This window comes from Arthrobacter sp. Sr33 (genome assembly GCF_054511195.1).
The window spans coordinates 56,664-114,055 of record NZ_JBTNDD010000008.1 but is presented as its reverse complement, the minus strand read 5'-3'; the positions used below and the strand labels follow the sequence as shown (position 1 = coordinate 114,055).

Sequence of the window (57,392 nt, the reverse complement as noted above, 5' to 3'; positions counted from 1 at the left end):
TGGTCGACCAAGTCGGCCAAACAATCAGTCGTGACCAAGACCGTCGCTGGCACGTCGATTGCGGTGATTGTCGCGCTCGCCCTCGGGTTCAGCGCGCCGGTATTCGCCGATGAATTGGATAACCGCCAGAACGCCCTCGAGCAGGAAATCGAGGACGTCCAGCAATCAATTGAATACCTCGACGCCGATATTTCCGAAACGATTGCGCAGCTCCGTGTCTTCCAGGGCCAGCTGCCCGGCGCCCAGCAGGCCCTCGCCGACGCACAGGGCCGGGTCGAAACCGCCACCGGCCAGGTCACTGCACTCACTCAACGGGTCGATTTGGCCCAGGAGACCAGAAACAAGATCAGCGAACAGATGGATCTCGACCAGGAAGCGATGGGAGAGACCCGGGAGATGATCGGGCAGATCGCCACCCAGGCCTACAAAAATGGGGGAGTACCCTCAAACCTGTCCCTGCTCTTCGGCTCTGAGGGCACTGAAAGTCTCACCAATTCCATCGACATGGTGGACCAGGCACTACGGAGCCAGAACGCTGCCATGGACCAGTTGTCGCAGCAGAACGCGACCAATGTGAACTCGGAGGCACGTCTTGAGGCGGTCGAGGCGGAAATCCTCGACCTGAAAGCCCAGGCGGAACAGGCTCTCGCGGCCGAGCAGATAGCCCGTGATGATGCAGCGGCCGAGAAGAGCAAGGTGGACACCCTGGTCGCCGACACCTCGGCGTTGTCCGATGAGCTTAAAGAACAGAAGCCGGTCATTGAGGCTCAGCTCGCCGAGGTGGAATCCGCCCACGAGCAGGTCACCGCCGATATCGCCGCACGCCAGGCACGTCTGATTGAAGAGGCGCGGAAGCGGGAGGAAGCGCGGCTCAAGGCTGAGGCTGAAGAGCGGGCCCGCATCGAGAATGAACGCCGCGCAGCGGAGGCAGCAGCTGCTGCCGAAGCAGCCAACGCCGCTGCGGCTGCAGCGGCCGCAGCCGCGCAACGACCGGCGCCCAAGCCAGTCGCGCCTGAACCAATCGTCCCGGCCACGGTCAGGCCAATCGCGCCGATTCAATCCGGCAGTCCTTCAGCGTTCGGTCTCCGGGCACCTGTCAGCGGTCCCATTTCCTCAGGATTCGGCTGGCGTGCAACTCCGGTCGGCACCATCGACTTCAACGGGTCGGGCGGGTACACCCATACGGGCCTCGACTACGGTGTGGGCTGCGGTACCCCGCTCTACGCTCCCGCAGCAGGCGAAGTCTGGTTCGCTGATTCCAACGCGCTCTCCGGCGCCGGAAACCGTATCGTCCTGAACCATGGTGTAGTCCAGGGCAACGCGCTGGCGACCAACTACTACCACCTCTCCAGCTTCGACGTCTCGCCGGGGCAAAAGGTCAGCGCCGGTCAGCTGATCGGCCGCACCGGAACCACCGGCAACTCTTCCGGCTGTCACCTGCATTTTGAAACGGTGCTCAACGGCAGCCTGGTCGACCCGCTGGGCCTGCTGTAGTCACCGACGCCGTAGACTGAGGGGACAGCAAATCGGCCCCTAGGCGTGAGCCAGGAGCAAGACCCCCAGAGATGAAGGAGTTGTACCGTGCCCAAGGAAAGTGGCCGACAGGTAGTGGCCACCAATCGGAAGGCCCGGCACGATTACGAGGTGCTGGATACCTACGAGGCCGGCATCGCCCTGATGGGCACCGAGGTGAAGTCGCTCCGGGCCGGGCGGGCGTCCCTGGTGGACGGGTTCGCCATTTTTTACAATGACGAACTATGGCTCGAGGGCATCCACATTCCCGAGTACACGCAGGGCAGTTGGACCAATCACGCAGCCCGCCGCCGTCGCAAGCTATTGCTGCACCGGGACGAGCTGACCCGGATCTCCCAGCGCATCAGGGAAAGCGGATTCACCCTGGTGCCGCTTCAGTTGTACTTCCTGAATGGACGCGCGAAGGTCGAAATTGCTGTCGCACGCGGTAAACGGGATTACGACAAACGTCAGACCCTGCGGGAAAAACAAGACAACCGTGAAGCTCTGCGGGACATGCGCGACAAGAACCGGGGCAGCTAAGGTATGAGCGACGTTTTCTGGGATGCGCAGGAACCCAGGGAGGATCCCGACGTATCAGAACTGCGCTACCGTCGACCCTGGTGGGTCACGCTGGTTGCCCTGATCGATCTGCTGCTTTTGCTGGCAATCGTTCCGGTGGGCATTTTCGCATTGATCCCGTTCTTCTTCCTGATCTACCTGTATCTGGCCCAACTGATCATCTGGGTGGCGCCGTTGCTGGTACTCATGAACATCCTGGTGTTCTGGTGGAGTTTCAAGCGCAAGCAGGCAGCGACAACCGCCCTCGCCGCGCTGGGCCTCGCCTTCGTGGCCGTGTCGTTTGTGGTAGTCACCCTGTGGCAGTCGCCCATTGTCATGTTCGGGATTACCCTCTAGTCCAGACGGTGGGGCCGACCCGGGAATACATCGCTGGGAAGGGTGCGTTATACTGGTAGATCCGAAGCAATTCGGGGAGAAGCACATTGATAACTACACACGGGGATGACAGGTTTCGACGATGTTAGTCGCGACAGGGGAAGCGGGCCGAGGATTTACAAGGCTATCTCGTTAACGCTCCTTGTTAAAATATAAGTGCCGAACAAAAACGCACTGACTTCGCTCTCGCTGCCTAAGCAGTAAGACCAAGTCCGTCAGCCCGGGAATGCTCTCGTCCCGGATCCTGGCGTCATTTAGAGGGCCACTGCTCCTGAAACTTGTTACAGGTTTCCGGGGGACTCTTATGTAACTGAGCTTGGCAGCAGTCTGTTTGCAGAACTGCTGAAGCTGAGAAAAACCGACGCAAACTGCGCCCGGAGAAGCCCTGACTACACTGCATCGGACGCGGGTTCAATTCCCGCCATCTCCACGAAACAGCCCGACGGCTAAACGTCCCTACCCTTTGGGGGAGGGACGTTTTGTCGTTAACACCGGCAGTCGCGCTGGGGCACCGCCAGCCGGACGTAGACTGACGGTATGAACTGGACGGACGATCCACCACCCTGGCTTCCCCCCCTGCCGCCGCCCAATCGAGGTCGCTTCCTGGTCAACACCGGGCTGATTCTGGTGATCGGATCATTCATTTTCATTTTCTACATGAGCTTTGTCGGCGGAACCCACACCCTGTACACCCTGATTCCATTGGCAGTGGGATTGATCTGCCTCATTGTTGGAATGGTCCGCCGGAACGAAGGGCGCTAACCCCGTGAGCGAAGCGAAGACAGAGCCGACACCGAGTGAGCCGGCCTGGTGGACCGGCGCGGTGGTGTACCAGATCTATCCACGCAGCTTTGCCGACTCCGACGGCGACGGCGTCGGCGACCTGCCCGGCATCATCGGTAAACTCGACTATCTGGCTGAGCTGGGCGTGGATGTTCTCTGGCTCTCTCCGGTGTACCAGTCCCCGCACCACGACAACGGCTACGACATCAGCGATTACCGGCTCATCGATCCGGTATTCGGGGATCTTGAACAATTCGGGGAGCTCCTCGATGGAGTGCACCGCCGCGGTATGAAGCTCGTGATGGACCTGGTGGTCAATCACACCTCTCACGAACACGAGTGGTTCAGGGAGTCGTCCTCCTCACTCGATAACCCCAAACGGGACTGGTACTGGTGGCGGGACCCCCGCGACGGCTTCGCCGCTGGGGAGCAAGGGGCCGAACCGTCGAACTGGGGATCGGCGTTCAGCGGGCCCGCCTGGACCCTCCATCCAGAAACCGGGCAGTATTACCTGCACCTGTTCGCACCCCAGCAACCAGACCTGAACTGGGAGAACCCCGAAGTCCGGGCCGCCGTCTACGAAATGATGAACTGGTGGCTCGACCTCGGTGTCGATGGCTTCCGGATGGACGTCATCAACTACATTTCGAAGGATCAGACCCTCCCGGATGGGAGAGTGCCGGCTGGCGGCCTGTGGGGCGACGGTGCTCCGCACTTCATCTCCGGCCCGCGGATCCACGACTACCTCCAGGAAATGCACCGTGAGGTTTTCGCCGGAAGGACCGCTGAGCTGATCACCGTGGGAGAGATGCCCGGCGCAACAATTGAGGAGGCCCGGCTATTCACTGATCCTGCCCGCCGCGAGCTGGACATGATTTTCCAGTTCGAGCATGTGGGCCTGGATTACGGGCCGGGCGGCAAATGGGATTACCGGGGGCTGAACCTGGGTGACCTGAAGGCCTCCTGGAACCGCTGGCAGACGGGATTGGCGGAGGCCGGGTGGAACAGCCTGTACCTGAACAACCATGACCAGCCGCGGCTGGTGTCACGGTTCGGGGATGACACCAGGTTCAGGTACGAGTCCGCGACCCTGTGGGCGACACTGCTCCACCTGCACAGGGGAACCCCTTACATCTATCAGGGTGAGGAACTTGGCATGACCAATGTGCCGTTCTCCTCAATCGATGATTTCCGCGACCTGGAATCGATCAACTACTTCAACGAGGCGACGGCTGTGCTCGGATTGGACCCGGAACAAGTGCTGTCCTCGATCCGTGTCATGAGCCGCGACAACGCCAGGACACCCGTGCAATGGTCGGACGCCACGCATGCAGGCTTCACCACGGGCGAGCCCTGGCTCAGCGTCAACCCGAACTACCCCACCATCAACGCCGAAGCGGACCGGGCTTCGGATCGCTCCATTTTTCGGTATTATCAGCGGCTGATCCGGCTGCGCCATGACAGCGTTGTGGTGAGGCTCGGGCGGTTTACCCTCCTCGAAGACAACCACCCCACCCTTTACGCGTTCACCCGGACCCACGAGGGTGAAACTCTCACCGTGGTCGCGAACGTATCGGGGGAGAACCTGATCCTGCCGCAGGGCGCTGGCCAGGGAAAACGGCTACTGAGCAACTACCCGGACGGAGGCGCCGGTGACACTGGACGGTTGCGGCCGTGGGAGGCTCGGGTACTCCAAACCGCTCGGCCCTAGACGAGTTCGCTAAGCTTCTGGAATGGCCCACTTTCGAGATCCTGGCCCCATCGAGTTCGATGCCGTCATCCAGCGCTCAACCGTGGCTGGTTCGGCATCGTTTGTTCAGTTCCCCCATAGCGTGCCCGAAACGTTCGGTGCGAGCGGGAGGATCCCGGTCAGGGCCGCGTTCGACGGCATCGGTTACCGCGGTTCGCTGGTCACCTACAGTGACGGCCATCTGCTCCTGGTCCGATCGGATGTGCAAACGGAAATCGGCAAAACCACGGGCGATACGGTGAGGGTGTCGCTGACACTCGACACCAGCGAACGGGTCGTTGAACTTGCCGATGATGTGTCGGCAGCCCTCACGGCTGGCGGCGCAGAGGATGCATTTCGAGCCCTCTCCTATTCACGTCAGCGCGAGTATGCGCTGTGGATCGCGTCAGCGAAACGTCAGGCCACCCGTGAGGCGCGGATCAACAGGACACTGCAACGGTTGGCCGAGGGCAGGGCAAACCAGAAGCCGGGTTAGCGTTCGGCGGTCAACGCCGAGCTGTAGAGTTCCAACAGGGACGCCATGCCGCCGGTTTCCATCGCCTGGCGTTGGCGCTCGGCCCCCGTACCGCGTGCCCAGACCGTGTCCAGTCCCGCGGCAACCCACTCGGTATCGCCCTCCGTCTCGATAGCATCCGCCGTGTAGGCCAGCAGCCGGCCCATCTGTTCGCGTGCAGGAATCAAGGTTCCGGTTCCCAGATCGACCAGGTCTGCGGCGAGCCCGTGCCTGGCCGCCTGCCACATGGCGGCGTCGAGCAGCTCCGGGTCGGGATCCAGGAAAGGTAGTCCGGCTTCGGCGTCGCGGACCGCCGTCGACACGAGACCCCTGACCAGGGCAGCCAGCAGCACCGAGTCCTGGGCCTCCAGCTGGGCGTCGCCGGTCCGGACCTCCAGGGTGGGATACGCATCCGACAGGCGGGCCATCCAGGTCAGCACCCCGCGGTCGATGATCACCCCGGTCGCCACCAGTCGTTCGATGCGACGTTCATAGTCGGCCGCGTCGGCGAAGACTGGTGGGCATCCCTGAATCGGCCACCTACGGTAATGGATCACCCGCCAACTGGCGAAGCCGCTGTCCCGGTCCAGCCAATACGGCGAATTGGTGCTGAGGGCTGTGATGACCGGCAGCCATGGCCGGATCCGGTTGAGCGCCTGCACACCGCTCTCCTTGTCAGGGATTCCCACGTGCACGTGAAGCCCGTTGACAAACTGATCCGCCACAATGCCTCGGGCGCTTTCACGCAGCTGGTGGTAGCGCTGGTTATCGGTCAGGGTGGGGTACGCCGATTCAATGCGTGGAGCGGTGGCCGAGCCGGTGGCCCGCACGCCAGCCTTCCGGGCGGCGGCCGAGATCCGGCGGCGGAAGTGCAGCAAGGACTCTTCGGCCTCGGTCAGGGTATGACAGACAGGGGTGGCCGTCTCGATCTGGCAACTGAGGAGTTCACGCTGAACGTCCTCCGCCTCTATCGTGGGCGACTGTTCCAAAAGGGCTTGCACCTCGTTGGCCCGGTACACCGGCAACCCCGAGGCCGGGTCCAGCAGGAGGTACTCTTCTTCGATCCCCAGCGTTGTCATGTGGAACCTTTGGCTAGATGGGTGTGGGCAGATGGGGTGGAACAACTTGTGCTGATAGTGATCATTGCATCCTCGAATTGCTGACGGCTAATGCTGGACCGCCTACCGGGTCCAACTGGCAATCCGATATAGTCGAGGCTACGGCGATGGATCCCGCCGGGGCGTTGCCCGAACCGCCACCGTGGCTGATGGTTCCTGCCTTTGACACTCGATAGAGGCAGGTGCGCTGTGTCCAAACCAGATCAGGGTGAGCCGTCCGCGGTCGTCATGGACCGGCCGCCCCACCGGCGCCTGACATTCATTGCCCTGGTGTTCGCCGGGGGTGTGGCCGGCACACTGTGCCGAGTCTGGCTGAATGGGCTGGTTCCATCCCCGCAGGACCTGCCGCTACCCACCCTGGCAATCAATCTGGGCGGGTCATTCCTGCTGGGCCTGTTACTGGAGGGCCTGCTACGTGCCGGTCCGGACCGTGGCGGGTACCTGATGGTGCGGCTTCTGTTGGGAACAGGGTTCCTTGGGGGATTCACCACCTACAGTGCGTTTGCCCTGGAAGCCATCGTCTTGGCCGCAGACGGCGCCAGCGGGTTCGCCGCCGCGTACGTCGCAGTCAGTCTCCTGGGGGGAGTCCTGCTGAGTTTCGCCGGGATTGGCGTGGGTGCAGCGGTTGCCAGGCGTAGACAGGGCCGGCCTGACACCAGGTCGGAGATGGACCTCCCGTGAGTGTACTTTTGATCCTGCTGGTTGGTGTTGCAGGCGGCACCGGTGCCGTCGCGCGGTTCATGCTCGACGGCACCATCCGGGCCCGGTTCGCGACGGCGATCCCCTGGAGCACCGTTGCCATCAACATCCTGGGCTCGGGGTTGCTGGGGCTGCTGGGCGGGCTGGCCCTCGGCGAGCAGGTCCCCCTGGCAGCAGAGCTCATCGTGGGCGTCGGATTTCTCGGCGGTTTCACCACGTTCAGCACCGCGAGTGTCGAAACGGCCAGGCTGATCCAGAGCGGCCAGTTGAGGAGTGCCGTCGTCAACGGGCTGGGGACAGCCACGTTGGCGCTCCTTGCCGCTGCGGCTGGCGTCGCCATCGGTGCGCTCCTGGTCGGGGGCTAGCGGACCGACGCTTCGGGCAGGCGGCATCCGGAATGAACCTGATCAGTCTCAATCCACAGCGAAGTCGTCAGCTCTTCGCCGAAATCGAAAGTCCTTGCGGTGCCCGTATCGCCGACGCTGACCACCAAGGGGCCTCCGAACGGTTTCCGCTGGAGGACCTGCACGGGGGAGTCAAGGGCAATGGATTCAGCGGCGAGGAACCGGAGCAGCTCCGGATTTGCGTCGCTGATCCGGGTGATACGGCCGCGGTGCCCGTCGTCGAGCTCCTCCAGCGCATGGGCGTTCGGCAGGGTGATCTTCCCGTCGGCGGTGGGGATCGGATCCCCGTGCGGGTCTCTCCCGGGATGCCCAAGCTTCCGGTCGAGGCGTTCGATGAACGTGTCGGAGACAGTGTGCTCCAACAGTTCCGCCTCGTCATGAACCTCGTCCCACCGATAGCCCAGTTCGTTCACCAGGAAGGTCTCCAGAAGACGGTGACGGCGTACCATCGTCAACGCCAGATGCAGCCCATCTGCGGTCAGCTCGACTGAGCTGTAGGGCTCATGGCTCACCAGGCCCAGATCCATCAGCTTGCGGACCATTTCCGATGCCGAGGAATTGGCTACTGACAGTCGGGCCGCAAGCTGCGAGGCGGTTATTGGCCGATCCTGCCATTCAGTGAAGGTATAGATGACCTTCACATAGTCCTGAACGCTCGTTGACCCGGCGCTAAGCGCCGAAGCTGTCCGTTGTGCCATCTCAGGTCTCACTTCCCGTGGGGACGCCAGTGGTGTTGATTCTCCGAGTCCGGGTGTGGTTTTCCTGTGAGGAGTGGCGGCGCAACCGACGTCGGCTTGCCGCCTGCCAGAGGACCCCGGTTCGCCGGGCAAAGAGATACACCAGGACGAAGACCAGCGACTGGGACAGCACCACGGCAGCACCGGTCGAGATGTCCAGGTAATAGCTGGCGTAGATGCCGGCGACCGACGCGGCCGCGGTGAGGCTCGAGGCGATAATCAGCATCCGGTCGAAGCTGCGGGTCAGCAGGAAGGCTGTGGCGCCGGGGGTGATGAGCATGGCCACCACCAGGATGATTCCCACCGCCTGCAGGCCGACGACGACGCTCAGCGCCAGGAGACCTAGCAGCAGGGTGGAGAGCGCCCGGGTATTCAGCCCGATCACGTGCGCATGCGTGCGGTCAAAGGCAAAGAGTGTGAGGTCGCGGCGTTTGTACAGGACGATGGCGAGGGTCAGCACGCCAAGGATGACCACCTGCCACAATTCCCCGTTGGTTACACCCAGCACGTTCCCAAAGAGAATATGCATCAGGTCAACCTGGGAGGGAGTACGGGACACAATTGCGAGCCCCAGGGCGAAAAGTCCGGTGAAAACCACCCCAATGACGGTGTCCGACTTGAGCTTGGTGGTCGACTTCACCAGACCGATCAGCGCAACCGCCCCGGCCCCGAACACGAAGGCGCCGATGGAGAAGGGGATGCCGATGATGTAGGCCAGGGCGACGCCTGGCAGCACCGCGTGGGAAACGGCGTCGCCCATCAGCGACCAGCCCATCAGGATGAGCCAGCAGGACAGCACCGACGCGACGACCGCCGCGCAGACAGTGACGATCAGGGCGCGGGTCAGGAAGCCGTATTGCAGCGGCTCGGTGAGGAAATTGAGGACTTCCATGGCGTGGTCTAACTTTCTTCGGGTGCGGGTCGGGGACGAGAGGCGCCACCTGCCGTGGGTAGCGGCCCGAACGCGAGCGCCAACAACTCATGGGTCAGCACTTCGGAGGGCGGTCCATGCGCGAGGACCCGGTTGTGCAGCAGTACCGCTTCGTCGCAGAGCTCGGGGATCCCGGCGAGGTCGTGGGTGGAGATGAGAGCGGTCCGTCCCTCGTCCCTGAGTTCCTGGAGCAGACTGACCAGCGTGGCTTCGCTGGTCCTGTCCACCCCCGCGAACGGTTCATCCAGGAGCAGTAGCTGCGCGTCCTGGGCGATGCTGCGGGCAACAAAGGCGCGCTTCTTCTGCCCGCCGGACAATTCGCCGATCTGCCGGTTGCGTTGCTGGGTCAGGCCGACCCGCTCCAGTGCGGCGTCGACCGCGTCGCGGTCCGCACGGCTGGCGCGGCGGGACGGCGGCATTCGGCCGTAGCGGCCCATCAGGACGACGTCGCCCACCGAGAGGGGGAAGGTCCAGTCGACGTCCTCGGATTGGGGGACATAGGCCACGAGGTTGCTACGACGGGCGGTGCGCTGGTCTTTGCCGAAAATCGCAACGGCGCCGGACTGCGGCTGGACCAGCCCCATCAGGCATTTGAACAGGGTCGACTTGCCTGACCCGTTGACGCCGATCAGCCCGCAGATGCGCGCTTTCGCCAGGTTGAGGTCGACGTCGCTCAGTGCCCGCACCTCGTTGTAGCTGACGGTGAGGCCGGAGACAGAGATGGCCGCAACCGCCTCGGTTCCCAGCGTGACGGCCTGCGGTGGAACGGACGAGGTCATGGGGCCAGCCCTTCAGTAATTACTTTGATGTCGTACCTGAGGAGGTCGAGGAAGGTGGGAACCGGGCCTTGCGGACCGGACAGCGAATCGACGTACAGCGGCCCGGCCAGTTCCGCACCCGTGGCCAACGCAACCTGCTCCTGCGCCGACGGATTGACAGTCGATTCGCAGAAGACGGTCGGGACTTCGTTGGTTTGGACAAAACCGATCACCTCTCTGATCTGCCGCGGTGTGCCCTCAGCATCAGAGTTGACCGGCCAGATGAATGACTCGTCGAGTCCCGCGTCCCGCGCCAGGTAGGAGAAGGCCCCCTCGCAGGTGACCAGGGCAGGGGTTGAGGTGTCGGCGAAGGCAGCGCGTAGCTCGTCAAGCATGGACTGCAGCTCGGCCTTGATACGGGATCCGTTGGCTTCAAAATCGTTGGCATGCGGTGGGCTCAGATCCGTCAGGGCCACCACGATGTTGTCAACGTAGATCTGCGCAGCGGCGGGGGACATCCAGGCATGGGGGTTAGGCAGTCCGTTGTAGGCGCCAGAGCGAATGTCGACCGGCTCGACGCCGTCGGAGAGGACCGCGCGCGGGGCATCCACCGAAAGCAGGAAGCGTTCAAACCAGCGCTCAAGGCCCAGACCGTTGTCGAGAATCAGATCGGCGTCCTGAGCGTTGACCAGGTCCGACGGCGTCGGGTCGTAGCCGTGGATTTCAGCGCCGATTTTGGTGATGGATTCAACCCTGACGTGCCCGCCGCCCACCTGATCTGCCAGATCCGCGAGCACAGTGAAGGTGGTCAGCACCAGCGGGCGGTCGTCGTCGTCGGCTGGCCTCGCCTGCACAGCCGGGCTGGCACCGCAGCCGGTGAGTGCCAGTACGAGAAGAAGCACCAGCGGAATGAAAAGTTTCGGCATACCTAAATCTAACTCATTGGCATGCCTTAGCAACAGTGTTCCGGTCTTCTTACAAGCGGTCTGCCCGCCAGGAATGGGTGAAGTACGGCAACTCCACCTGAGCATCGGCGGCGAATCCCAGATGTTCGTGGAGGTACCAGTCGAGGTTGGCCTCGACCCTGGCCCGAATCTCTGGACCCGCCCGACGGTAGTAACTTCTGGATTTGGCGAGGTCGACGATATCTGAGGTGCTCAGCGGCTGCGCCCACCGCGCCGATCGCTGTTCAAGCGCCCCGAACTCCCGTCCAATCGCCGGCCGATGATCCGGTTTGTAGACATCTCCGGCATGCATGATCCGGCTAAGCCGGTGCACCCACGGCAGAGAAACATCCAACTGATTCCAGATCAGTCCCAGGCGGCCGCCCGGTGTGAGGATCCGTGCAGCCTCCGTGGTGGCTGCCACCGGATCAACCCAGTGCCAGGCTTGCGCCATGGTTACCAGATTGACCGAGGAAGCTGGCAGGCCGGTGGCCTCGGCGGTCCCGACGACAGCGACCACAGCGGGGAGCTTGGTGCTAAGGACCCCCAGCATGTCCGCCGAGGGGTCGACGGCGGTCACCTTCAGCCCACACCTCACGAGTTCTGCGGTGAAGATTCCGGTGCCCGCGCCGACGTCGGCTGCGGCGGACGCGCCGGTGGGAATCAGCCAGTCAACAATGTCGGTGGGATACCCGGGCCGGACCCGGTCGTACTGCGCACCGCCGTCCAGGTAGCCGCCGGCGAGGTGGACTCGCCGGGTGTCGTGCAGACGTGGGCCGCCGCGGGGCATCTGTGCGCTCCTGTTGTCGATGGGTGGGATCCAAGCCTATCCCGCACCGGTCAATCGCCTCCTGGCCCACCAGCTGCTGAGGCTAGTCCCTCGAGCACGGCGCAGCGCCCGCCGTCCCCGGCGTGTGGGGAGCCCACACCGGAAAGGTTCGTGTCTCGGCGGCCGGTACCCAGCGTTCCTCGTCCACTACATAATCTGCGGTGAGACCATCGGCCAGGAGGGACCGGAGGCCGCTCAGCAGCCGCTCGACGTCCGCGGGCTGGGATCCCAGACCCACGCTGGCCCGCAACGAACCCGACGGCAGCCCGAGCCGTTTGAGTAGGGGATGAGCGCAGAACTTGCCATCGCGGAGGCCCACCCCGTGTTCGGCAGACAAATACGCGGCGACAAGTCCGGCGTCGTAACCGGACACCGAAAAGTTCACCACCCCGATGGGGTCGGCACTGTCCGGGAAAAGCTGGTGCACTGTGACCCCCGGTAGCGTTTCGAGTCCGGAAGTCAACGCAGACCGGAGGGCCTGTTCATGGGTCAGCCAGGCATCCTCGTCCAGCGACGCGAGCACCTCGGCAGCATGCGCGAGGGCGGCGGCGCCCACCACGTTGGGCGAGCCACCCTCATGGCGGGCCGGTCCGGTGGCCCAGGAGACTGAATCGACTTTGACCCTCCGCACGGCTCCACCGCCGGGCAGGTACGGGGTGCCGGCGTCCAGCCAGTCCGGGCGGCCCACGAGCACGCCAGCACCGAACGGCGCGTATAACTTGTGACCCGAGAATGCCACATAGTCGATACCATCGCGGCTGATGTCGATCCGACGATGGGGTGCGAGCTGGGCGGCATCCACCACGATTCGCGCCCCGTGGGCGTGCGCCAATTCAGCCAACTCGCTGATCGGTAGAAGCTCGCCGGTGACATTGGATGCCCCGGTGACCGCCAGCAGACTGACCCCACCCGTGGATAGCTCGGCGCGGACCCGCTCAAGGGTGTCGGCGAGCGTCACGCCGGCCGTGAGGCTGCGGTGGGGGAGCTGCTGCCAGGGCAACAGGTTGGCATGATGTTCGACATCCAGGTACAACACCTCCCCCGTGGAGGGCACACAGCCGGCCAGCAGGTTCAGCGAGTCGGTGGTGTTGCGGGTAAAGATCACTAAGTCGTCGCTGCGTCCACCCACAAAACGCCGGACTGTTGTCCTGGCATTCTCGTACAGTGAGGTGGAAACCTGGGAGGTGTAGCCGGCGCCGCGGTGGACGCTGGCGTAGAAGGGGACAACCGTATTGACGAAGTCGAGGACCTCGACCAGCGCCGGAGCGGACGCGGCGTAGTCGAGATTGACGTAGCGTACCTCGCCGCCCCCAAGCAGCGGCACCAACAGGTCATCTCCCACCACCTTCGCCAACTGATTCACGGTTGAGGTGGAATGGTGGAACGGCTCGATGGTTGCAATAGTCATGCTGGATCTCCAACGGTGGTGGACCCCGCAGCAGGGTGTCCGCGCTTGCCAGCCCAGTCAGGGACGGCCTGGTCGTCACCCGGGGCACCCCGCCGCGAAGAGGAGGGTTGCCGGCCAGCAAACCGGGGTTTAGCGCTGACACTCGTGACCAATAGAAAAAGCCTAGGGCACGGCAGGCGCCCCAGGCTTTTTATTACGGCTTCTTAAAGCAAGTCATCAACATCAGGGTTGAGGATCTGCAGCACGTCATTGTGGAGGGTGCTGTTGGTGGCCAAAGCATTCCCGCCAAACGGTCCGTCGGTGCCTTCCAGCGAGGTGAAGCGCCCGCCGGCCTCGGTGATGATCGGCACCAGGGCCGCCATGTCATACAGGTTCAACTCAGGTTCGCAGGCGATGTCGACTGCGCCCTCCGCAACCAGACAGTAGGACCAGAAGTCGCCGTAGGCCCTGCTGCGCCACACCGAGTCGGTCAGGGTCAGGAATTCCGGCAGGTTCCCGCGTTCCTTCCAGCCCGAGAGGCTGGAATAAGACATCGAGGCATCCTCGAGCCGGGACACGTTGGATACCTTGAGCCGGCTTGCCGCCGCGAGGGACTTGCCCATGTAGGCGCCGGTCCCGGTGGCCGCCCACCAGCGTTTGCCCAGAGCCGGAGCGCTGACCAACCCGACCACCGGTTGCCCCTCGTCAATCAGCGCAATCAGGGTGGCCCAGACCGGGACGCCCCGCACAAAACTTTTGGTGCCGTCGATGGGATCGATGATCCAGCGACGCGAGCCGGCACCACTGCTTCCGAACTCTTCGCCGAGCACCGCGTCGCGGGGGCGGGCGCGGGAGAGTTGGCCACGAATCGACTCCTCGGCAGCCTTATCGGCATCGGTTACCGGGGTCAGGTCTGGCTTGGTCTCCACCACCAGGTCCTGGGCCTTGAATCGCGACATGGTCTGGTCGTCTACAGAATCGGCCATGACGTGGGCAAGGCGCAGATCATCGTTATAGCTTTGGCGGTGGTTCATACCTTCAACCTATCGCCTAACCCCGCGATAGTGCGGGATGTGCCCGGCCCCGTGGCACCAGCCCCGCACCAACGGGCCACCAGGTCCAGGTTTTCCGGAGTTTGCTCGCTTGTCCACTCGCTTGCCCACTGTATGGCCCGGTTCGGTGGAGAGTCCCGTAGCTGCCCATCGATTGCCCGGACACGGTGGGCAGGAGGCACCTTAAACGCCACAGGACACCGGCGGCGGTGAGCCGCTTCGGTGTCCTGTGGGGAGCCGTCCAGTGGGACGGGCTACGTATCTGGGTTATTAGATAACGGTGATGTTCTCGGCCTGCGGTCCCTTGGGGCCCTGCGTGGTCTCGAAGTTGACCTTCTGGTTCTCTTCGAGGGCGCGGAATCCGCTGGAGTTGATTGCTGAGAAGTGGGCGAATACATCCGCGCCGCCGTCATCAGGAGCAATGAATCCAAAGCCCTTTTCAGCGTTGAACCATTTGACTGTACCTGTTGCCATTTTTTTCATATTCCTTGTGTGTGAGAATCCCCCCGTGCTTCGGGGTTCTCGTTGAGGCGAAAATTAGTGCTTAACACCACAACTGCTTTAAGCCTATCAGGTCTACTGTTCGCCGAGCTCTTTAGCTTCTTGCGTATTTCCCTTGGGCTCGGGGACGCTGGAGCCGAGCAGCCGCCGTAGGGAGGCCAGCCGGACTGGGCCCGAAACGCCTGCCCGCCCCTCGCTCACCCACGGGTCCAGGCCGCACTTCACCGCTAGCCGGTCATGGCGGCATCCTCTGGCGCATTCAGCTGTACCTGGTTCAAGGTCGGGGAAGGCCTGAAGAATTCGATCCGGGTCAACATGGGCCAGACCGAACGAGCGGATACCCGGGGTGTCGATAATCCAGGTCCCCGGCAGGGAATCTCCGGCTTTCAAGGCAACCGCCGACGACGACGTGTGCCTTCCCCTGCCTGTCACCGCGTTCACTCCGCCGGTTGCCCGGTTGGATCCGGTGAGCGCGTTGACCATAGTGGATTTACCCACGCCCGAGTGTCCCAGCAGCACGCTGACTTTCCCATCGAGATGGGACCGCAACTGGTTGACGGCGTCACCGAGGAGCCGGGCGGACAGGCCGTCGTCCGAGGTGCTCTCCACTCCTTCATCGTCGGTGGCTGTTCGGCTGATGATGACCGGAAGATCGAGGTGCCGGTAGTTGTCGAGCAACTCGGTGGGGTCTTTCAGGTCTGCCTTGGTGACGCAGAGGATGGGCTGGATGCCGGCGTCGTAGGCTGCCACCAGAGCGCGGTCGATGAAACCGGTGCGAGGTTCAGGGTTCGCCGCGGCCACCACGATCACCAGCTGGTCCGCATTGGCGACGACGGCGCGCTCCACCGGATCGGTGTCGTCGGCGCTCCGGCGCAGCAAAGTCCGGCGCTCCTGAACACGGACCAGCCGTGCCAGTGCGTCCGGGCCGCCGGAAAGGTCGCCCACCAGGGCGACCAGGTCACCGGCAACCACCGGAGTTCGACGGAGTTCGCGGGCCCGGGCCGCGATGACTACCCGCTCGCCGTCGCCGTCCTCATCGACGACGGCGGTGTACCGTCCGCGGTCCACTGTGACGATCCGCCCGGTGACGGCATCGTCATAGGCTGGCCGGTCCTTGGTGCGGGGCCGGGTGCCCTTCTTATTGGGCCGCACCCTGATATCGGATTCGTCCCAGGACCGAGCCCCGCCGCGGTTTCCTCCGGTTGCCACGTCAGAGACCGGACCCGGCGTCAGCTGGGTTTCCGGTAGCAGCGAGGTCAGCCCAGAGCTGGGGGAACTGGGGCATGGTTTTGGCGGTGGTGCCGATATTCTCGACCTCCACCCCCGGGACGGCCAGGCCGATGATGGCCCCGGCTGTCGCCATCCGATGATCCTCGTAGGTCCTGAACACGCCGCCGTGCAGGGGGGCTGGCTTGATGGACAGCCCATCAGCGGTTTCCGTGACGTCACCGCCAAGCCGGTTGATTTCGGTGGCGAGGGCTTTCAGCCGGTCCGTCTCGTGGCCGCGCAGGTGGGCGATTCCGGTGAGGACTGAGGGGGTATCAGCCAGGGCGCACAGCGCCGCCACGGTCGGCGCAAGTTCGCTGGTGTCTGCGAGGTTGGCGCCGCGGATGGTCGGGCCGCCGGTGACGGTCAATGTTCCCTGGGCGAGGGTGACGTCGGCTCCGAGCTGCGTGAGGATCTGACGCCACTGGTCGCCAACCTGTGAAGTGCCGGCGGGCCAGTTCGGGATGTGTACGGTGCCGGCTGTGACCAGGGCTGCCGCGAGGAATGGTCCTGCGTTGGAGAGGTCCTGTTCAATCCGTAAGTCAAAGGCCCTGATCCGCCCGGAGGATACTCGCCACTGGTTGGGTACTGAATCGTCGACATCGACGCCGACCCCCCGTAGGACTTCGACGGTCATGGCGATGTGGTCGAGGCTGGGCACGGGTGGGCCGACGTGTTCCAGCTGGAGCCCATCGGTGAAGCGTGCGCCGACCAGGAGGAGCGCCGAGACGAACTGGGAGGAGGCACTGGCGTCGACGACTAGTCTGCCGCCGGGGACGGAGCCCGTACCAGTGAGGGTGAATGGCAACAGCCCGTCGTCGTCGTCATCCACGTCCACCCCGAGCCCGCGGAGTGCGGAGATGACGGCACCCATGGGCCGTTGGCGGGCGTGAGGATCACCGTCGAAGGAAGTAGTTCCCTGCCGCAGGGCTGCGAGCGGAGGCACAAACCTCATCACGGTGCCGGCAAGGCCGCAGTCGATGGCGGCGTCACCGCCTACTGAGAGGTCTATGGGCGTCACCAGCAGGTCGGGACCGAATGCGCCGTCGCCGGCAATTTCGGTCACCTCGGCGCCAAGGGCCCGAAGAGCTTCCACCATCAGGATGGAATCACGGGAGATCAGTGGGGCCCGTAACCTCGACTGCCCGTCAGCGAGGGCCGCGAGGATCAGGAAACGGTTGGTGAGCGACTTGGAGCCGGGCACCTGAACTGTCGCATTGACGGACGAGGTTGCGTAGGGTGCTGGCCAATGCGACAGTTCCACGGGGGTCATTGACCTGCTAACCCACCAGTTCGGACGCGGTCTTGCGGACCGACTTGTTGGCCTTCTTCAGCTGCTTCTCAGTGTCTTTGGCAATGGTTTTGGCGTTCTTGCGGGTGTCGTTCCCAAGGGCCTTGGCGTTGCGCTTCGCGTCGGACGCGAAGTGCTCGGCACGCCACGCGAGGCCCGGGCGGCCATTGGTGTCCACCGATGCCAGCAGAACTGCACCGATCAGCGAGACGTTCTTCAGGAGCTGGTTGCGCCGGTTCTTGCGTGCCTCGGCCGTCGAGGAATCCGCGGACTTGAAATCGACTAGGGTGTTGAGCCCCGCCGTGCCAACCAGCACCAGTGCGGCGACCCGCGAGAAACGTCCGATGCCGAGCAGAGCTGCGGCGCCTACCTGAGCGGCGCCGAGGGCCTGGGCAACGACTTTCTCGTTGGCGGTGACCGATGCCGCCGAGGGTACCGCTTTGTTGAGCCGGTCGAGGGTGGGGCGAAGCTGTGCGCCGGCGGCTTCGGCGTTGCGCAGCCGGTCGATCCCGGCCACCACGAACGAACTTGCAAGCATTGGGCGGGCTACTACGCGAACAAGGGTCATGATTGCCTCCTGGCTATTGACTGATCGGGCACTTGAGTCCTAGTTTTGCACTTTTAAATTGGTAAGGCGACACGGGTATCTCTGGCGACCCCATCTCGGGGTGTTCGGTTGGGGCCGGTTGACGTGCAGCAGTGGAATAACCAACCAGCGCCGTCGGTTATGAGCAGTAGACAACCAACCGAACTAATGAGAGGCGGATGATGACGGCGATCGCCGCAACAGTCAGTGAGACGCCCGATTTCCAGCTGACGGTAGCGCCAGTGCGTCCCTCAGGGCGTGGGCGCGTAGACTTTTCCTCAATGAATACAACAGCCGCGGCGGGTAGTGCCCCAGCCGAAGACGATCAACTGGATGTGTCAACGGAATCGGATGCAGATCGGAAGATCCGCTTCGAACGGGACGCAATGCAGTATGTGGATCAGCTCTATTCGGCTGCCATGAGGATGGCACGGAACCCGGCCGATGCTGAAGACCTGGTGCAGGAGGCCTACACCAAAGCTTTCTCGGCGTTCCATCAGTACAAACCGGGCACCAATCTGAAGGCCTGGCTATACCGCATTCTCACGAACACCTATATCAACCTGTACCGCAAGCGGCAGCGCGAGCCGTTGCAGTCCCATTCGGACACGATCGAGGATTGGCAGCTCGCCAAAGCGGCGGAACACACCCCCGCCGGCCTACGGTCGGCCGAGGTAGAGGCGCTGGATCATCTTCCTGATTCAGACGTGAAGCAGGCGCTGCAGGCCATTCCGGAGGAATTCCGGCTGGCCGTCTACTTCTCCGATGTGGAGGGGTACGCCTACAAAGAAATTTCCGAGATCATGAACACCCCTATCGGCACCGTAATGTCGCGGCTGCACCGGGGGCGCAAGCTGTTGCGTGAACTGCTCGCCGAATATGCTCACGATCGGGGCCTTGGCGCCGCGAAGGCTGTAGCGGGTAGCGGCACGGCGAAGACACAGGAGGGTGGCAAATGAGCGACTGTCAGAGCCTTGGCGACTGCGCCGATTCCCGAATCGAGCGCCTGTACGACTATCTGGACGGGGCGTTGTCCCACGACGACCTGGTGGAGATCAAGAACCATCTCGAGGATTGCCCCGAGTGTGCCGAGGAGCACGACCTCGAGTGCGTCATTCGCTCGGTGGTCAAGCGATCCTGCACCGAGGTAGCTCCCACTACCCTGAAGACAAGCATCCTGGACCGGATCAGCCAGATCAAGACAGCCGAGCACTAGGCCCGGCAAACTGAGCCCAGCAAAAAGGAGCCCCCGCTGCCGATAATCGGCGCGGGGGCTCCTTTTTGCTATTAGCCCGACTGCTCAGGCGTTGGGGCGCTTACCGTGGTTAGCGCCGCCCTTCTTGCGGTCGCGCTTCTTGCGTGCTCGCTTGCTCATGGCTGCCTCCTTGCTTCTAAAGTATTTGGACTACCATCCAGTCTCCCACACTTCGTCGTCTCAGCCGTCAACCGGGGATCGTCGTTGGCAGGGTCCAGCGGTCCTAGGATGGTAGGACAGTCGAACCGAAGGAGCACCACGTGACCCGCGCCGTATACGTTGACTCATTTTCCACCGAGGACCCATTGGATGGTCTGGTGATTGGCGAGCTGACAGCCAGCGATCCGCCCGAAGGGTACCGCCGGGTCACGGTCAGGGCCTCTGCGTTGAACCACCACGACCTGTGGTCGCTCCGCGGTGTGGGCCTGGGCGCCGACAAACTTCCGATGGTCCTCGGGTGTGATGCGGCGGGAGTTGACGACGACGGCAACGAGGTGCTGGTTCACGGGGTGATTTCCTCACCCGGCTGGGAAGGGGATGAGACCCTTGACCCGCGGCGTTCGCTTCTCTCCGAGAAGCTGCCCGGCGCGATGGCCGACGTCGTTTGGGTCCCGGAGCGCAACCTGATTCCCAAGCCTCCCGAGCTGAGCTTTGAGGAGGCCGCCTGCCTGCCCACCTCATGGCTGACCGCCTATCGGATGCTGTTCACCGTCTCACCCGCCGCGCCCGGGTCCACCATCCTGGTGCAGGGGGCGGGGGGAGGGGTTTCCACCTCTCTCATCTCGTTGGCCAGCGCGGCAGGCTTCCGGGTCTGGGTGACCAGCCGGAGTAAGGCCAAGCAGCAGCGCGCGCTGGAACTGGGCGCTGCCGCAGTGTTCGACGACGGCGCGCGCCTGCCTGAGCGGGTTGACGTTGTCTTCGATTCAGTCGGCGAGGCCACCTGGTCCCACTCACTGAAATCGTTGAAGCCTGGCGGTGCGGTGGTAACGTGTGGTGCCACGAGCGGCGCCGCGCCAGGGGCCGACCTCAACCGGGTGTTCTTTCTCCAGCTGAAGGTCCTGGGGTCCACCATGGGGACCCGTGAAGAACTGATCAGGCTCACCCGCTTCCTGGTTGCCACGGGGGTGCGCCCTGAAATCGACGAGGTGTTTCCCCTTGAGCAGGCCGAGAAGGGCTTCAGGAAAATGCTTGAGGGCGAGGTATTCGGGAAGATCGTCTTCACTCACTAGGTGCTTTCGTACCTTCCAGCGTCGGTGACGGTAGCTGCGACATACCGTGTCCGACGCAGAGGGATACCTCTATGGTGACAAATTTCGGCAGCGGTGAGTTTGCGAAAAGGACGGCAAGACGTGGCAGCCAGTGATTTGCAGCGTTTCGTCTCGGCGCAGAACGGCGGCGGTACCTACGAGCGTGCCATGGCCGAGCTGGCCGCCGGAAAAAAGGAGACCCACTGGATGTGGTTCGTCTTCCCCCAACTCGCCGGTCTTGGGAAGAGCGCCACAGCACAACGGTTCGCGGTCTCGTCGCTCGCCGAGGCACAGGAGTTTCTCGCGCACCCCGTTTTAGGCCCACGCCTGATGGCCGCCGCAGAACTTCTTTTGTCCCTGACCGGTTCCGATGCGGACCTGATCTTTGGTCCGCTGGATGCGCAGAAACTGCGGTCGTCGCTGACGCTGTTTCTTAGGGCAGACCCGGATCGCCAGGTATTCGCACAGGTACTGGAGCGATATTTCAACGGCGATCCCGACCCGGTGAGTGATCGGATGATTGCCAATGAATAGCCCGCACCTCATTGACAGTAAGCCTGCTTAGGGTTACGTTTCTCTTGTTGCTTCAGACCCGGGCGGCGAGTTTCGGAACCATCGTGAGGTGGCCTTGGCTCCCCGGCGTCCAGTGGAGCGAACGGCCCTCCGCATTGGCGGGCGGCAACCTTAGTCTCCTTCACCTAAGGGTCCTGAAACGCCTTTAAACAAGGCATGGTGAGTTCATTTCACCCAGGGTTATAACTGACAAGGAGTAAGAAAGTGCTTACAACTGATCATATTGACCGCATTCTGAACAGCGGCGGAAATGTCATTGACAACGACGGGGCCAAGGTGGGATCTGTGGGGCAGATCTACCTGGATGACCAGAGCGGCAATCCCAGCTGGGTGACGGTGAAGACGGGCATGTTTGGTACCTCCGAGTCCTTCGCGCCTCTTGAGGGCGCCGAGGTCGACGGTGATGATGTTCGGGTTGGGTATTCCAAAGACCAGATCAAGGATGCGCCACGGGTGGATCCGGATGCTGACCTGTCAGCCGAGGAGGAGAGCCGGCTCTACCAGCATTACGGGCTGAGCGGTTCCGCCAGTACCGGAAACGTCGAACAGACGGGTACCGTACCGAGCAATCGCAACAGTGATTTCCTTGACGGACCCGAGTCTGAGACCCGCGCTGGCACCGGTCGCGTGAATGAGACCGGCAACGTGGGCCATGACACCTCGGGGCCCACCACGGATGACGCGATGACCCGCTCGGAGGAGCGTCTCAACATCGGGACCGAAAGCCGGGAAGTAGGGCGTGCGCGCCTGCGCAAGCACGTGGTGACCGAAATGGTGACCAAAACAGTTCCGGTCACCCGCGAGGAAGTCACTATCGAGCGCGAGCCCATCACGGATGCCAACCGCGGGGATGCCACCTCCGGACCGGACATCAGCGAAGAGGAACACGAAGTGATCCTTCATGCTGAGACGCCTGTTGTGGAGAAGGACACCGTTGCAGTCGAACGTGTTCGTCTCGGCAAGGAAACGGTCACCGACGAGAAAACCGTTACCGAAGAAGTCCGCAAGGAACAGATCGATACGGATGCCGACCCTGCCCGCGACTAGGCATCTAACCGCATTAAGGAGAGACCAGAAGGCCCCAGCGTTTTTACTCTGGGGCCTTCGGGCATTACCAGGAACAGGCCGGTACTACTCCGGTGCGGGCACGTCGAGCCACTGAAACCAGCCACGATGGAGAACCAGCCAGGCCATCAGACCGTAGCCAGCCTGACCCGGCCCGCCGCCATTCGCCGCGAGATCGCTCCGCCACTGCTCATGGGCTTGCAGGGGAGTGAACGTGTCCACGTAGACATGTTTCCGACGCGTGGTGACATCGGCGAAGGCCGCCGAAAGGTCAGCCAGTCTCCGGTTACGCTCGGCATCCAGACCGGGGGGAGGCCCCACCACCAGTACCTTGACGCTCATCTGCGCGGCACCGTCGAGGATGTTGGCGAGGTTGAGCCGGCTGCGCGCCGTTGACAGATCCAGATCGAGGTCCCGATCGGAGAGGCCAATGACGAGCCTGTTCTCGAATCCATCATCGAAACGGCGTCCGGTTTCCTGCAGCCACCGGTTCGCGAGTGCCTCGGTGCCCTCCTGCGGGGCGGCGAGGGTGAACGCCTGCAGGGAGACGCCGTCGGGGGCTGTCCGGGCGAGGACGCGGCCAAACCAGCCAAGGGCTCGAGGATCGCCCAGGCCTGCGAGCAGTTCGTCACCTACGGCTGCGAGCCGGATTCTGCGTTGTTCCACTGGTTGGTTACCTTTGTCCGCTCATCGTTTTATCACTTGGTTGCGCCACTGCGATTCGGGTTTCGAACCGAGCTCAAAAAAACTGTTGGGTGGGGTGCACGGCACCCCACCCAACATCATACGTAACTACCTATGAGTCGGTTGTTACTGCCGTTCGAATGCCTTCTTCACCAGGATCTCCTGCTCCACTGCGTGGCGCTTGGCCGAGCCGGTGGCAGTCGAAGCCGAGGCTGGACGCGACGCCAGGTGCAATGGCCGGTCAAGGTGTTCCGGCAGGTTCAGACCGATGAACGGCCACGGTCCCTGATTCGCCGGTTCGTCCTGAGCCCATACCAGGTCGGCATTGGGGTACTTGCCGACGGCCGCCTTGATGTCCTCGACCGGGAGGGGCGCGAGCTGTTCCACCCTGATAATCGCGGTCTTCTGGTCTTCGGTCTTCTGGCGCGATGCCAGCAGATCGTAGTATAGGCGACCGGAGACCAGGATGACGTGGTCGACGTCCTTGGCATTGGGTTCCTGCTTGTCCGGGATGACCGGGAGGAAGGTGCCGTTGGTGAAATCCTCGACAGAGCTGGCCGCCGCCTTCAACCGGAGCAATTGCTTTGGCGTGAAGATGATCAGCGGTTTCCGCGGCCGGGTGTAGGCCTGGCGCCGCAGCAGGTGGAAGTGGGATGCCGCGGACGTGGGGTTGGCCACGACCATGTTGTCTTCGGCGCACATCTGCAGGAAGCGCTCAATGCGGGCCGACGAGTGGTCGGGGCCCTGCCCTTCATAACCGTGCGGCAGCATTAGCACCAGTGAGGAGCGTTGACCCCACTTCTGTTCTGCCGAACTGATGAACTCGTCGATGATGGTCTGGGCGCCGTTGACGAAGTCGCCGAACTGGGCCTCCCAGAGCACCAGGGCATCAGGGCGTTCCACCGAGTAGCCGTACTCGAACCCCATGGCAGCATATTCCGACAATAGCGAGTCGTAGATCCAGAACTTCGCCTGGGCGTCGCTGAGGTCATCGAGCGGCAACCATTCCTCGCCGGTCGCCCGGTCGTGGAAGACCGCGTGGCGCTGCACGAAGGTTCCACGGCGTGAGTCCTGGCCTGCCAGCCGGACTGGTACACCTTCCATGAGGAGCGAGCCGAACGCTGCCAGTTCGCCGAAGCCCCAGTCGATGCCGCCCTCGCGGGACATCTGCTCGCGCTTGTCGAGCAGCGCCTTCAGCTTCGGGTGAACGGTGAAGTTCTCGGGGACTGCGGTGTGGACCTTGCCGATGTGGGCGAGGGTTTCCGGGGTGATCGCTGTGCTGGCAGGTACGCCGACCCCCGTGTCGGACTGCTGCGACAGGGGGCGTTCGATGTCCGATACTGCTGCGGCGTCCTTGGTGACGATCGGGATAGGGGAGGTCTGGGCAGCATGCGTTTCAGCGAAGACCCGCTCCAGGCGCTCCTGGTAATCCCGCAGTGCCTGCTCCGCCTCGTCCTGGCTGATATCGCCGCGACCGATCAGCGCCTCGGTGTACAGCTTGCGCACCGAACGCTTCGCTTCGATAAGGTTGTACATCATGGGCTGGGTCATCGACGGATCGTCGCCCTCATTGTGACCACGACGGCGGTAGCACACCATGTCGATCACAACGTCCTTGTTGAACTTCTGCCGGAACTGGTAAGCAAGCTGGCCTACCCGAACCACTGCCTCGGGGTCGTCTCCGTTGACGTGGAAGATCGGGGCCTGGACCATCTTCGCGACGTCGGTGGAGTACACCGAGGACCGTGACGAAGTGGGGGAGGTGGTGAAACCAACCTGGTTGTTCACGATGATGTGGATGGTGCCGCCGGTGCGGTAGCCACGAAGCTGTGACAGGTTCAGGGTCTCGGCAACAACACCTTGGCCCGCGAAAGCCGCGTCGCCGTGGATCTGGATCGGGAGGACCGGGAACGCATCGCCCAGGTCGAGGCGGTCCTGCTTTGCCCGGACAATCCCCTCCAGCACGGAATCGACTGCCTCAAGGTGGGACGGGTTCGCGGCCAGATAGATCTTGGTCTCATTGCCGCTGTCCGAGGTGAAGGTGCCCTCTGTGCCGAGGTGGTACTTCACATCGCCCGATCCCTGCACCGAGCGGGGATCCTGGGTGCCTTCGAATTCGCGGAAGACCTGACCGTAGGTTTTTCCGGCAATGTTCGTCAGCACGTTCAACCGGCCGCGGTGGGCCATGCCGATCGCTACCTCGTCGAGGCCGTCGTCGGCTGCGTTGGAGATGATCGAATCGAGCAGCGGAATCAGCGACTCGCCGCCCTCAAGGGAGAAACGCTTCTGGCCGACGAACTTGGTCTGGAGGAAGGTTTCGAACGCTTCAGCAGCGTTGAGCTGGTGCAGCACCCGCATCTGTTCTTCGCGGCTCGGCTTGGAGTATGAGTGCTCCAGCTCATCCTGGAACCATTGACGCTCCTCGGGATCCTGGATGTGCATGTACTCGATGCCGGTCGTGCGGCAGTAGGCGTCACGCAGCACACCGAGGATGGTGCGGAACTTGAGCATCGGCTTGCCACCGAACCCGCCGGTGGGCCATTCACGGTCCAGATCCCACAGGGTCAACCCGTGGGTCCGTACATCGAGGTCGGCGTGCTTGCGCTGCACGTACTCCAGCGGGTTGGTGTCGGCCATCAGATGGCCGCGCACCCGGTACGCGTGGATCAGCTGCTGGATGCGGGCAACCTTGTTGATCTCATCCATCGGATCAACCTGGATGTCGGCGCTCCACCGCACCGGCTCGTAGGGAATCCGCAGGGCTTCGAAGATTTCGTCGTAGAAGTTCTGCTCGCCGAGCAGCAACTGGTGAATGATCCGCAGGAACTCGCCGCTGCCGGCACCCTGGATAACACGGTGGTCGTAGGTTGAGGTCAGGGTGATGGTTTTGCTGATCGCGTGCTGAGCGAGTGTCTTTTCGCTGGAGCCCTGGAACTCGGCGGGGTATTCGAGGGCGCCGGCACCGATGATGCAGGCTTGGCCCTTGGAGAGGCGCGGCACCGAGTGAACGGTACCGATCCCGCCCGGGTTGGTCAGCGAAACCGTTGTCCCTGCGTAGTCGTCGGCGCCGAGCTTTCCACCGCGGGCCTTCTTGACCAGCTCCTCGTAGGCGTGCCAGAAGTCCGAGAAGTTCATTGTCTCGGCCTTTTTGATGTTGGGCACCACCAGCAGGCGGGTCCCGTCAGGCTTCGGCATGTCGATGGCCAGGCCGAAGTTTACGTGCGCTGGCTGCACCGCTGCGGGCTTGCCGTCGACGACGTCGTAGTACACGTTCTGGGACGGGAACTGGGCCAGCGCCCGGATGATGGCGTACCCGATGATGTGGGTGAACGACACCTTGCCGCCGCGGGCCCGGGCCAGGTGGTTGTTGATGACCACCCGGTTGTCGATCAGGAGCTTGGCCGGAATGGCACGAACACTCGTGGCGGTGGGAACGGTCAGGCTGGCGTCCATATTTGTGGCAATGGCCTTGGCCGGGCCGCGCAGCACCTTGACGGTGTCCTCGTCCATGTCGGTGGTCCGGTCCGACTTGGGCAGCTGGGCAGGAATTGGCGTCGTCGAGGGCTTCTCGGCCTTGGCGTTGTCTGACTGCCTGGACACGGGCTTTTCGGCTCTTTCCTGGGCTGCCTTTTCGATCGCCCGATCAGCGTTGTCTTCGGCTCTGACCTCGGCCTTGGAATGGGTCTCTTTGGGAACCGGCGGCTTTGCCGATTCCTCGAAGCTGGCCGGAGACTCGCCCGACGCCTTGGGGGAGTTGGATTCGGCGTTTACCACGGGCAACTCGCGGGTGGCGGGGTTGTGGCCCAGATCGCCAGTGCTGTTATCGATACTGCTGTTATCGACACTGCTGGTGCTGGCTGTCGCGGCGCGGGGGGCGGTGTGGCGGCCGTTCTCGGACTTTGAGTCGTCGGCCGCGAATGAATCGAACAGGGTCCACCATTTCTTGTCCACCGAGTTCCGGTCCTGCTGGAACTTTTCGTATAACTCGTCGACAAGCCACTCGTTTCCGCCGAATTCTTCAGGTAAACGGTGGTTGGGTTGTTCTGGCACTAGTAATACGCCTCTTCCGTAAGTTGCCCTGAGCCCGGTTCAGTCGCCTGCAGCGTGTTTTAAAGCGAGATAAAACTGTATACAGACCCGCAGTCAGTCTAATGACAGTCCGAGGTAACAAGCCAATCCCTCGAATGCTCGAAGTGTCTGGTGCAGCACATAGACTTTTTGCTGATGCCGATCCAGGAGTAACCCTCATGCGTTTTATCAATCAGCCAGCCACCGACCTCACCTATTCGGACGTTTTTCTGGTCCCCTCCGCTTCCGAAGTGATCTCCCGGTTTGATGTTGATCTGGCGAGCGACGATTCGACCGGAACCACCATTCCCCTGGTGGTGGCCAACATGACGGCTGTCACCGGGCGGCGGATGGTGGAAACGGTGGCGCGTCGAGGAGGGCTCGCGGTATTGCCGCAGGACATTCCTTCGGCGGTCATCGCCGAGGTTACTCAGTGGGTGAAGAGCCGGGACGCCGTTTATGAGACTCCGTTGCGCCTGAAGCCGGAGCACACGGTGATCGATGCGCTGCACCTGATGAACAAGCGCTCCCACGGGGCAGTGATGGTCGTGGACGAGCAAAATCGTTGCGTAGGAATAGTCCGGGCATCCGACTGTGAAGGGGTCGACCGTTTTGCTTCACTGGAGTCGGTGATGCGCACCAGCTTCATCAAGTTCGAGTCCTCCCGGTTCGAGGGCGACACCGCGGCGGGACTGCAACTCGCCTTCGAGGAACTCGACGCGGCGAGCACCAATCTTGCACCCGTCTCCCGTGACGGTGAATTGCTCGGCGTCCTGACCCGCACCGGTGCGCTCAGGTCGACAATCTATCGGCCGGCGCTCGACGCGAACGGCTCCCTCCGCGTCGCAGCAGCGGTGGGCATCAACGGCGACGTCGAGGCGAAGGCTGCTGAACTTCTCGACGCCGGCGTGGACGTGTTGGTGGTGGACACCGCCCACGGCCACCAGCGAAAGATGATTGACGCTTTGCGAGCTGTCAGAGGTGTCGTCAACGGCCTCGCGCGGCCAGTGCCCATCGTCGCGGGAAACGTGGTGAGCGCCGATGGGGTGCGTGACCTGGTGGAGGCCGGCGCCAACATCGTCAAGGTGGGAGTCGGCCCAGGTGCCATGTGCACCACCCGAATGATGACCGCGGTGGGACGCCCCCAGTTCTCTGCGGTCCATGAATGCTCCGAGGCGGCGCGCGAGCTCGGCGCGCAGGTCTGGGCCGACGGCGGTGTGAGGTATCCACGCGACGTTGCCCTGGCGCTCGCTGCGGGCGCCAGCCAGGTGATGATTGGCTCCTGGTTTGCTGGCACCTTTGAGAGCCCTGGTGACCTGCAGACTGACAGCAGCGGCAGGCAATACAAGGAAAGCTTCGGTATGGCCTCCGCTCGTGCGGTCCAGAACCGGACCCAGCGCGACGACGTTTTCGCGCGAGCCAGGAAGGGCCTCTTCGAGGAGGGTATCTCCACTTCGAAAATGTACCTGGACCCGTCCCGGCCCGGGGTTGAGGATCTTCTGGACCTGATCACGGCGGGGCTACGCAGCTCGATGACGTACGCGGGGGCACGTAGCCTGGCTGAATTCAGGGAGAACGCGGTGGTCGGGGTGCAGTCGGCTGCAGGTTACGAAGAGGGCCGGCCCCTGCCGCAGAGCTGGTAGAAACAGAACTAGCGCGGGCCGGTCCCTGATGTAAACTGAAGCTCTTATGGACAGTTCCTCTAGGGGCCGGCCCTCGATGCGTTCGCGGCATTTTTCCGCAAAACGGTCGACTTGCGCCGGCAGACCCCGCATTAATGCCCATCGCCAACTCCAGGCAGTATTGAGCCCCATCGAACCAGATCCCAACGGACCAAGCGTTTCCGGTGCCAGCTCAGCGGAGTCTTTATCGGAGCCTTCTAGACCGGTTGAGCCCGGGTCTTTTCGAAGCCACCAGGATGATTTACCCCATCAGTTCCGGCTGGCGGTGAGTGCACCGTGGAAATCTATTTCCTGATAGTGGGCCTGCTGCTGATCCTCGGTACTGGTTTTTTCGTCGCGGTCGAGTTCTCGCTCGTGGCGCTGGATCAGACCTACGTTCAACGGGCCGTTGACAATGGCGACAAGGGGGCTGTGCCCCTCCTCAAATGTCTGAAGTCGCTCTCCACCCAGCTCTCCAGCTGCCAGTTGGGAATTACCCTCACCACGCTGCTGACCGGTTACGTCATGGAACCGTCCGTCGGCCGCCTGATCCAGGGCCCGCTGAGCGCCATCGGTATCCCCGCCGCGATCCTCGGCACGGTCTCGCTGGTGATCGCGATGACACTCGCCACCCTGCTTTCAATGCTGATCGGCGAGCTGGTTCCGAAAAACCTGGCGATCGCCCTTCCGTTCAAGATCGGCAAGCTGCTGGCGCGGCCCCAGCTGATCTTCACCGGGGTGTTCAAACCGGCGATTGTGGTGCTGAACGGTTTTTCCAACCGTGTCCTGAACCTCTTTGGACTGGAAGCGAAAGAGGAAATCTCCGGCGCCCGCACCCCCTCGGAACTCTCCTCCCTGGTCCGCCGGTCGGCTGAGATGGGCACCCTCGACGCTGGCACCGCCAACTTCCTGGCCCGGACGTTCAGCTTCTCCGAACGGACCGCCGCCGACGTCATGACCCCGCGGATCCGGATGGAAACGATCGATTCGGATCAAACCGTGGCCGACGTCGTCGACCTGGCCCGTCGGACCGGCTTTTCCCGGTTCCCGCTGATCGCTGACTCACCCGACGACATTCGCGGCGTGGTCCACGTCAAGAAGGCAGTGGCGGTTCCCCGCAGCAAGCGTGCGGGGCTGCCAGCCGGGACCATTATGACCGAGGTACTACGAGTGCCCGAGACGGTACACCTGGATTCCCTCCTGGCAGAGCTGCGTGAAGCGAATCTTCAGCTGGCGGTGGTGCTCGACGAGTACGGCGGCACTGCCGGCGTCGTCACCCTCGAGGATTTGGTCGAGGAGATTGTCGGCGAGGTCTCGGACGAACACGACAAGCTGAAACCTGGCGTGCTGCAGAGCGCTTCGGGTAACTGGTTTTTTCCGGGCCTGATGCGTCCGGACGAGGTCACCGAGCAGATTCCGCACCTCTCGGTACCCGACGAGGCTGGTTATGAAACCGTCGCCGGGTACATCATGGCCCAGCTGGGCCGGATTGCTGCCCCAGGGGACCGGGTCGATGTCCCCGAGGGGATCCTTGAGGTGGAACGTATGGATGGTCGTCGAATCGACCGGGTCAGCTTCATCCCGCTGCCCCCTGAAGATGAAACTGGCGGAGTATCAAACGCCGCAATGGAAGGTCAGCGATGAGCGACTGGGCCGGAATCGTATGGCTGATTGTCCTGTTGATCGGAAACGCCTTCTTCGTTGGCGCCGAATTCGCTGTCATGTCGGCGCGCCGCAGCCAGATTGAACCTCTGGCCGACCAGGGATCCAAGCGTGCCAAAACTACGCTCTGGGCGATGGAGCACGTCTCGTTGATGCTCGCCTGCGCGCAGCTGGGCATCACCGTGTGCTCGCTGCTGATCCTGCAGGTCGCCGAACCCGCGATCCATCACCTCCTGGTGGTTCCGTTTGAATCAGTGGGGATCCCTGAAGGACCCGCTGACATCATCGCTTTCGCCATCGCCTTGCTGATCGTGACCTTCCTGCACGTCACGTTCGGCGAAATGGTCCCGAAGAACATTTCGGTATCCGTCGCCGATAAGGCTGCGCTTCTGCTGGCACCACCGCTCGTGATGATTGCGCGGGTGGTGAATCCCATTATTGGGTCGCTGAACTGGCTGGCGAACCATATTCTTCGGGCTATGCGCGTTGAGCCGAAGGATGAGGTGACCTCTTCGTTCACCCTTGAGGAAGTGCAGTCGATCGTTCAGGAATCCACTCGCCACGGGCTCGTTGACGACGGCTCCGGTCTGATTTCCGGCGCCCTCGAGTTCTCGGGCCAGACTGCCGGGACGGTCATGGTGCCGCTGGATGAGCTGGTGAGCGTCAGGACGGACTCCACCCCAGCAGAGTTCGAGAAGACTGTGGGGCGAACCGGATTCTCGCGGTTCGTGTTGATGGATGAGAACGACGTCCTCACCGGATACATGCACCTCAAGGACATCATGTCGATTTCCGAGGAGATGTACTCCAAACCGATTACTGAAAACAAGGTCCGCACCCTTGCGAACCTGAGAATGGATGATGAGATCGAGACGGCGTTGACCACCATGCAACGCACCGGGTCCCACCTGGCTCGGGTACTGGGTCCCGACGGCGCCACCCACGGAGTCCTTTTCCTCGAGGATGTTATTGAGCAGCTGATCGGAGAGATCCGGGATGCCACGCAAAATCAGGGACACCGGCGGACTGGCTCCAGTGTGGACGAGCTCGGCCTCGACCGCAGCATTAGCTAGGCACCCGGCCCCGACAGCGTATCCCTCGATATGCGAATGATTCGCGTTTGCGTTAGACTCAGGGTCAGGAGTTAATGATCCAAGTTTTAATCACGTAGATCGAGGGATACATGCAACGTCTTTTCACCTCAACCGGCCTCCTCGGAGTAGCAGCGATGGCGCTGGCCCTGACCGGCTGCGGTCAGGCGGACAGCGGCAATACTGCAGCAGACACCTCCGAGGATGGGATTCAGGTGGTTGCCTCCACCAATGTCTACGGAGACATCGCGCAGTCCATCGGTGGAGAGAACGTCTCGGTGAACTCGATTGTTGACAGCCTGGCGCAGGATCCGCACTCCTATGAGGCGACCGTTCAGGACAAGCTGGCGGTTTCCGAGGCCGACCTGCTGATCGAGAATGGTGGCGGGTACGACCCGTTCCTGCACCTGCTGGCCGACGAGGTGGAGATGGACCATGACTACCTGATTTCTGCAGTCAGCGAGTCAGGCTTCGAGGGCTTCGAGGAGGAGCACGAGGATGAGGGCGAGCACGCTGGTGAGGACGAGCATGCCGGTGAGTCGGCCGAGGAACATGCCGGTGAGTCGGCCGAGGAACATGCCCACGGCTCGGCGAATGAGCACGTCTGGTATGACCTGAACACCATGCGGGCCGTGGCGGCTGCGATTGGCGAGAAGCTGACCGCGCTGGATCCCGACAACGCCGGGGTGTACAGCGCCAATGTTGAGGAGTTTGACGCGGGCATCACCGCCCTGATCGAGCGGCTCTCGGAACTGGGGGATGTCTCCGCAGGCCAAACTGTCGCAATCACCGAACCGGTCCCCGTCTACCTGCTCGAAGCGGCAGGGTTGGAGAACGTCACGCCGAATGGCTACAGCGAGGCGATTGAAGAGGGATCGGATGTCTCAATTGCCGTTCTGAACGAAATGATGAACCTCATGGAGGACGATTCGCTGGCGTTCCTTGCCTATAATGAGCAAACAGAAAGTCCCCAGACCCTGACCGTTCGTGACGCCGCGGACGAGGCCGGGGTGGAAATCGTCAACTTCACGGAGACAGTGCCTGAGGGGGAAGACTTCCTGAGTTGGATGACTTCCAATGTGGACGGTATCGAGAGCGTCCTCGCCCCCTGATCAACTGATGGTGGAAACGCCACGCCACCTACCTTTTCGCTGGAGATGAACCTACTGGCTTTGACCCAAGACCACCGCACGGCCGAGCGGCCGGAAACAGAACCTATGGTTCGGCTCCGATCGGCGTCGCTCTCCTTCGGCGACCGTGTCCTCTGGCAGAATCTTGACCTCGATATCGGCAAGGGCGAGTTTTTCGCTGTCCTCGGTCCCAACGGTTCAGGGAAAACCAGTCTCCTGAAGGTCCTCCTGGGCCTTCAGCAACTTGACTCTGGCTCGGCGACCGTCAACGGCTCGGCGGTGCGTCGCGGCAGCCGCGACATTGGGTACATCCCCCAACAGAAGTCCTTTCCGCCGGAAACCCCGCTGCGGGCCCGTGACCTGGTGGGCCTCGGCGTCGACGGTCACCGGTGGGGGCTCAGATGGAGGGGCCGGGACTACAACGCCACGGTCGATGCCCTGCTGGAAAAGGTGGGTGCCTCCTCCTATGCCGACGCGCCTGTCGGGCGGCTTTCCGGGGGAGAGCAACAGCGGCTGCGCGCAGCCCAGGCCCTCGCGACCAATCCGCAGGTGCTTCTCTGCGATGAACCGCTGCTCTCCCTTGATCTCCACCACCAGCAGGCAGTGAGCGGATTGATCAACTCGCAGTGCCGGGTCAACGAGTCGGCAGTGGTTTTCGTGACGCATGAGATCAACCCGATCATCGACTACGTCGACCGGGTGCTTTATCTTGCCGAAGGCCAGTTCAGGGTCGGCGCACCGCACGAGGTAATGACCAGTGAAGTGTTGTCTGAGCTCTACAAAAGCAATGTCGAGGTCCTGCACAGCAAGGGCCGGATCATCGTCGTCGGGCTGCCCGATGACACCACCCACCATCACGCGGAAGGACACTGACAGTGGACCTGCAGGAGATCCTGACCGCAATCTTCAACTTCGACAATTACTCGGATCTGCTTCCTCTGGTGCAGAACTCGCTCTGGGCGGGCGCAGTGCTGGGGCTTCTCGGCGGGTTGATCGGCACGTTCGTGATGATGCGCGATCTCGCCTTCGCCGTCCATGGCATCGCCGAGCTGTCGTTTGCGGGCGCAGCGTTTGCCCTCCTCATCGGGGCGAATGTGATCTACGGATCCCTGGTGGGCTCAGTGCTCGCAGCGGTGGTCCTCGGCGTCATGGGGATCAGAGCGAGGGACCGGAACTCGATCATCGGTGTGATTATGCCCTTCGGTCTCGGCCTGGGCATCCTGTTCCTGGCGCTGTACGAAGGCCGCGCTGCCAACAAGTTTGGCCTGCTGACTGGGCAGATTGTCTCGGTCGATGATGTCCAGCTGTCCCTGCTGGCGGGTTGCGCAGTGGCGGTGATGGTGGCGCTGCTCGCCATTTGGCGGCCGCTCACCTTTGCCAGCGCCGACGCCGACCTCGCCGAGGCTCGCGGCGTGCCGGTGCGGGGGCTCTCCATCATGTTCATGTTCCTGCTGGGCGTGTCGGTTGCGCTGTCCATTCAGGTGGTGGGAGCGCTGCTCGTCCTGGCCCTGCTCATCACCCCGGCAGCAGCGGCGCTGAAGGTGACGTCGTCGCCACGAATCGTGGTGTTGCTCAGCGTGATTTTTGCCTGTGTGTCAGTGGTCGGCGGGATCCTTCTGGCCCTGGGTGGCCGGATCCCCATCAGTCCCTACGTGACCACAATTTCCTTCGTGATCTACCTCGTCTGCCGGGGAATTAGCTGGCAGCGCGGAAGACGCACCGCGTCGACCACTTCAACACCAGCAGTAGTGCGCCCGGCCTAACCCGCAGCCCCGGCAGTGCAGGCCGGGCAGAGGCCGTAAATTTCAACGGTGTGGGCCACCTCGGTGTAGCCATACTCTTCAGCAATTCGTGCAGCCCATTTCTCAACGGCTGGCGCTTCGATCTCGACAGCGCGCCCGCAACTCCGGCAGAGCAGATGGTGATGGTGATGTGGGGCGTCGCACCGGCGATAGACGGCTTCGCCTTCGCCGTTGCGCAGCACGTCAACCAACCCGTCTTCGGACATCGACTGGAGAATCCGGTAGGTGGTGGCCAGTGACACCGCGTTGCCTGCCTCGTGCAGGCGCCGGTGAAGCTCCTGGGTGCTGACGAAATCGTCGAGCTTATCCAGCGCCGCGCTTACCGCCAGCCGCTGCTTGGTGACCCGTTGTTCCGGTCCCTTGCGTGCTGTCGGTTCTGCTGTTGGTGGCACTGACGGATCGCCTCCTGACGGCTCGGGTGTTACTGACTGTCGCGAATAAGGTTACCAGCGCTCAGCTGCGGGTCCTGTTGCTGCCGGGGTGGTCGGCGGTAGGCTGACGCGATGAAGCTCACCAAATTCACTCATGCCTGTGTCCGGTTGGAGAAGGACGGTGCCGTGCTCGTGATCGACCCGGGAACATTCTCGGAGGCCGAGGCGGCACTGGCGGGGGCCCACGCGGTGCTGATCACCCATCAGCATGCCGACCACTTCGACGAGGAGAAGGTGGTGGCGGCGTTGCAACTGGACCAGTCACTGCTGATCTATGCACCAGCGAAGGTGGCCGGTATGTTGGCCGAGCGGCTCGACGCCGGTGGCCTGGACCGGGTGCATACGGCCGAGCCCGAGCAGCGGTACAGTGTTGCAGGTTTTGAGGTGCAGACCTTCGGTGGTCAGCATGCGCTGATCCACCCGCATATTCCGATGGTGGCCAATATTGGGTACCTCATCGACGGTTCTCTCTACCACCCGGGCGATTCATTCATTGTCCCGCATGGCGTTGACGTGTCGACGGTTCTGGTGCCGGTGCACGCGCCGTGGTCCAAGACAGCCGAAGTGATCGATTTCGTCACTTCAGTGCGGGCGGCCCGGGCGTTCCAGATCCACGATGCGCTCCTCAACGAAACCGGTCTGCAGCTGGTCGAAGGCCATCTGGCGCGGATCGGAGGCCTATATGGCACCGAGTTCCGTCATCTTGCCCCCGGTGAGAGCGTGACGATCTAGGGCAGCGTCGGGTTGAGAAGCCGCTGACTGAATGGCCCTGGCGAGATCGCGGGGACGGCTCCACATAGGCCAATGCCCCGTCGGAAGGTCAATGACGTCGAGGTGCTCGATGGTCGGGACTTCGGCAAACATGGGATGGCCCGCGCGGGCAAGCTCGAGCACCTGCGCGCTCGGGATCGAGCAGCACACCAAGGTGGTCCGGACCTTGCGGCGGGCATCATTCGTGAGATCGACGGGCTGACGAAGCACGGGGCCGGGTTCGGGGACGGCCCGGGCCCGGAAACGCTCGAGGACCTCTGCGCTGAGGCCCTCGAGACTCGCCTGCTGTGCGAGGACGTCGAGGGGCGGCAGCGGAAGTTCCTTCAACTCCTCGGGGAGGTCTGGGGCGAAGGCGGTTCCCGTCGCCACAGGGCCGGAGTCGACCCACACCACTCGATGAACCAACTCAGGGTGTCGGTCAAGGACGAGGCTGACGGGGGCGTTCGCCCCACTGTGAGCGACGAGAGTTGCGGGCTGATCCTCGGAAATCCCGAGTTGGGTGATGACATCCAGGACCGCTGCGGCCTGATCGTCGAGAGTCTTCGCCGCACGCTCGGGATCGTCCCCGTCAAGACCGGGCAGTGTCACCGCGATTGCACGAAAGTGGTCGGTGGTCCGGTGTTCAAGGACTTCATCCCACGCCCAGGCCCCCAGCCAGTGGCCGGCGATGAGAATGATGATCGGATTGCTTGTAGTAGTTGACATGCCTCAACCCTCGCAGGCACCCAAGACAACGGTGTGTCACTATTTATGTCATGAATTTGTCGGATGCTGAACTGTGAAACGAGTCGAACGGCTCCATGCATTATCCGAGATGTTGCGCCGCAGCGGTGCGCGCGGCGTTTCCGCTGAGCGGTTGGCGAGAGAGTTTGAGGTATCCGTGCGCACCATCAAGAGAGACCTCGATGCGTTAGAGAACAGCGGCGCGCCGATATGGTCCCGCCCAGGTCCGGGCGGTGGCTACGGATTGGTTGTAGAAGGATCCCTGCCGCCGGTCAGCCTGTCCCCAGCCCAGGCCGTGGCCCTCATGGCAGCCGTATCCGCTGCAGCCGATGCCCCCTACGCCGATCTGGCGGCAGCAGGTATCCAGAAGATTATGGACGTCCTCGATCCTAAAACCCGAGCCCGAGCCGACGAACTCGCTCACCGCGTCTGGGTCAACGCGCTTCCCTCCTCTTCGCGCGCAACCAAGTCGGCGCTGGAGGAGGCGATGGCCGAGCAGCGGGTACTCCGCATTTCCTACACATCGGGAGACGAGACCACGACCACCCGCGACGTTGAGCCAGTGCTGTTCGCGGCCACGAACGGCCAGTGGTACCTGGTGGGGTGGTGCCGACTGCGCAACGCAATGCGATGGTTCACCGTGTCTCGCATCGAACGAGCCAGTGTAACCAGGACGGCTTGCGTCGGCCATAGCATCCACGAGGTCGGAGAACCCCCAGCGAACGCCAGACCGGTGCATGCTCGGAGCGGGTGAGTCACTCAATCAGCCGCTCCGGTCAGTACATCCAACGCAGTGACGGATTCAAACCGCGTGATGAGCTAGTTCCGCGGTGAGACGGTCACCGTGGAGACCTCTTCCAACCGGGGTGAGAGGTGGTCGCCGTCGACCACCACCCCGCGCTCCCACCAGAACCGCAGACCAGCTGGGCCGTCTTCGAGGCCGGCCAGATTGTTGTCGAACCAGGGGCCTTTCAGCCCGGACCAGCGGAAGGGCGGACTCGGCACCTTCGCCGACCGGGCCACCAGTGCCCCCACCGGGCTTGCGACGCCGTAGGACAGGATGGCGGTAGCAAAACGCATGGCGCGGGGGAGCGGGTTGCGGATCGGCGAACAGACCGCCTGGATGATCCGGCTCCCCGAGGTGCGCTCCACCTCGGAGACATACGAGAAGTGCACGTCCCCCGACAGGAAGGTGACGGTTTCGGGTGCCTTGCCGCGTTTCCCATCTGCCACCTCAACCGCCATCGTCGCCACCTGTCGGAAGCTTCGCTGGAACGCACCCCAGTGCTCCAGATCCACAGTGCGCCGCATCTTTTCGCCGATCTTCGCCCCAAACCTGCCCCAGGCGCCGTCGGCGAGTGCCTCGTTCCAGGCTTCGATGTGGTGCAAACCCGCAGGGAGCAGGAACGGCAGCGAGGTGGCGATCAGCAGATGCCGGAAGCCGCCCTGCATTTGTCCATCCAGCCACTTCATTTCCCGGTCGTCGAGGATTGACCGCTGGGCGGGGTCGAGTACCCGGCCCGCACGGGAGTCCAGGACCACCAGTCGGACGTCACCAATTTCCCTGGCAAAGCTCCACCGGTAGGTGGACGGCTCCTGATTGGCCCGGTCAGCGAACTGGTCCAGCACGTTGCTGATGTCCAGTTCCGTCTCGCCGTCGTGCGAGCTGATCAACTGCCAGATCTCGTCCTGGTCCCGGTGCTCGGGTGAAAGATTGCCCAGGTGCTGGTGCACCCAGTAGGAAGCCAGCCCCGAGACGATCCGGCCCTGCCACCAGGAGGTAGCCTCCATCGCGTGCTTCCAGGCCAGGGAGGTGTTCCAGTCGTCCCGAATGTCGTGGTCGTCGAAAATCATTGCGCTGGGCAGGGTGGACAGGAGCCAGCGGTTGGCGTCGTCGGACCACGCCAGGTTGTACAGGTGGGCGTACTCCTCATAGTCCTTGAGCTCCTCCCCGGGCTCCTCGTCAATGTCCCGGCGCGCCCTAATGAACTCCTGCATCGCGTCGCTCGTCACATCCGCGTACACCTGGTCGCCCAGGAACACCACCAGATCGGGCCAGGCGACGTCGTCCACTCCCGCGGCCATCTGCAGGGCGTAGGCACGCATCGAATCGACACCGTGTTTACTGTTTCCCGCTTCGTTGTGGGGGACACTGGTCCGGCACGAACCGAACGCCATTTTGATGGGCTTGTCAGGGGTCAGCGTCGCAATCATTGACGGCGGGTACGCTGACCCTTCCACGGGCCACACCTGCTCCCCATCAATCGACACCGTGTAGGCGGTGACGCTTCCCGGTTCCAGACCGTTAGCCTCCACCAGGGCGTAGTGGTGGCCATGTACACCGAACGTCCGGGCAGTCCAGGACTGGTCACCGGCCGTCACCGTGACCCGTGCAGCCTGGCGGGTTTCCACCCAGATGCTGGCCGAGGTCAGATCGACGTAGCGCATCATGGGGCCAAGTACCAGGGAATCAGTCATTATTCAGTTCTACCCGGTTCCCGAGACCGCCGCTATCTGGCAGGTTCACCGGGCCAGCTCCCGGTGACAAAGAAGCGCTCCAGCACTGCCAGGTAGGGGGCTGGATCCAGGTCCCGCGCTGCCAGCCAGGCGTCGTCGTCGTAGGACCCGGTGTATCTGGTGCCGGCGTCGCACATCAGCGAGACAATACTGCCGCGGCGACCCTGGCCGACCATGTCCGCGATCAGCCCCCAGACTCCCCACAGGTTGGTGCCGGTTGACGGGCCCGCATGCAGACCGGTGAGCTGGCGTAGGTGGCGCATCGCCGCGACCGACGCGGCGTCGGGGACCTGAATCATGTGGTCAATGACGCCGGGTACAAAACTTGGTTCCAGCCGCGGCCGTCCGATGCCCTCAATCCGGGAAGGACTCCCCGCCGCCGCGGTGCCGGGGGTACGCCAGGCCGGATAAAAGGCCGAGTTCTCCGGGTCGACCACGGCCAGCCGGGTGTGGTGGCGCTGGTACCTGATGTAACGCCCGATGGTGGCGCTGGTGCCGCCCGTCCCGGCGCCCACCACGATCCAGTCGGGAACCGGATGCTGCTCCAGGGCCAGCTGCCCGAAAATCGACTCGGCGATGTTGTTGTTGCCACGCCAGTCCGTTGCCCGCTCAGCGTAGGTGAATTGATCCATGTAGTGGCCGCCAGTCGTGGCGGCAAGGCCTGCTGCGGCGGCGTAAACCTCGGAGGCGTGGTCAACGAAGTGGCAGGCGCCGCCATACTGTTCGATCTGGTCGATCTTTTCCTTGCTCGTGGTGCGGGTCATCACAGCGATGAACGGCAGGTCCAGAAGTTGCGCGAAGTACGCTTCGGAAACCGCCGTCGACCCGCTGGACGCCTCAACGACCGTCGTATGCTCGTTGATCCAGCCGTTGACCAGTCCGAACAGGAAGAGCGACCGAGCCAATCGGTGTTTGAGGCTGCCTGTCCGGTGGGTCGACTCGTCCTTCAGGAACAGGTCGACTCCCCAGTGTTCAGGCAGGGGGACCGCGTAGAGATGGGTGTCGGCTGACCGGTTGTTTTCAGCCTCGATCCGGCGGATGGCCTCAGCAGCCCAGGACCGGTTGGAGAGGGGGCTCAGGATGTTCACTGGTTCAGCCTACCGGGCCGCCCAACGGAGGGGCGGAAAGTCGTTGGCGACGAGATTGGAGTACCGGCCCGGGCTGTGGTGGACTGGATTGCATCAGGTCCGGCAGTGTTGCCGGTCACATTAAAAGGAGATCTTGATGAAGACTCTGATGGACGTGCAGACCCTGCGGGACCGGATGACCTCCGGCCTGCAGACGGTTCTGCTGGATGTCCGCTGGGCGTTGGGCGATCCCCACGGCCACGGTCATTACCAATCAGCCCACATCCCCGGCGCCGTGTACGTTGACCTCGAAGCCACACTGAGCGGTGAACCGTCGGCGCGGGAGGGCAGGCACCCGCTGCCTGGCCTCGAGCAACTGCAGGAAGCCGCCCGGCAGTGGGGCATCAACGACGGCGACGTGGTGGTGGCCTACGACAATTCAGGCAATACCTCTGCCGCCCGGCTCTGGTGGTTGCTGCGGTGGGCGGGTCTCGACACGGTGCAGCTGCTCGACGGTGGCCTCGCCGCCTGGGTCGACGCCGGGTACGAGACAGAAGGGGGCGAGGAACAGCACTGCCTCGGCGAGGTGGAGCTGGGCCTCGACGAAGAGGGCGGCAGTGGTGCAATGCCGGTCACCGACATCGATGGTGTGCAGGGCATCGCTGAGCACGGTGTGCTGCTGGACGCGCGTGCCGGAGAGCGTTTCCGCGGCGAGGTGGAACCACTCGACCCCAAAGCCGGCCACATTCCGGGTGCGGTGAGTGCGCCCACCAGCGAGAATCTTGCCCCCGACCAAAGGTTCAAGACACCCGCCGATCTGCGCCGGCGCTTCGAAGCCTTTGGCGTCAACGACGCCGTCGACGTCGCAGTGTACTGCGGATCGGGCATTACCGCCGCCCACCAGATCGCTGCCCTGGAAATCGCCGGCTACCCGGCGGCGCTTTATCCGGGGTCCTGGTCCCAATGGTCATCCCGCTCGGACCTGCCGGTCGCCACCGGCGCCTAACCCGACCACCCACCCCGACCATCGAGTCAACACACCCCACCATCGAGTCAACACAAATAGCCGATTTTCGACGTGAAACCCGTTATCTGTGTTGACTCGATCCGGAACTGAAGGAGTTTGCATGAGTACCCTGTTCACCAAGATCATCGACGGCGACATTCCGGGGCGCTTCGTCTGGAAGGACGACGACGTCGTCGCGTTCCTCACGATCGCTCCGCTCACCGACGGGCATACCCTGGTGCTGCCCCGTCAGGAGGTGGCGCACTGGGTGGAGGCGGAACCTGAGCTGCTGGGCAAGGTGATGGCGGTCGCCCAGACCATCGCGAAGGCGCAAACCACCGCGTTCTCGGCGAAACGGGTGGGAGTGCTGATGGAGGGGTACGAGGTACCGCACCTGCACGTCCATGTCTGGCCGACGCAGAGCGCCAGCGACTTCGACGTTCACGCGGTCGACCACAACCCGGATCCGGCCCGGCTCGACGCCAACGCTGACGCGCTGCGGGGAGCCCTACGGTCGGCCGGGCACGGCGAGCACGTACCAACCGACGGATAGCGGCAGCCTTTAGCTACCCGGTCGAGCCCACCCCGGTGCGCTGCGCGGCCATGGCCTCGCCGATGGCCGCACGGATCCGCTTCTCCGAAACGGTGTACGCGGTGCCGAGCTCCTGCGCGAACAGACTGATTCTCAGTTCCTCGAGCATCCAGCGCACCCGCAGCAACGCGGGAGGCGTCTTCCGGCCAGTGGGAACGAGGGCGGCGACGGCGTCGTCGTACTCGTCCTCCAGGCGTTGGACCACAGCCGTGCCCAGCGAATCGCGCTGCACGTTGCCGGCCAGCTTGGCGACCCGGGTCTCAATGCCGGTCAGGTAGCGGGGCAGGTGACTGAGCTGGGTGTAGCCGGTTTTCGCCACGAACCCCGGGTAGACGAGCTGTTCCAGCTGACTCCGGACGTCGTTCAGCGCGGTGATCAGGGCGAGGCTGGTGGAGCCCTTGAGTTGCTTCTCGATCCGGCGGGTGCTGGACAGGATCCTTTCAACTGTGGCGGTGACAGTGAAGACCGTGTCGATGAGTTCGGCCCGCACGGTTTCGTAAAGGGAGTTGAACTCGGCCTCGGTCCAGGGCAGTGCCTCGGGGGTCAGCTTGTCGACCGCCGCGAGTGTGCAGTCCTCGATCAGTCCCGCAACGCTGCCATGCGGGTTCTGGCTGAAAGTGAGCTTCTCGGCGTTGCTGAGATGCTCCAACACATACTTGGCGGGGCTGGGAACGCGCACCACGAGGAGTCGGATCACTCCGTCGCGCATTGACGCACCCTGCTCGGCCGGGTTGGGGAAGACGGCGAGTCCGGCGGCGGTACCCTCGTCGGTCAACGCCGGGTAGCCCGTCACCGTGTGTCCGTTCACCAGCCGGGTCACCTGCCGGGGAAGGTCGCCAAACGTCCACGACGTCAGGCCGGACCGCTCGGTGATCCCGATGCCCACGGGATGCGCTGGTTGGGACTTCCCCGGTTGGGACTTTGCTGCTGACGTCGCGCGGGCGGGTGCCTTTGCCGGCCGGGTGGTAGCGGGTGTGGCACCGAGGGATTCGGCAATCGCGCGGCGTGTTTGCGGCGCCAGTCGTTCCTGCAGGGCGGCAAGGTCGGTCCCCTCGTCGAGGATCTTGCCCTGGCCGTCAATCACCTGGAAGCTCATCAGGAGGTGTTCGGGAAGGACGCTCCGGTTCCACGACCCGGGGGCAATGACGTGGCCCTTCAACCGGCGGAGTACCAGTTCCAGGGACTCCTCAAGGTCGTCGCGTGCCGGGTCGAAGTCGGTGTGCAGCGCAGCGACGGCGCTGCGCGCCACATCGGGGGCGGGGATGAAGTTCTTGCGGACCTGCTTGGGTAGCGACTTGATCAGGGCTGTCACCAGTTCCACCCGGAGCCCCGGAATCTGCCAGTGGAACGGCCGGGCGTCGAGTTGGTTCAGGAAAACCACGGGAATTTGCACCGTCACGCCGTCGGACGCGCCCTGCACACCGGGGGAGAACTCATAGCTCAGCGGCAGTTCGAAGCTTCCCTGGTGCCAGATTTTGGGGAACGCTGATTCGTCCAAGTCGCTGTTTTCGGCGAGCAGGTCACCGGGCAGGAAGTCGAGCAGGTCCGGCTGGCGGTGACGGGTGTCCTTCCACCAGGAATCGAAGTGCCGCTCGGACACCACCTCGGGCCCTACGCGGGCGTCATAGAACTCGAAGAGGGTCTCGTCGTCGACCATCAGGTCGCGGCGGCGCAGCCGGTTTTCCAGCTCCTCAATCTCAGCGAGGCGTGCCTTGTTGCGGTGGAAAAATTTGTGGTGGGTTTTCCAGTCGCCCTCGACCAGGGCATGCCTGATGAACATGTCGCGGGCAACCTCGCGGTCGATCCGCCCATAGTTGACCCGGCGCTGCGGGATGATCGGGACGCCATACAGGGTGACCTTCTCATGGGCCATCACCGCCCCCATCTTCCGGGACCAGTGCGGCTCGCTGTAGCTGCGCTTCACCAGGTGCGGCGCCACGTCTTCGGCCCAGAGGGGATCGAATTTGGCGGCCACCCGCGCCCAGAGCCGTGAGGTCTCCACCAGTTCGGCTGCCATCACCCAGTCGGGCGACTTTTTGAACAAGGCGCTGCCGGGGAACACAGCGAACCGGGTACCCCGCGCACCGGCATACTCACGCTTGCGCTGATCGTAGAGGCCGATGTGGCTGAGCAGGCCCGCGAGCAGGCTGATATGGATTGCGGTGTCGTTGCCCACCGGATCGACGGGGTCGGGCGAGAGGGTGATCCCCAGCGGTTTGGCCAACTGGCGAAGCTGGGCGAACAGGTCCTGCCACTCGCGGACCCGCAGATAGTTGATGAACTCGTTGCGGCACAGTTTGCGGAACTGGGTCGACGACAGTTCCTTCTGCTGTTCCTGCAGGTACCGCCACAGGTTCAGGTATCCGGTGAAGTCCGAATTCTCGTCGAGGAACCGTTTGTGCATCGCTGTCGCGGTTTGCAGCTTGGCGCCCTGATCGGCCTGTGGACGCTCACGCGGATCCTGGATGGTCAGGGCCGCGGCGAGGACCATTACTTCCTTGGCGCAGCCACGCTGGCCGGCCTCCACGATCATGCGGCCCAGCCGCGGGTCAACCGGCAGCTGGGCGAGTTTCCGGCCAACTGCCGAGATGCCTCCCGAAGCCTCCAGCGCACCGAGCTCCTTCAGGAGCGTGACGCCGTCGTTGATCGCCTTCGAGTCCGGAGGCTCAACAAAGGGGAAGTCGGCGACATCCTTCGGCCCACGGGTGACGCCCATGGCGGTCATCTGCAAGATGACCGCCGCCAGGTTGGTACGCAGGATCTCGGGGTCGGTGAACGGGCGGCGGGCCTCGAAGTCCTCCTGCGAATAGAGGCGGATGGCGATGCCATCCGAAACCCTGCCGCAGCGGCCCGAGCGCTGGTTGGCGGAAGCCTGGGACACCCGCTCGATCGGAAGCCGCTGCACCTTGGTGCGGTGAGAGTACCGCGAAATCCTGGCGGTACCCGTATCAATCACGTACTTGATCCCGGGAACGGTCAGGGAGGTTTCAGCAACGTTGGTGGCGAGGATGATCCTGCGTCCCGGGCCGGAAGGCTTGAAGACCCGGTGCTGTTCCTGCAGCGACAATCTGGCGAACAACGGCAGGATGTCGGTGCCCTTCAGCCGTGGGTTGACCTGCACCCGGGCGCGGAGGGCATCGGCGGCGTCACGGATCTCGCGCTCGCCGGAGAAAAACACCAGGATGTCGCCGGGTGCTTCCCGAGCCAGCTCGTCGACGGCGTCGCACACGGCGTCAAGAGGGTCGCGGTCCTCCTCCTGATCGCCCGGGTCGGCGCTGTCGTCAGCCTCGCCGGCCGGCTGGGTCAACGGGCGGTACCGGATTTCCACCGGGTAGGTCCGTCCGGAAACCTCGATGATCGGTGCAGGCTGCTTGACGCTGACGGCCTCGTCGGCCGCGAAGTGCGCGGCGAAGCGTTCAGGATCGATGGTGGCCGAGGTGATGACGAGCTTCAGGTCGGGTCGCTGCGGGAGGATCCGCTTCAGATACCCGAGGATGAAGTCGATGTTGAGGCTGCGCTCATGGGCCTCGTCGATGATGATGGTGCTGTACTTTTTCAGCAGCCGGTCGTGCTGGATTTCCGCCAGCAGGATGCCATCGGTCATCAACTTGATCTTGGTGCTGCGGCTGACCTCGCCGGTAAACCGCACCTGGAAGCCCACTTCGGCCCCCACCTTGACGTCCAACTCCTCGGCAATACGTTCCGCAACGGTGCGGGCGGCGAGGCGTCGTGGCTGGGTGTGCCCGATCAGGCCGTTTTCGGCGAGTCCCAGTTCCACACACATTTTCGGAATCTGGGTGGTTTTGCCGGAGCCGGTCTCGCCAGCAATGATCGTCACCTGGTTCGCGGCGATCGCGGCCATAATGTCAGCGCGTCGCTCGGAAACCGGCAGTTCAGGGGGATAGGAGATAGTCAGTGCCATGATTGGTTCCAATTCTAGGCGGTAGGACTATCTCCCGATGCCCTGGTCAACCGGGCCGCCGCCAACCGGGCCCGCTCACGCATTTGCGGCGGTTCCAGGATCTCGAACTCGAGCTCCAGCGCCACCAGATGCATCAGCGGCCAGTCGAGCGAGTCGAAGCCGGCCCTCATCAGGGTGTGCTCCTCGCCGTCGCTCTGGAGTTCGGCGGTATCCGGGGACACCTTTTGTGACACCTCGTTGATGTTGCCGGTCAGCCGCACGACGACGTCGTACTGGTAAGGGAAACGCGTAATTGACTGCTGCACATACAGGGCGAGTTCACGGGCCGGGAGTGGGCGCGGGGTGAAGCGCTCCCGCTGCGCCGGAACGCTCTGACACCGGTCCACCCGGAACGTCCGCCAATCCTCACGCATCGTGTCCCAGGCCACCAGGTACCAGCGTCTACCGGTGTCCACGAGTCGGTAGGGCTCAACGAGTCGCCGGGAAGACTCGCCATCCTGGCGGGAGTACCGGAACACCACGGTGCGTCGTTCGGTGATGGCTGAGGACAGGGCGGTGAGGATCTCGGGCCGGACCGGTGTGCTCACCGCCGCCATCCTGGTGACGGCGCTTCGCAGCCCGGCGAACCGCGGTCGGAGTCGGCTGGGGAGCACCTGCTCCAGCTTGGTGAGCGCCCGCACCGATGCCTCGCCGATTCCGGCGACGGGGCTAGCCGTGACGGCGCTGAGGCCGAGGGCGACGGCGAGTGCCTCGTCGTCGTTGAGCAACAACGGAGGCAGCTGCGCGCCAGCGCCCAACTGGTAGCCCCCGGCGACGCCGGGCGAGGCATGGATGGGATAGCCCAGGGTGCGGAGCTTGCCGATGTCCCGTCGGACGGTGCGCTCGGTCACGTCCATCCGGTCCGCCAGTGCTGAGCCGGTCCACTCGCGGCGCAGCTGAAGCAGGGAAAGCAAGTGGAGCAGCCGCGCCGAAGTTTCCAACATGGCTCCAAAATACTCCTCAACCAGGTCAGTAGCTGTCCGGAATCGCCCCTATTTCAGCCGAAGACAGCAGCAACGAATCGACCGGGCAGCTTCGGGGTGCGGGGGCAGTGCAGTGCTGGAGTCTCACGGCCAGACCTGGCCGGTTAAAGCAGTCAACCCCCAGATTTCGGTGAAATCTGGGGGTTGTTCTGTGCCCTCGATAGGATTCGAACCTACGACCTTCTGCGCCGGAGGCAGACGCTCTATCCCCTGAGCTACGAAGGCGGGACGCCGGTCAGACCGGCCCCGAAATGGGACTCACTGAGCTTATCAGGGAAGCACCCCTGGACGAAAACCCCTGGCCCGCCCTCGTGTGGTGGGCGCCGCTGCGTCACAGAAATGGCCGCAGCGGCGTGCGCCGTTATGCTGGATGGGTGACTCCTGAAGAACTCTCTGCTGCCATTTCCGCATGCCTGAAAGACGCCGGCGCCGCGGGCGAATTCGACGTCGAGCTTCCCTCTGAGGTGCGGGTGGAGCGACCACGGAGCCGGGAACACGGAGACTGGGCCACCAATATTGCCCTGCAGCTGTCCAAGCAGGCGGGGATGAACCCGCGCGAGTTCGCCCAGCTCCTCAGTGGACGGCTGGAACAGCTCGACGGCGTCAAGACCGTGGCGATCGCCGGTCCAGGCTTCCTGAACATCACCCTCGATGCCGCCGCCGCAGGTGAACTGGCCCGCTCAATCGTCGACGCCGGGGCCGGCTATGGCACCAGCGGGCTCATGGCCGGCACCAAGATCAACCTCGAGTTCGTGTCGGCCAACCCCACCGGACCCATCCACCTGGGCGGCACCCGCTGGGCCGCCGTCGGCGACGCGCTTGCCCGCCTGTTCCAGTCTCAGGGCGCCGCGGTGACCCGCGAGTACTATTTCAACGACCACGGCGCCCAGGTGGAACGGTTCGCCCGCTCGCTGTGGGCCAGCGCCAAGGGCGAGCCATCACCCGAGGACGGGTACGGCGGCGCCTACATCGATGACATCGCTGCCCGGGTCCTGGTGCTCGATCCAGCCATCCTCGACCTGGAGCAGGACGATTCGGTCGAGCGGTTCCGTGAGCTCGGGGTCGACCTGATGTTTGGCGACATCAAAAAGTCGCTGCACGACTTCGGTGTCGATTTCGACGTCTACTTCCACGAGCACTCCCTTTTCCAGGACGGATTCGTCGAAGGCCTGCTGGAGAAACTGAAAACCTCGGGCAACCTGTTCCTCGAGGACGGGGCCTGGTGGTTACGGTCCACCGAGTTCGGCGACGATAAGGACAGGGTGGTCATCAAATCGGACGGCGCCCCCGCCTACATCGCCGGCGACATTGGCTACTTCGTCAATAAGCGCCGCCGCGGCTTCGACCTGAACATCATCATGCTCGGCGCCGACCACCACGGGTATGTGGCCCGGCTTAAGGCAGCAGCAGCCGCGCTCGGTGATGACCCGGACACCGTCGAGGTGCTGATTGGGCAGATGGTCAACCTGATGAAGGACGGCGTCCCCGTCAGGATGTCCAAGCGCGCCGGCACCGTCGTCACGCTCGAGGACCTGGTCGACGCCGTGGGTGTCGACGCCGCCCGCTACACCCTGGCCCGCTTCTCGGCGGATTCGAACATCGACATCGACCTTGACCTGCTGACCCGGCGCACCAACGACAACCCGGTCTTCTATGTCCAGTACGCTCACGCCCGGACCCACGCGGTGGAGCGCAACGCGGCCGCGGCAGGGGTGGATACGAGCGCGTTCGACGCCTCCGAACTCAGCCACCCCACCGAGGGCGAACTGCTGGCGGCGCTCGGCCAGTTCCCCGGCATGGTGGCCCAGGCCGCAGCCTTCCGCGAACCGCACCGGGTGGCACGCCACATCGAGGTCATCGCGGGCACCTACCACCGCTGGTACGACGCCTGCCGCATCGCGCCGCTCGGCGATGAGCCGGTCACCGACCTGCACCGCACCAGGCTGTGGCTGAACAACGCCACCCAGCAGGTGCTCGCCAACGGCCTGGGGCTGCTTGGCGTATCGGCACCGGAGCGGATGTGACGATGGGAAACGGACCTGAAGTGAACCTGAATAACGCCTCACCGCTGGCCCCCGGTTGGCTCAGCTACCCCGACAACATCAACCGGCTGAACCCCGCCCTGTGGGCTCACGACGTCGACCGCGCCGGTGACGAGCTCACCATCAGTGGCCTGAGGGTCAGTGATCTCGCCGAGCAGTTCGGCACGCCGCTGTTCGTCGTGTCCGAAGACGATTTCCGGACCCGCGCCCGGAGCTTCAAGGACGCGTTCGACGCCGCCTTTGCCGACCTCTGCGGGGGAGTGGACGTCTACTACGCGGGGAAATCCTTCCTCTGCACAGAAATAGCGCACTGGGTGGCTGAAGAGGGCCTACGCCTTGACACCTGCTCGGGCGGGGAGCTTGCCATCGCCATGCGCGCGGGAATTCCCGGTGAACATCTCGGCCTGCACGGGAACAACAAGTCCGACGCCGAACTGGGCCGTGCGCTTGACCTGAAGCTGGGGCGCATCGTGGTGGACAGCCTCCCCGAACTCGAACGGGTGGCAGCCCTCGCCGCCGCCCGCGGCACCACGGCCAACGTGATGCTCCGGCTGACCCCCGGTGTCCACGCCTCCACCCACGAGTTCATTGCAACCGCCCACGAGGACCAGAAATTTGGGCTGTCACTGGCCGACGGCGAGTCCTCACCCGCAGCTCAGGCCGTCGCCGCGGCGCTGGGCCACGAAACGGTCAACCTGCTCGGCGTCCACTGCCACATCGGGTCACAGATTTTCGAGCCCGAGGGTTTCGAACTCGCGGCACGCAGGTTGCTCGCCTTCCTGGCGGACGTTCGGGACCGCCACGGCGTGGAGCTGCCCGAACTGGACCTCGGGGGCGGCTATGGGATTGCCTACATCGAAACCGACAAACCACGCCCACCGGCAGAGATCGCCGTGGCGATGGCCGACGTCGTGCGTTCCACCTGCGCCAAACTGGGACTGCGCGTCCCACGGATTTCCATTGAGCCGGGTCGCGCGATCGTAGGTTCAACAACGTTCACCCTGTACACCGTGGGGACGACCAAAACCGTGAGGGTCGACGTCGAGGGTGGCGACACTGCGCCCCGGCGTTATGTGTCGGTGGACGGTGGGATGAGCGACAACCCCCGCCCGGTCCTCTACGACGCCGACTACTCGGCGGTCCTGGCCTCCCGCTCGTCGGATGCCTCCGGTGTGCTGTCCCGCGTGGTCGGAATGCACTGCGAGAGCGGCGACATTGTGGTCAGGGATGTCTACCTCCCCGTGGACACCGATGCCGGTGACCTGGTGGCTGTGCCGGGCACCGGCGCTTACTGCTGGGCGCTGTCCAGCAACTACAACTGGGTGGCCCGCCCGCCAGTGATAGCAGTCCGGAACGGCCAGGCCAGACTGATTGTGCGCGGCGAAACCGAGGACGACATCCTGGCCCGCGACATCCCCCGCACCACCAACTGATTGCAGGAGCGACACTATTTCATCTGATACAGCTTCGAACACCGACTCCATGTCGACACTTCGGATCGCCTTGCTGGGCTGCGGCAACGTGGGATCCCAGGTGGCGCGCATCCTGCTCGAGGACGCCGACGCGCTGGCAGCGCGTACCGGCGCCCGGCTTGAATTGACCGGAATTGCAGTGCGCAGCATTGACGCACCCCGCGACGTCGACCTGCCGCGCGAACTTTTCACCACCGATGCCGAGTCACTGGTCGAGGGCGTCGACATTGTGATCGAGCTGATGGGTGGAATTGAACCCGCCCGGTCCCTGATCCTGCGGTCGATCGAACACGGCGCCACGGTGGTCAGCGGCAACAAGGCGCTGCTCGCCCTCGACGGGCCCACCCTCTACGAGAAGGCCGACGCCGCAAGGGTCCAGCTTTCCTACGAGGCGGCGGTCGCTGGTGCGATCCCCATTCTGCGGCCCATCCGGGACAGCCTGTCCGGTGACCGCATCACCCGTGTACTGGGCATCGTCAACGGCACCACCAACTTCATCCTTGACCAGATGGACACCACCGGCGCCCAGTTCGACGATGCCCTGGCCGAAGCACAGCGCCTGGGGTATGCCGAGGCTGACCCGACTGCCGATGTGGAGGGTCACGACGCCGCGGCCAAGGGCGCCATTCTCGCGTCCCTGTCCTTCCACACCCGATTTGCCCTGGAAGACGTCTACTGCGAAGGCATCACCAAGGTGACCGCCGCGGATATCGCCGCAGCCAAGGACGCCGGGTTTGTCATCAAGTTGCTGGCCATCGCCGAGTTGCTGCCGAGGGACGACGCCGACGGCGCTGGCACCGAGGGCGTCAGCGTCAGGGTGCACCCGACCCTGCTGCCCCGCGATCATCCGCTGGCCGCAGTCCATGGTGCCTTCAATGCGGTGTTCATCGAGGCCGAAAACGCGGGCGAACTGATGTTCTACGGACAGGGGGCCGGTGGTACCCCCACCGCGTCCGCGGTGCTGGGCGACGTTGTCAGCGCTGCGCGCCGCCTGGTGTTGGGCGGTCCCGGCCGGACCGAAACCACCACCGGCCATGTCCCGTCCATGAATATCGACGCAGTCCGCACGAGCTACTCCATCGGGCTCGACGTCGCTGACCAGCCAGGAGTCCTGGCGCGGATCGCACAGTTGTTCGCCGAGCAGGGCGTGTCCATTGAAACCCTGCGGCAGAGCATCCATCCCGCGGACGACCCTGGCCAGGCGACGGCTGAACTTCGCATCGTCACCCACCGCGCTACCGAAGCGGCCCTCGCCGCAACAGTTGAACAGATCCAGCACCTCGCCGTGATCAACTCGGTGACCAGTGTCCTTCGAGTGGAAGGAGCCTAAGTGGCTCACCAATGGCGCGGCGTTATCCGCGAATATGCAGATCGTTTGCCCGTGACAGAATCCACCCAGGTCATCACCCTCGGCGAGGGTGGGACACCGTTGGTCCCGGCCAAGGCGCTATCCGAACTGACCGGGTCGCAGGTGTTCCTCAAGGTGGAGGGAATGAATCCCACCGGCTCCTTCAAGGACCGCGGAATGACCATGGCCATTACCGCTGCGATTGAATCCGGGGCCAAGGCCGTGGTCTGCGCCTCCACCGGAAACACCTCCGCCTCGGCTGCGGCCTACGCCACCCAGGCGGGCATCACCTGTGCAGTGCTGGTTCCGGACGGCAAGATTTCCATGGGCAAACTGAGCCAGGCCATCGCCCACGGCGCTGAACTGCTGCAGGTCAACGGCAACTTCGACAACTGCCTCGATGTCGCTCGTAAGCTTGCCGAGGCGTACCCGGTGTTCCTCGTCAACTCGGTCAATCCCGCGCGTATCGAAGGCCAGAAGACCGCAGCCTTCGAGGTGGTCGACGTCCTGGGTGACGCCCCCGACTATCACCTGCTCCCGGTCGGCAACGCCGGCAATATCACTGCCTACTGGAAGGGCTACAAGGAATACTCCGAGCCCTACGCCAACCCGCACCTGGTCGGTGACAGCACAGTGCTCGCCCCGGTCGCCACCAAGCGTCCGGTGATGTGGGGCTTCCAGGCCGAGGGCGCTTCGCCGTTGGTCAAGGGCCACCCGGTGACCGAGCCGGACACGATCGCGACGGCCATCCGGATCGGCAACCCGGCGTCCTGGGACCAGGCGATTGCAGCGCGCGACGAGTCCGGTGGGCTGATTGAAGCCGTCTCTGACGAGGAAATCCTCGAAGCGCACCGCTGGCTGTCGGCACGAGAGGGAGTCTTCGTGGAACCGGCATCGGCGGCCGGTGTTGCTGGCCTGCTGAAAAAGCATGCGGCAGGGTTGGCGCCGGTGGGTAAGACCATCGTGATCACAGTGACTGGTCATGGCCTCAAGGACCCCCAGTGGGCGTTGAAAGCTGCCGACGGGTCCGACGTCGAGCCCACCAAAGTGGATTTCGACGTCGTCAGCGTCGCGACAGCGTTGGGCCTTGAGGATACTGCGGGTGAGTGAACGGGTGTCCTCGCCAGCGGCCGAACGGTGGGGCACCGGCACCAGGATGGTGGCGGCAGGCCAGGCGGCAACGATCAGCGTCCCCGCGACCAGCGCCAACCTGGGGCCGGGATTCGACACCCTTGGCCTTGCCGTTTCGCTGTTCGACACTGTCACGGTGCGGACCACCACCAGCGGCACCGTCACCGTCACCGTGACCGGCGAGGGCGCAGGGGATCTCCCCGGCGATGAAACCCATCTGGTGGCCCGCACGCTGCTCGAGACGCTCGAACGCTCAGGCTTCGGCTGCCCGGGGCTCGAGTTGGAGACGCAGAACCTGATCCCGCACGGCAGGGGGCTCGGGTCGTCGGCCGCAGCGATCGTCTCGGCCGTGCTGGCCGCCAATTTCCTCCTGCCTGACGCCGACAGGATGGACTCGGCTGGGCTGCTCCAGCTGTGCTCGACCCTTGAGGGCCACCCCGACAACGTGGCGCCTGCCCTGCTGGGTGCGTTGGCCATCTCCTGGGAAACCGGAAGGGTCTTCCGCAGTACCCGGGTGCCGGTGCACCCCTCCATCATTCCGATAGCCGCCGTTCCTGCCACCAGCCTGTCGACCGAGACGGCGCGGGCGCTGCTCCCGACGTCTGTCTCGCATGCAAGTGCCTCCTCGAACGCGGGCCGTGCGGCGCTTCTGGTGCACGCCTTGTCCCGGGAGCCCGAATTCCTGCTGGATGCCACCCAGGATGCGCTGCACCAGGATTTCCGTGCCCAGGCAATGCTGCCCAGCGCCACTCTGATGCGGCAACTGCGGGCGCAGGGGTTTCCGGCAGTGATTTCCGGGGCGGGCCCAACGGTGATGACCTTCGCAACCAGCGACGCCGAGGCCAGGACCGTTGAACAGCTCATCCATTCGCTGACCGACGAGTCAATCAACGAGAATTCCTCGACCGAGTGGCGCGTCCTGAAGCTGACCGTGGCCCCCGAGGGTGCTAAACTGGTGGTGCACCAACGGAAATGAGCTGTGACCCATCTCAACTGTCGTTACTGTTTCAAACAGTCGCACTATGGCAGGATGGTTTACTGTTCAGCTGAGTGCTTCTGCTGATCTGGCCGTCATTTTCTTTTGACCGCCGCAAAGCTGCATGGTTATCAGCAGTCGCATCACCTCCGGTGTAACCTCCCACGAATGACAGAGTGCCAGCGGTTTGAAGATAAACCGACAGCCTACTTACTTCTGAAGGTTCCCAGCACGCACGGCCAGGTCGGACTCTTCCGGCAGGACCGAACCCTTTCCGACCAGAATGTATGACGGCGGCGGGGCTAACCAAACGCGGTCCACTTCAGAGTTGGACCGCCCGACGAGGGGGAAGGATCCTTCGTGACTGAAACCACTGACCTGTTATCAGGTGTGGACACATCAAACGCCGGCACAGCCGACGCTCCCGCTTCCAAAAGCTCCGGCCTTGCCGGGCTGAAGCTCGCCCAGCTCCAGGCTCTCGCCGGTCAGTTGGGCATCACCGGCGGTTCCAGGATGCGCAAAGGCGACCTGGTATCGGCCATCTCAGATCATCAGCGTGGTTCTGCGGTAGCGGATCGTCCCAAGGACGCCGCCCCGACAGAGGGGAACGGTGCCGCACAATCGGAAGCCAGCCAGTCAAACGGCTCCGCCCGGTCTTCGCGCCGTTCATCCAGCCGTGCCACCAGCAGCGACGCTGACACTGCAGCCGAGCCGGCACAGGATAGCGACGGCGCTGCAGCAGAGCAGACGGAGCGTCCATCGCGCACCCGGAACCGGAACCGGCGTGCCGGATCTGACGGAGTCGTGAGCCTGCCCGCCGCCGAGGCAACCCAGGCTGATGCGGCTGCCGCCTCAACCGGCGACGATGCGCAGACCGCAGACGGCTCCAACAGCCGTGACAACGGCGGCCGTGACACCAACGGCCGTGAGAACACTGGCCGCGATAGCGGTGGCGAACGAGGCCGTGGCCGCGCTCCCCGGGAAAACCGGCGTGGACGTCGCGGCGAAGAGCGAACCGACAGCACCACGACCGAGTCTTCCGAGACGTCGTCGTCGGATGATTCCTCGCGAGGAACTGACCGGAACAGCACTGACCGTAACAACGCTGACCGGAACAATGCTGACCGGAACAATGCTGACCGGAGCGCCCAGGGCACCGGAGAGTCGAATGACTCCAACGACCAGAACGAGTCGAACGGCCGCACTGACCGTGGCGGACGCAACCGCAACGATAACCGGAACGACAACCGGAACGACGGCAACGACAACCGGACCAACAACCGGAATGACGGCAACGAGAACCGGGAAGACGACGGGCGTGGGCGCAACCGCAACCGCCGCAACCGGAACTCCCGCGATGACAGCGGAAACGATCGCAACAACAACGATCGCGGTAACAGTAATGACCGCGGTAACAGCAATGATCGTGGCAACGATCGCGGCAACCGCTTCCGCGACCGCAACGACCGGAACGATCGTCGTCGGAACCGCAACCAGAACCCCGAGGTCGACGACGTCGAGGTCACCGAGGACGACGTCCTGCTGCCTGTCGCGGGCATCCTGGACGTCCTGGAAAACTACGCGTTCGTGCGGACCTCCGGCTACCTGCCCGGTCCCAACGACGTCTATGTTTCCCTCGCCCAGGTCAAGAAGCACAACCTGCGCAAGGGCGACGCAGTGGTGGGTGCCATCCGCGCCCCCCGCGACGGCGAGAACCAGAACAACACCCGGCAGAAGTTCAATGCGCTGATCCGCGTGACCTCGGTCAACGGCAAGCCAGCCGAGGAACTCAAGGACCGCGTCGAGTTCGCCAAGCTGGTGCCGCTGTACCCGACCGAACGCCTGCGTCTCGAGACCGAGGCCAAGAAGATCGGCCCCCGCGTCATCGACCTGGTTGCGCCCATCGGTAAGGGCCAGCGTGGCTTGATCGTTTCCCCGCCCAAGGCGGGCAAGACGCTCATCCTGCAGGCTATCGCCAACGCGATCACCATCAACAATCCCGAGGTTCACCTCATGATGGTGTTGGTCGACGAACGGCCCGAGGAAGTCACCGATATGCAGCGCACGGTGAAGGGTGAGGTCATTGCCTCGACCTTCGACCGTCCTGCCGATGACCACACCACCGTCGCCGAACTCTCGATCGAGCGCGCCAAGCGCCTGGTCGAGATGGGAATGGACGTTGTGGTGCTCCTCGACTCCATGACCCGCCTGGGCCGTGCCTACAACCTGGCTGCGCCAGCCTCGGGACGTATCCTCTCCGGTGGCGTCGACTCGGCAGCGCTCTACCCGCCGAAGCGTTTCTTCGGTGCCGCGCGCAATATCGAGAACGGTGGCTCGCTCACCATTCTCGCGACTGCACTCGTGGAGACCGGATCCAAGATGGACGAGGTCATCTTCGAGGAGTTCAAGGGCACCGGCAACATGGAACTGCGCCTGTCCCGGAACCTCGCTGACAAGCGGATCTTCCCAGCGGTGGACGTCAACGCGTCCGGTACCCGTCGCGAAGAGAAGCTGCTGTCCCCGGACGAGGTCAAGATCATGTGGAAGCTGCGCCGGGTCCTTTCCGGACTGGGCGAACAGCAGTCACTTGAATTGCTGACCAACAAGATCCGGGAGACGCAGTCGAACGTCGAGTTCCTGATGCAGGTCCAGAAGACCACATTGGGTTCCAAGAACGACGACGACTAGCAAGCTACCCGCCGCCCACGCCCTACCGGTTCGCCGGACGGTGCGTGGGCGGCTGTGCTTAACCAACCGAGTCAACAGAAATGACGGGTAAACCGCCCGAAATGGGTTATATCTGTTGAATGGAATCCGTTCGAAAGAGGAATTGCCCAGATGTTTGAGTCGATCCAGAACCTGCTCGATGAGCACGCCGAGCTGCAGCTACGGCTCTCCGACCCGGCAGTGCACTCCGACCAGGTGCTGGCCCGCAAGCTTGGCCGCAGGTACGCCGAGCTGAGCGGTATTGTCGACGCGCACACCAAGTGGGAAGCGCTCAAGGACGACCTTGAGGCAGCTCAGGAGATGGCTGACGACCCCGAGTTCGCCGCTGAAGTTCCGGTCCTTGAGGAACAGCTCGCCGCCGCCCAGGAACGGCTCCGCCGTCTGCTGATCCCGCGAGACCCGAACGACAGCCGCGACGTCATCATCGAGGTCAAGGGTGGTGAAGGCGGCGACGAGGCAGCCCTGTTCGCCGGCGACCTGCTGCGCATGTACACCCGGTACGCCGAGACGCGTGGCTGGAAGACCGAGATCATTTCTGCCAACGAATCCGACCTCGGCGGGTACAAGGATGTCCAGATGGCGATCAAAAGCTCCTCCAACGAGCCGGGGGAGGGTGTCTACGCCCGCCTCAAGTTCGAAGGCGGCGTGCACCGGGTCCAGCGGGTCCCGGTCACCGAATCGCAGGGCCGGATCCACACCTCGGCGGCAGGAGTGCTCATCCTGCCCGAAGTGGATGAGCCAGAGGAAGTGGAGATCAGCCAGAACGATCTCAAGATCGACGTCTACCGTTCCTCCGGACCGGGCGGCCAGTCGGTGAACACCACCGACTCGGCTGTGCGCATCACCCACCTCCCCACCGGCATCGTGGTGGCCATGCAGAACGAGAAGTCGCAACTGCAGAACCGTGAGGCAGGCATGCGGGTGCTCCGGTCCCGTATCCTCGCCCACCAGCAGGCGCAGATCGACGCCGCGAACTCGGATATCCGCAAATCGCAGATCCGCACCATGGACCGCTCCGAGCGCATCCGCACCTACAACTACCCCGAGAACCGCATCGCTGACCACCGCACCGGTTACAAGGCCTACAACCTCGACGCGGTGATGAACGGCGACCTTGAAGCGGTGGTCCAGGCGGGCATCGAAATGGATGAACAGTCCCGGCTGGACGCGATTGGCGAGGACGACTGAACGTCCGCTGAATCATGAACGAACAACCCCGCTCCGATGAGTCGCTCGACGCCGCCCTGGTGCGGGCCACCGGTCTTCTGAACGACGCCGGCGTGCCCAGTCCCAGCGTCGATGCTCATCTGTTGGCCTCTCATTTGCTGGGGGAGCCAGTGGGGCGGGTGAAGACCCTTGCGCTGCTGGGCGCGACGGCGCCGGCCGGGTTTTTTGAGCTGGTGGCGGAG

At 63.6% G+C, this 57,392-nt stretch carries 52 protein-coding genes, 1 tRNA gene, 1 other RNA gene and 2 riboswitches (2 of these 56 cut by a window edge); of the genes, 32 read left to right on the top strand and 22 right to left on the bottom strand.

Features of this window, described 5'->3' with window-relative positions; all coding sequences use genetic code 11:
* From ACX80T_RS11975 to ACX80T_RS11945, 7 genes are all read left to right on the top strand, one after another.
* Positions 1 to 1,494, top strand: the 3' portion of a protein-coding gene (locus tag ACX80T_RS11975) for a M23 family metallopeptidase (protein WP_019483083.1). Its footprint begins 18 nt before the window's first position; only the last 1,494 of its 1,512 coding nucleotides appear in the window; its start codon lies beyond the left edge, outside the window; the stop codon is at positions 1,492 to 1,494.
* An 87-nt stretch (positions 1,495 to 1,581) separates the two neighbouring features.
* Positions 1,582 to 2,055: an SsrA-binding protein SmpB gene (smpB, locus tag ACX80T_RS11970; RefSeq protein WP_024476764.1), complete on the top strand. Its 474-nt coding sequence runs from the start codon at positions 1,582 to 1,584 to the stop codon at positions 2,053 to 2,055.
* Positions 2,056 to 2,058: 3 nt separating this feature from the next.
* Positions 2,059 to 2,430, top strand: coding sequence for a hypothetical protein (locus tag ACX80T_RS11965; protein WP_019483085.1), 372 nt, complete (start codon positions 2,059 to 2,061; stop codon positions 2,428 to 2,430).
* Positions 2,431 to 2,531: 101 nt separating this feature from the next.
* Positions 2,532 to 2,902: a transfer-messenger RNA gene (gene ssrA / locus ACX80T_RS11960) on the top strand.
* Between the two features lie 104 nt (positions 2,903 to 3,006).
* On the top strand, positions 3,007 to 3,231 hold the full coding sequence (locus ACX80T_RS11955; RefSeq protein WP_019483086.1) for a hypothetical protein: 225 nt from the start codon (positions 3,007 to 3,009) through the stop codon (positions 3,229 to 3,231).
* 4 nt (positions 3,232 to 3,235) lie between these two features.
* Positions 3,236 to 4,963 (top strand): alpha-glucosidase, encoded by a 1,728-nt coding sequence (locus ACX80T_RS11950; RefSeq protein WP_459304522.1) that lies wholly within the window; start codon positions 3,236 to 3,238, stop codon positions 4,961 to 4,963.
* A 22-nt stretch (positions 4,964 to 4,985) separates the two neighbouring features.
* Entirely contained in the window at positions 4,986 to 5,477 is a 492-nt protein-coding gene (locus ACX80T_RS11945; protein WP_019483088.1) for a YdeI/OmpD-associated family protein, read from the top strand.
* Here the strand turns inward: ACX80T_RS11945 and ACX80T_RS11940 are convergent.
* Positions 5,474 to 6,574: a carboxylate-amine ligase gene (locus tag ACX80T_RS11940; protein ID WP_024476762.1), complete on the bottom strand. Its 1,101-nt coding sequence runs from the start codon at positions 6,572 to 6,574 to the stop codon at positions 5,474 to 5,476. The two genes, ACX80T_RS11945 and ACX80T_RS11940, sit on opposite strands and share 4 nt — an antisense overlap.
* Positions 6,575 to 6,707: 133 nt before the next feature.
* Positions 6,708 to 6,779: riboswitch (Fluoride riboswitch) on the top strand.
* Positions 6,780 to 6,802: 23 nt separating this feature from the next.
* Between ACX80T_RS11940 and ACX80T_RS11935 the strand changes: the two genes are divergently transcribed.
* Positions 6,803 to 7,294, top strand: coding sequence for a fluoride efflux transporter FluC (locus ACX80T_RS11935; protein ID WP_459304520.1), 492 nt, complete (start codon positions 6,803 to 6,805; stop codon positions 7,292 to 7,294).
* Entirely contained in the window at positions 7,291 to 7,677 is a 387-nt protein-coding gene (gene crcB, locus ACX80T_RS11930) for a fluoride efflux transporter CrcB (RefSeq protein ID WP_024476760.1), read from the top strand. Before ACX80T_RS11935 ends, crcB begins: the two co-directional genes overlap by 4 nt.
* On the opposite strand, the gene ACX80T_RS11925 is transcribed toward crcB, so the two are convergent.
* From ACX80T_RS11925 to ACX80T_RS11875, 11 genes are all read right to left on the bottom strand, one after another.
* A complete protein-coding gene (locus ACX80T_RS11925; protein ID WP_035766998.1) occupies positions 7,674 to 8,414 on the bottom strand; it encodes a metal-dependent transcriptional regulator in 741 nt (246 codons plus the stop codon). The genes crcB and ACX80T_RS11925 overlap by 4 nt on opposite strands.
* Position 8,415: 1 nt before the next feature.
* On the bottom strand, positions 8,416 to 9,345 hold the full coding sequence (locus ACX80T_RS11920) for a metal ABC transporter permease (RefSeq protein WP_459304519.1): 930 nt from the start codon (positions 9,343 to 9,345) through the stop codon (positions 8,416 to 8,418).
* Positions 9,346 to 9,353: 8 nt separating this feature from the next.
* Positions 9,354 to 10,163, bottom strand: coding sequence for a metal ABC transporter ATP-binding protein (locus tag ACX80T_RS11915; protein WP_019483094.1), 810 nt, complete (start codon positions 10,161 to 10,163; stop codon positions 9,354 to 9,356).
* Positions 10,160 to 11,068, bottom strand: coding sequence for a metal ABC transporter solute-binding protein, Zn/Mn family (locus ACX80T_RS11910; protein WP_019483095.1), 909 nt, complete (start codon positions 11,066 to 11,068; stop codon positions 10,160 to 10,162). Before ACX80T_RS11910 ends, ACX80T_RS11915 begins: the two co-directional genes overlap by 4 nt.
* A gap of 49 nt (positions 11,069 to 11,117) precedes the next feature.
* Positions 11,118 to 11,876, bottom strand: coding sequence for a class I SAM-dependent methyltransferase (locus ACX80T_RS11905; protein ID WP_459304518.1), 759 nt, complete (start codon positions 11,874 to 11,876; stop codon positions 11,118 to 11,120).
* An 82-nt stretch (positions 11,877 to 11,958) separates the two neighbouring features.
* On the bottom strand, positions 11,959 to 13,323 hold the full coding sequence (locus tag ACX80T_RS11900) for an aminotransferase class V-fold PLP-dependent enzyme (protein ID WP_459304517.1): 1,365 nt from the start codon (positions 13,321 to 13,323) through the stop codon (positions 11,959 to 11,961).
* Between the two features lie 36 nt (positions 13,324 to 13,359).
* A riboswitch (SAM riboswitch) is annotated at positions 13,360 to 13,473 on the bottom strand.
* 53 nt (positions 13,474 to 13,526) lie between these two features.
* Positions 13,527 to 14,336 carry a histidinol-phosphatase gene (gene hisN / locus ACX80T_RS11895; RefSeq protein ID WP_019483098.1) on the bottom strand — a complete coding sequence of 270 codons (810 nt, stop codon included), beginning with the start codon at positions 14,334 to 14,336 and terminating at the stop codon, positions 13,527 to 13,529.
* 288 nt (positions 14,337 to 14,624) lie between these two features.
* Positions 14,625 to 14,828: a cold-shock protein gene (locus ACX80T_RS11890; protein WP_019483099.1), complete on the bottom strand. Its 204-nt coding sequence runs from the start codon at positions 14,826 to 14,828 to the stop codon at positions 14,625 to 14,627.
* A gap of 102 nt (positions 14,829 to 14,930) precedes the next feature.
* Positions 14,931 to 16,064: a ribosome small subunit-dependent GTPase A gene (gene rsgA / locus ACX80T_RS11885; protein ID WP_019483100.1), complete on the bottom strand. Its 1,134-nt coding sequence runs from the start codon at positions 16,062 to 16,064 to the stop codon at positions 14,931 to 14,933.
* A gap of 1 nt (position 16,065) precedes the next feature.
* The gene (gene aroA, locus ACX80T_RS11880; protein WP_459304515.1) at positions 16,066 to 17,394 is read right to left on the bottom strand and encodes a 3-phosphoshikimate 1-carboxyvinyltransferase; all 1,329 of its coding nucleotides are present in this window, start codon (positions 17,392 to 17,394) and stop codon (positions 16,066 to 16,068) included.
* Between the two features lie 7 nt (positions 17,395 to 17,401).
* Positions 17,402 to 17,980 carry a DoxX family protein gene (locus ACX80T_RS11875; protein ID WP_019483102.1) on the bottom strand — a complete coding sequence of 193 codons (579 nt, stop codon included), beginning with the start codon at positions 17,978 to 17,980 and terminating at the stop codon, positions 17,402 to 17,404.
* A gap of 197 nt (positions 17,981 to 18,177) precedes the next feature.
* Here ACX80T_RS11875 and ACX80T_RS11870 point away from each other — a divergent pair, with 197 nt between their 5' ends.
* Positions 18,178 to 18,957 (top strand): sigma-70 family RNA polymerase sigma factor, encoded by a 780-nt coding sequence (locus tag ACX80T_RS11870; RefSeq protein WP_459304514.1) that lies wholly within the window; start codon positions 18,178 to 18,180, stop codon positions 18,955 to 18,957.
* Positions 18,954 to 19,214, top strand: a complete 261-nt coding sequence (gene rsrA / locus ACX80T_RS11865) for a mycothiol system anti-sigma-R factor (protein ID WP_019483104.1) — start codon at positions 18,954 to 18,956, stop codon at positions 19,212 to 19,214. Before ACX80T_RS11870 ends, rsrA begins: the two co-directional genes overlap by 4 nt.
* Before the next feature lie 84 nt (positions 19,215 to 19,298).
* Here the strand turns inward: rsrA and ACX80T_RS11860 are convergent, their stop codons facing one another.
* The gene (locus tag ACX80T_RS11860) at positions 19,299 to 19,373 is read right to left on the bottom strand and encodes a 50S ribosomal protein bL37 (RefSeq protein ID WP_116778527.1); all 75 of its coding nucleotides are present in this window, start codon (positions 19,371 to 19,373) and stop codon (positions 19,299 to 19,301) included.
* Between the two features lie 140 nt (positions 19,374 to 19,513).
* Between ACX80T_RS11860 and ACX80T_RS11855 the strand changes: the two genes are divergently transcribed.
* The 3 genes from ACX80T_RS11855 (at position 19,514) to ACX80T_RS11845 (ending at position 22,120) form a co-directional block, all read left to right on the top strand.
* The gene (locus ACX80T_RS11855) at positions 19,514 to 20,482 is read left to right on the top strand and encodes a zinc-binding dehydrogenase (protein ID WP_019483105.1); all 969 of its coding nucleotides are present in this window, start codon (positions 19,514 to 19,516) and stop codon (positions 20,480 to 20,482) included.
* 120 nt (positions 20,483 to 20,602) lie between these two features.
* Positions 20,603 to 21,034, top strand: a complete 432-nt coding sequence (locus ACX80T_RS11850) for a DUF1810 domain-containing protein (RefSeq protein ID WP_019483106.1) — start codon at positions 20,603 to 20,605, stop codon at positions 21,032 to 21,034.
* Positions 21,035 to 21,277: 243 nt separating this feature from the next.
* Positions 21,278 to 22,120, top strand: coding sequence for a DUF2382 domain-containing protein (locus ACX80T_RS11845; protein ID WP_459304513.1), 843 nt, complete (start codon positions 21,278 to 21,280; stop codon positions 22,118 to 22,120).
* 84 nt (positions 22,121 to 22,204) lie between these two features.
* On the opposite strand, the gene ACX80T_RS11840 is transcribed toward ACX80T_RS11845, so the two are convergent.
* Both ACX80T_RS11840 and ACX80T_RS11835 read right to left on the bottom strand, forming a co-directional pair.
* A complete protein-coding gene (locus ACX80T_RS11840) occupies positions 22,205 to 22,804 on the bottom strand; it encodes a GDSL-type esterase/lipase family protein (protein ID WP_019483108.1) in 600 nt (199 codons plus the stop codon).
* 144 nt (positions 22,805 to 22,948) lie between these two features.
* Entirely contained in the window at positions 22,949 to 26,872 is a 3,924-nt protein-coding gene (locus tag ACX80T_RS11835; protein ID WP_459304512.1) for a multifunctional oxoglutarate decarboxylase/oxoglutarate dehydrogenase thiamine pyrophosphate-binding subunit/dihydrolipoyllysine-residue succinyltransferase subunit, read from the bottom strand.
* A 197-nt stretch (positions 26,873 to 27,069) separates the two neighbouring features.
* Here ACX80T_RS11835 and guaB1 point away from each other — a divergent pair, with 197 nt between their 5' ends.
* From guaB1 to ACX80T_RS11805, 6 genes are all read left to right on the top strand, one after another.
* A complete protein-coding gene (gene guaB1, locus ACX80T_RS11830) occupies positions 27,070 to 28,533 on the top strand; it encodes a GMP reductase (protein ID WP_459304511.1) in 1,464 nt (487 codons plus the stop codon).
* 315 nt (positions 28,534 to 28,848) lie between these two features.
* Positions 28,849 to 30,195, top strand: coding sequence for a hemolysin family protein (locus ACX80T_RS11825; protein ID WP_459304510.1), 1,347 nt, complete (start codon positions 28,849 to 28,851; stop codon positions 30,193 to 30,195).
* Entirely contained in the window at positions 30,192 to 31,286 is a 1,095-nt protein-coding gene (locus ACX80T_RS11820) for a hemolysin family protein (protein WP_459304509.1), read from the top strand. Before ACX80T_RS11825 ends, ACX80T_RS11820 begins: the two co-directional genes overlap by 4 nt.
* 110 nt (positions 31,287 to 31,396) lie before the next feature.
* Positions 31,397 to 32,416: a metal ABC transporter solute-binding protein, Zn/Mn family gene (locus ACX80T_RS11815; RefSeq protein ID WP_459304508.1), complete on the top strand. Its 1,020-nt coding sequence runs from the start codon at positions 31,397 to 31,399 to the stop codon at positions 32,414 to 32,416.
* Between the two features lie 105 nt (positions 32,417 to 32,521).
* Positions 32,522 to 33,307, top strand: a complete 786-nt coding sequence (locus tag ACX80T_RS11810; protein ID WP_026041121.1) for a metal ABC transporter ATP-binding protein — start codon at positions 32,522 to 32,524, stop codon at positions 33,305 to 33,307.
* A gap of 2 nt (positions 33,308 to 33,309) precedes the next feature.
* Positions 33,310 to 34,197, top strand: a complete 888-nt coding sequence (locus ACX80T_RS11805) for a metal ABC transporter permease (protein WP_019483116.1) — start codon at positions 33,310 to 33,312, stop codon at positions 34,195 to 34,197.
* Here the strand turns inward: ACX80T_RS11805 and ACX80T_RS11800 are convergent.
* The gene (locus tag ACX80T_RS11800; protein ID WP_019483117.1) at positions 34,194 to 34,628 is read right to left on the bottom strand and encodes a Fur family transcriptional regulator; all 435 of its coding nucleotides are present in this window, start codon (positions 34,626 to 34,628) and stop codon (positions 34,194 to 34,196) included. The genes ACX80T_RS11805 and ACX80T_RS11800 overlap by 4 nt on opposite strands.
* Positions 34,629 to 34,739: 111 nt before the next feature.
* Between ACX80T_RS11800 and ACX80T_RS11795 the strand changes: the two genes are divergently transcribed.
* Positions 34,740 to 35,399, top strand: a complete 660-nt coding sequence (locus ACX80T_RS11795; protein ID WP_459304507.1) for an MBL fold metallo-hydrolase — start codon at positions 34,740 to 34,742, stop codon at positions 35,397 to 35,399.
* Here ACX80T_RS11795 and ACX80T_RS11790 read toward each other — a convergent pair.
* Positions 35,346 to 36,143: an alpha/beta fold hydrolase gene (locus ACX80T_RS11790; protein WP_459304506.1), complete on the bottom strand. Its 798-nt coding sequence runs from the start codon at positions 36,141 to 36,143 to the stop codon at positions 35,346 to 35,348. The two genes, ACX80T_RS11795 and ACX80T_RS11790, sit on opposite strands and share 54 nt — an antisense overlap.
* 73 nt (positions 36,144 to 36,216) lie before the next feature.
* Here ACX80T_RS11790 and ACX80T_RS11785 point away from each other — a divergent pair, with 73 nt between their 5' ends.
* Positions 36,217 to 36,915, top strand: a complete 699-nt coding sequence (locus tag ACX80T_RS11785; protein WP_459304505.1) for a helix-turn-helix transcriptional regulator — start codon at positions 36,217 to 36,219, stop codon at positions 36,913 to 36,915.
* Positions 36,916 to 36,980: 65 nt separating this feature from the next.
* On the opposite strand, the gene ACX80T_RS11780 is transcribed toward ACX80T_RS11785, so the two are convergent.
* Both ACX80T_RS11780 and ACX80T_RS11775 read right to left on the bottom strand, forming a co-directional pair.
* Positions 36,981 to 38,639, bottom strand: coding sequence for an alkaline phosphatase D family protein (locus ACX80T_RS11780; RefSeq protein ID WP_459304504.1), 1,659 nt, complete (start codon positions 38,637 to 38,639; stop codon positions 36,981 to 36,983).
* A gap of 32 nt (positions 38,640 to 38,671) precedes the next feature.
* Positions 38,672 to 39,766 (bottom strand): PLP-dependent cysteine synthase family protein, encoded by a 1,095-nt coding sequence (locus ACX80T_RS11775; protein ID WP_459304503.1) that lies wholly within the window; start codon positions 39,764 to 39,766, stop codon positions 38,672 to 38,674.
* A gap of 136 nt (positions 39,767 to 39,902) precedes the next feature.
* On the opposite strand from ACX80T_RS11775, the gene ACX80T_RS11770 reads away from it, so the two are divergent.
* Both ACX80T_RS11770 and ACX80T_RS11765 read left to right on the top strand, forming a co-directional pair.
* Positions 39,903 to 40,751 (top strand): sulfurtransferase, encoded by an 849-nt coding sequence (locus tag ACX80T_RS11770; RefSeq protein WP_116778480.1) that lies wholly within the window; start codon positions 39,903 to 39,905, stop codon positions 40,749 to 40,751.
* 121 nt (positions 40,752 to 40,872) lie between these two features.
* The gene (locus ACX80T_RS11765; RefSeq protein ID WP_024477027.1) at positions 40,873 to 41,304 is read left to right on the top strand and encodes an HIT family protein; all 432 of its coding nucleotides are present in this window, start codon (positions 40,873 to 40,875) and stop codon (positions 41,302 to 41,304) included.
* 13 nt (positions 41,305 to 41,317) lie between these two features.
* On the opposite strand, the gene hrpA is transcribed toward ACX80T_RS11765, so the two are convergent.
* The 3 genes from hrpA to ACX80T_RS11750 all read right to left on the bottom strand — a co-directional run bounded on the left by hrpA (position 41,318) and on the right by ACX80T_RS11750 (position 46,512).
* Positions 41,318 to 45,265: an ATP-dependent RNA helicase HrpA gene (gene hrpA / locus ACX80T_RS11760; protein ID WP_459304502.1), complete on the bottom strand. Its 3,948-nt coding sequence runs from the start codon at positions 45,263 to 45,265 to the stop codon at positions 41,318 to 41,320.
* 14 nt (positions 45,266 to 45,279) lie between these two features.
* Positions 45,280 to 46,248 carry a helix-turn-helix transcriptional regulator gene (locus ACX80T_RS11755; RefSeq protein WP_459304501.1) on the bottom strand — a complete coding sequence of 323 codons (969 nt, stop codon included), beginning with the start codon at positions 46,246 to 46,248 and terminating at the stop codon, positions 45,280 to 45,282.
* A gap of 191 nt (positions 46,249 to 46,439) precedes the next feature.
* Positions 46,440 to 46,512 (bottom strand) — tRNA-Arg (locus ACX80T_RS11750).
* Positions 46,513 to 46,661: 149 nt separating this feature from the next.
* On the opposite strand from ACX80T_RS11750, the gene argS reads away from it, so the two are divergent.
* From argS to prmC, 8 genes are all read left to right on the top strand, one after another.
* Complete coding sequence (gene argS, locus ACX80T_RS11745) at positions 46,662 to 48,311, top strand: arginine--tRNA ligase (protein ID WP_459304500.1); 1,650 nt, start codon at positions 46,662 to 46,664, stop codon at positions 48,309 to 48,311.
* 2 nt (positions 48,312 to 48,313) lie between these two features.
* Entirely contained in the window at positions 48,314 to 49,762 is a 1,449-nt protein-coding gene (gene lysA / locus ACX80T_RS11740; protein WP_459304499.1) for a diaminopimelate decarboxylase, read from the top strand.
* A 49-nt stretch (positions 49,763 to 49,811) separates the two neighbouring features.
* Positions 49,812 to 51,131, top strand: coding sequence for a homoserine dehydrogenase (locus ACX80T_RS11735; protein ID WP_019483128.1), 1,320 nt, complete (start codon positions 49,812 to 49,814; stop codon positions 51,129 to 51,131).
* Positions 51,132 to 52,259 carry a threonine synthase gene (thrC, locus tag ACX80T_RS11730; RefSeq protein WP_459304498.1) on the top strand — a complete coding sequence of 376 codons (1,128 nt, stop codon included), beginning with the start codon at positions 51,132 to 51,134 and terminating at the stop codon, positions 52,257 to 52,259. It abuts the gene before it with no gap.
* Entirely contained in the window at positions 52,252 to 53,256 is a 1,005-nt protein-coding gene (thrB, locus tag ACX80T_RS11725) for a homoserine kinase (protein ID WP_459304497.1), read from the top strand. Before thrC ends, thrB begins: the two co-directional genes overlap by 8 nt.
* Positions 53,257 to 53,616: 360 nt before the next feature.
* A complete protein-coding gene (rho, locus tag ACX80T_RS11720; protein WP_459304496.1) occupies positions 53,617 to 55,944 on the top strand; it encodes a transcription termination factor Rho in 2,328 nt (775 codons plus the stop codon).
* A 150-nt stretch (positions 55,945 to 56,094) separates the two neighbouring features.
* Positions 56,095 to 57,171 carry a peptide chain release factor 1 gene (gene prfA, locus ACX80T_RS11715; protein ID WP_019483132.1) on the top strand — a complete coding sequence of 359 codons (1,077 nt, stop codon included), beginning with the start codon at positions 56,095 to 56,097 and terminating at the stop codon, positions 57,169 to 57,171.
* 14 nt (positions 57,172 to 57,185) lie between these two features.
* Positions 57,186 to 57,392 carry the 5' portion of a peptide chain release factor N(5)-glutamine methyltransferase gene (prmC, locus tag ACX80T_RS11710; protein WP_459304494.1) on the top strand. It continues 687 nt past the right edge of the window, so 207 of the gene's 894 nt are visible here — the first part of the coding sequence; it begins with the start codon at positions 57,186 to 57,188; its stop codon lies off the right edge, out of view.

Excerpts from the sequence above, each read along its gene's own strand:
- ACX80T_RS11875 (WP_019483102.1), bottom strand. The coding sequence starts at position 17,980 with ATGACCCTTGTTCGCGTAGTAGCCCGCCCAATGCTTGCAAGTTCGTTC.
- ACX80T_RS11815 (WP_459304508.1), top strand. The coding sequence starts at position 31,397 with ATGCAACGTCTTTTCACCTCAACCGGCCTCCTCGGAGTAGCAGCGATG.
- ACX80T_RS11890 (WP_019483099.1), bottom strand. The coding sequence starts at position 14,828 with ATGGCAACAGGTACAGTCAAATGGTTCAACGCTGAAAAGGGCTTTGGA.
- hrpA (WP_459304502.1), bottom strand. The coding sequence starts at position 45,265 with ATGGCACTGACTATCTCCTATCCCCCTGAACTGCCGGTTTCCGAGCGA.
- ACX80T_RS11920 (WP_459304519.1), bottom strand. The coding sequence starts at position 9,345 with ATGGAAGTCCTCAATTTCCTCACCGAGCCGCTGCAATACGGCTTCCTG.
- ACX80T_RS11755 (WP_459304501.1), bottom strand. The coding sequence starts at position 46,248 with ATGTTGGAAACTTCGGCGCGGCTGCTCCACTTGCTTTCCCTGCTTCAG.
- aroA (WP_459304515.1), bottom strand. The coding sequence starts at position 17,394 with ATGACCCCCGTGGAACTGTCGCATTGGCCAGCACCCTACGCAACCTCG.
- guaB1 (WP_459304511.1), top strand. The coding sequence starts at position 27,070 with ATGCGTTTTATCAATCAGCCAGCCACCGACCTCACCTATTCGGACGTT.
- ACX80T_RS11925 (WP_035766998.1), bottom strand. The coding sequence starts at position 8,414 with ATGGCACAACGGACAGCTTCGGCGCTTAGCGCCGGGTCAACGAGCGTT.
- ACX80T_RS11795 (WP_459304507.1), top strand. The coding sequence starts at position 34,740 with ATGAAGCTCACCAAATTCACTCATGCCTGTGTCCGGTTGGAGAAGGAC.
- lysA (WP_459304499.1), top strand. The coding sequence starts at position 48,314 with ATGGGAAACGGACCTGAAGTGAACCTGAATAACGCCTCACCGCTGGCC.
- ACX80T_RS11820 (WP_459304509.1), top strand. The coding sequence starts at position 30,192 with ATGAGCGACTGGGCCGGAATCGTATGGCTGATTGTCCTGTTGATCGGA.
- ACX80T_RS11940 (WP_024476762.1), bottom strand. The coding sequence starts at position 6,574 with ATGACAACGCTGGGGATCGAAGAAGAGTACCTCCTGCTGGACCCGGCC.
- ACX80T_RS11790 (WP_459304506.1), bottom strand. The coding sequence starts at position 36,143 with ATGTCAACTACTACAAGCAATCCGATCATCATTCTCATCGCCGGCCAC.
- ACX80T_RS11915 (WP_019483094.1), bottom strand. The coding sequence starts at position 10,163 with ATGACCTCGTCCGTTCCACCGCAGGCCGTCACGCTGGGAACCGAGGCG.
- ACX80T_RS11870 (WP_459304514.1), top strand. The coding sequence starts at position 18,178 with ATGATGACGGCGATCGCCGCAACAGTCAGTGAGACGCCCGATTTCCAG.
- ACX80T_RS11965 (WP_019483085.1), top strand. The coding sequence starts at position 2,059 with ATGAGCGACGTTTTCTGGGATGCGCAGGAACCCAGGGAGGATCCCGAC.
- hisN (WP_019483098.1), bottom strand. The coding sequence starts at position 14,336 with ATGAACCACCGCCAAAGCTATAACGATGATCTGCGCCTTGCCCACGTC.
- ACX80T_RS11810 (WP_026041121.1), top strand. The coding sequence starts at position 32,522 with ATGGTTCGGCTCCGATCGGCGTCGCTCTCCTTCGGCGACCGTGTCCTC.
- ACX80T_RS11735 (WP_019483128.1), top strand. The coding sequence starts at position 49,812 with ATGTCGACACTTCGGATCGCCTTGCTGGGCTGCGGCAACGTGGGATCC.
- rsrA (WP_019483104.1), top strand. The coding sequence starts at position 18,954 with ATGAGCGACTGTCAGAGCCTTGGCGACTGCGCCGATTCCCGAATCGAG.
- ACX80T_RS11910 (WP_019483095.1), bottom strand. The coding sequence starts at position 11,068 with ATGCCGAAACTTTTCATTCCGCTGGTGCTTCTTCTCGTACTGGCACTC.
- ACX80T_RS11770 (WP_116778480.1), top strand. The coding sequence starts at position 39,903 with ATGAAGACTCTGATGGACGTGCAGACCCTGCGGGACCGGATGACCTCC.
- prfA (WP_019483132.1), top strand. The coding sequence starts at position 56,095 with ATGTTTGAGTCGATCCAGAACCTGCTCGATGAGCACGCCGAGCTGCAG.
- ACX80T_RS11765 (WP_024477027.1), top strand. The coding sequence starts at position 40,873 with ATGAGTACCCTGTTCACCAAGATCATCGACGGCGACATTCCGGGGCGC.
- ACX80T_RS11780 (WP_459304504.1), bottom strand. The coding sequence starts at position 38,639 with ATGACTGATTCCCTGGTACTTGGCCCCATGATGCGCTACGTCGATCTG.
- ACX80T_RS11945 (WP_019483088.1), top strand. The coding sequence starts at position 4,986 with ATGGCCCACTTTCGAGATCCTGGCCCCATCGAGTTCGATGCCGTCATC.
- ACX80T_RS11955 (WP_019483086.1), top strand. The coding sequence starts at position 3,007 with ATGAACTGGACGGACGATCCACCACCCTGGCTTCCCCCCCTGCCGCCG.
- ACX80T_RS11905 (WP_459304518.1), bottom strand. The coding sequence starts at position 11,876 with ATGCCCCGCGGCGGCCCACGTCTGCACGACACCCGGCGAGTCCACCTC.
- ACX80T_RS11900 (WP_459304517.1), bottom strand. The coding sequence starts at position 13,323 with ATGACTATTGCAACCATCGAGCCGTTCCACCATTCCACCTCAACCGTG.